The organism is Amphibiibacter pelophylacis, assembly GCF_037688875.1.
In the GTDB taxonomy this organism is placed as follows: domain Bacteria; phylum Pseudomonadota; class Gammaproteobacteria; order Burkholderiales; family Burkholderiaceae_C; genus Amphibiibacter; species Amphibiibacter pelophylacis.
The window spans coordinates 168,408-226,078 of the sequence record NZ_JAWDIE010000002.1; the positions used below are offsets into that span (position 1 = coordinate 168,408).

The following is a 57,671-nucleotide window of genomic DNA, read 5'->3' on the forward strand; positions in this document are numbered from 1 at the left end:
GTTCGATTTCACGCTGTAATGCCTCAAGAGCTGCGTGGCTGGAGGCACAGCAAACCCTCACACCGGATTGAGTGCGGTTCATTTCATCACGTCGCTGCAAGTTGCTGAAGCTTTTTCCAAACGGGCTATCGCTCATGTCATTTCATCACATTGATGGAGATTTTTCCGCCTGAATCCGATGCATAATAAATCAAATAACTCTCCAGAAGTTCTTTGACTGCTTTTTCTGTGGGGATAACAAATTTAACCTGAAATTTCGCATTCGTGAAAAGTTCTCGGACCTCGCTGTCGAGCCACTCTCTCTCGCGAATCAATGAACAATCAGGAAATTTTGCAGGATTTCCATTCCTTGCCCAAGAAAATCCGCCGCTAATATGCTTATAAAATCGGCTGACAACATCATTTGATATTCCCACGTAATGAATCTTCCCGTCAACCGGAGAAAAGAAAACATAGAGACCATTCCTGTCATCACCTAAGATTTGATCAATCTGATCAGGAAATTTATCCGCCTCAACCGCATCAGTAATTACATAATCAATTTTTTTGCTGGTTACCAGTTGAATGCTTAACGCAATTTTTTCGAGCGCTTCCGGGAGTTGATCAATTCGCATTTATAACCTTACCAGACAATTTTTAAACCCGTTCCATGAGCACAGCCGGTTGCTTTCTCACTCCCCCAACCTTACCGCCAGCAAGCCGCCCGCCCGCTGCACGCGCAAGCGGCTGGCCTGGGCCAGGATGTCCAGACCGGCGGGCGCGGTGTCCAGTACGCTGAGCCAGCGGCGGGCGCGGGTGATGCCGGTGTAAAGCAGCTCGCGGGTCATGACGGGGTTCATCGCCGGGGGCAGGACGAGCGCGGTGTGGGTGAACTCCGAGCCCTGGGATTTGTGCACCGTCAGCGCGTAAACGCTCTCGGCCTGCGGCAGGCGCGCGGGCAGCATCCAGCGCACGGCGGCGCCATCGCCGCTGGATGCGGCCGGGAAGGCCACGCGCAGCACCATCTGCCCGGGCGGCAGCGCGGGGTCCAGCGCCTGCGCCGGGCAGCGCAGCGTCAGGCCGACATCGCCGTTGACCAGGCCCAGCGCGGCGTCGTTGGCGGTGACCAGCACGGGGCGCCCCGCGTACCAGGGCGTGGCCGGATCGATCAGGCCCTGCTGGCCCAGCAGCTGCGCCACACGCTGGTTCAGCCCGGACACGCCCCACGGGCCGTCGCGCAGCGCGCACAGCAGCTGGAACTGGCTGTGCGCGGCCAGCACCCGGGCGGCCCAGGCGTCCAGGTCGGCGCGGCTGGCGCCCGGGCCGGGCTGGCCCTGGTGCATCAGGCGCAGGTAGTTCGCGTAGCCGACGGGGCCGCTGCTCTGGGATGACTCAGCGACAGATGCGACAGAGGCACTGACACGGCCCTCCAGCACCAGCGCGGCCCAGTCGGTGGACGCCACAAAGGCCAGATCAGGCAGTTCGCCCGCCTGAGCGCGGCGGCGCAGTGCGGACAGCTCGGCGCCATCGCTGCGGTTGACGGCCCGGGCGAGCTGGCCGATGCCGCTGTCTGCGACAAAGCGGCGGCTGTGGCGCAGCATGATCACCGCCTGGTCCAGCTCCTGGCCGTCCGGGTCAATGCAGTCGTCCGGCAATGTGTCGCCGCACAGCGCAGCCAGGGCCTTGCGCGTGGCGGGCCAGTAGTGCCCGTCAGCGGCGCGCTCGCACAGCTCGCCCAGCACCGCGCCCGCATCGACCGAGGCCAGCTGGTCGCTGTCGCCCAGCAGGATCAGGCGGGCGTGGGCGGGCAGCGCATCGACCAGCGCGGCCATCAGGTCCAGATCGACCATCGAGGCCTCGTCCACCACCAGCACGTCCAGCGGCAGCGGCGCGCCCGCATGGTGGCGGAAGCGCCGCCGGTTGGGCTGGCGGCCCAGCAGGCGGTGCAGCGTGCTGACCTGCACCGGCACCTGCTCGCGCACAGCCTGAGCGTGCGGGATGTCCAGTCGCGCCAGATCGTACACCGCCGCCGTGATCGAGGCGTTCAGCCGCGCCGCCGCCTTGCCCGTGGGCGCCGCCAGGCGGATGCGCAGCGGCCGTCCCTGCCCGTCCGCGCCCAGCGCCAGGCTCTGCAGCAGCGCCAGCAGGCGCACCACCGTGGTCGTCTTGCCCGTGCCTGGGCCGCCGGTGATGACGGCAAAAGCGCGCAGCGTGGCCAGCGCGCAGGCCAGCTTCTGCCAGTCCGGACCGGGCGGTGCGGCGGGGTCTGGGGGAAAGAGCGCATTCAGCACCTGACGCTGGCGCTGCACTGCATCGGGCTGCGGTAACGGCTGCGGTGACGGCTGCGGGCGCAGACGCGCAGCCAGCGCCGCGCGCACCCCCTGCTCGTGCTGCCAGTAGCGGCGCAGATAAAGGCGCGGGCGGCCGCCCGCCTGGCTCAGCACCAGCGGCGTCGTGCCCTCCAGCGACGCACCGCCCTCGCCCGCCGCGACCAGCAGCGGGTGCTGGAGTGCGGTCAGCCAGGCGGGCAGCGTCAGGCCCTGCAGCCAGTCGGCGGGATCGGGCACCGCCGCCAGCATCGTCGGTGGCGCGTCGGCCCGCTGCGGGCGGCGCAGCGCCAGCGTGGCGCGCGGGTGGGCCAGCACCGCTGCCAGGTCCAGCGCCACATGGCCGTGGCTGACCTGGTGGGCCGCCAGCGCCGCCGCCAGCAGCAGCAGGGGCGGCGCATCGGGCGCCTGCTCAAACAGCATCCGGGCCAGCGCCACGGGCAGATCGCCAGAACCGGCTGAAGTGCCCAGCACACCGGCCCGCGCCGCCGCGTCCAGGGCCGCGATCAGCGCAGCGCCGTCAGCGGGAAGCGGGGCGGATGCCGGGGGGAAATCGTTGTCGCTCACAGCGCGTCTCCTGCAGCAGGGACCAGAGCGTGGCCCGGCGTGGCCTCGCCCATCAGGTCATCCAGCGCCATCATCAAAGCGCGCGGCGGTCGCTCCAGGTGCAGCCCGGCCACGGGCCCGGCGATGCCGCGCAGAAAAAGGCAACCCACACCGCCGACATGGCGGTCGTAGTCGTAATCCGGCAGGCGCGCAGCCAGCAGCCGGTGCAGGGCGTAGAGGTAAATCACCCCCTGCAGATCGTAGCGGTGCGCGGCCATGGCGCGGGCGAGCGCGGGGGCGTCGTAATCCGCCGCGCAGCGCCCCAGCCGGTTGGATTTGTAATCGAGCACCACATAGCGCCCGTCCACCCGCGCGACCAGGTCGATGAAGCCGCGAAACAGGCCGTGCACCTCGCCAGGCTGCAGCGCCGGGCGAGGGGCGCCGCCCAGATCGTGACCCCGCAAAGTGTGCTGGTGCACCAGCGCGTCCAGGCGCTGCAGCGGCACTCGGTGTGCGGGCAGCCAGAATTCCATCTCGGTCTGGACGGTGTCCAGATCGCGCAGCGCAAGCGGAGCGCTGCCCGGGGCCGCCGGTGACCAGGGCAGCGGCGTGGCCAGCCACTGCTGCAGGGCCTGTTCCAGCGCAGGAATCCAGGGCGTCCAGCCGCGCACCGCGCAGCGCCGCGCCACCTGGTCGGCCAGCGCGCCGGGGCGATCCAGCTGCGCGCGGCCCTCGCCCATGGCCCATTCCAGCAGGCCGTGCATCAGCGTCCCGGCCTGCGGCCCGGCGGGCAGATCGTGCAGCTTTGATCCGTCGTCGGGAGCCTCGGCGTCATCCTGCTCGGGGCTGACGGCGACCAGGCCCGGGTCGGCCAGACGCTCCAGCACCGCGCTGTCGCGGGACGATGCTTCGCCCACATCGGCCGCGCCCGCTTCATCCACCCGGCGCAGGCTGGAATAGCTGACAAAGCGCCACAGCGGACCACCCGGCGGTCGCAGCGCGGGCAGATCGCGCGGCTGACGCAGCACCTCGGGCGGCTGCCAGAGCGGCAGGTCAGCTTCTTCGGGTGGCAGTGGCAGGGGCTGGACAGCGATCAGCGGGGCGCCGCCCCCGGCCTGATCCACCAGCGGCTGTGCCCAGGCCTGGGCCTGGTCGAGCAGCGGAGGGGTTGTGGCGTTATTGAGCCCCATGACCCGGGCCAGCGCGCTGTGCGGCAGGTGGGTGTGCGGCGCCAGCGCCATCCAGGTGGCGTGACGGGCGCGGGTCAGCGCGACGTAGAGCTTGCGCACGTCCTCGCCCAGACGCTCGGCGTCGGCCTGTTCGCGGGCTTCGGGGGGGGCCTCGGCGAAAGGCAGGCGCTTCAAATTTCCGTGTGCATCGTGCCAGGCCACCACCGGATCCTTGCTATTGACTGGCCGCGCCGCGCTGGCAAAGGGCAGCCAGACCAGCGGATATTCCAGCCCTTTTGATTTGTGCACAGTGACGATGCGGATCAGGCCGTCTTCGCCGGGCAGGCGCAGGCGCAGCTCGTCGGCGCTGGGGCCGTCGTCGCCCCCCGCTTCGCGCCCGGCGCGGCGCTCGGCCAGGTGGCGGACCAGCGCGTGCTGGCCGTCCAGCAGGCTGCTGGCCTGCTGCAGCAGCTCGGCCAGATGCAGCCAGTTGGTCAGGCCGCGCTCGTCCCCGGCGGCGAGCAGGCGCTGCGGCACGCCGAAATCGCTCAGCACATGGCGCAGCAGTGGCAGCACGCCCTGGCGCTGCCAGAGCTGGTGGTAGCCCAGAAACTGATCCAGACGCCCGCTCCAGACGCTGTCGCTGCGCTGCAGCTCGTCCAGCTGCGCCAGCGACAGGCCCAGCGGCGGCAGCGCCAGCGCGGCGCGCACCCGTCGGCCGTTGCCCGGATCGGCGCAGGCCTGCAGCAGGGTCAGCATCTGGTCGGCCTCTTCGCTGTCAAACACCGACGACTTGTCCGACACATAGACGCTACGCAGGCCGCGCTCGGTCAAGGCCTGCGCCAGCGGAGCTGCTTCGGTCTTGCTGTTGACCAGCAGCGCGCAATCGGCCGGCTGGATGCGGCGCAAGGTGCCCGATTCATCCACAAAGCCGCTGGCCTCGTCCTGCAGCAGCGTCAGCACATGGTCGGCGCAGGCGCTGGCGATGCGCTGGCGCTGGACAGCGGCTGTGAAGGCCTTCTCGTCAGGGCCGGGCCCGTCCACCCACAGCGTCAGCGCGGGCGGTGTCGCGCCACCCAGCACCAGGCGCTCGGACAGGCCGCGTGCGGCCACGGGCTCGAAGCTCAGAGACGTTGCATCGGCCTCGCCTGCGGCCTTGTCTGCAGCTTCCTCTGCGCTCTGCGCTTTGGGCCTGAAAAGCGCGCCGCCCAGGCGCTGGCTGGCCGCGCCAAACACGCGGTTCACCGCCTCGACCATGGCGCGCGACGAGCGGAAATTGGTGTCCAGCGTGCCGATGCGCAGCCCGGGCGAGCGCCGCGCCTGCAAGTAGGTGTCAATGTCGGCGCCGCGAAAGCCGTAAATCGCCTGCTTGGGATCGCCGATCAGCACGAGGCTGGCGCCCTCTTCTCGAATCTCTTCTCCACAATTTTCAGCAGAAATCGGGTAAATGCGGGTAAAAAGCCGCAACTGCAGCGGATCGGTGTCCTGGAACTCGTCCACCAGCGCCACCGGAAACTGCGTGCGGATGCGCTGCGCCAGGCGCTCGCCGCCCTCGCCGCGCAGCGCGGCATCGAGGCGGGTGAGCAGACCGTCAAAGCCCATCCAGGCGCGGCGTTCCTGCTCCTGCTGCTCGCGCTGGCGCACCCAGGCGACGGCGTGGCGCAGCAGGCTGGGGCGCGGCTTTGGCAGCGCGGCGATCTGTTCGGGAAGCCGCTGGATCGCATCCAGCGCCGGGTGCTCGAGCGGATCGCCATTTTTGGTCTTTTCGGCCATGCCCTCGGGCGTCAGGCGCTGCCAGGCGGTGGAGTCTGCCTTCCAGGGCGATTCGAACGCCGGGTCATCCACCCAAGCCTGGAGCTTCGTCATCCAGCCTTTGCGCGCCCTAAATGCCCCGCCATCCAGAGGCTTGGACTTGCTGGCGATCAGCGCATTGAGCCAGTCGGCCAGGGATTGCGCCCAGCCGTTCTCCCGCCACGGCTGCTTCATGGCCTCCAGCGCGGCACGCTGGTCCGCCTTGTTGCGGGCCAGCAGTTCGGCGGGCAGGGGCAGATTGCAGTCAGCGTCCTGCAGCGGACCTTTCAAAAGTTGGGCCACCGCCGCCTCAAGCGCGTCCGGCGTGGACCATAAACGGGCGATTTCCTCGGCCTGCTCGCGCGGCAGGGGCACGTAAAAAGTGCGCCAGTAATCGCGCACGGCCTCGGCCAGCAGCGGCGCCAGATCGGCCTGCAGCTCCAGGCTGAAGAGGCTGCCGCTGTCGAAAGCGTGCTCGGACAGCATGCGGCGGCACCAGCCGTGGATGGTGAAAATCGCGGCTTGGTCCATCCATTCTGCGGCCAGCTCCAGGCGACGCGCATCGCCAGGCCAGGTGGCGGCGTCCAGGCTGTCGCGCAGGGTGCGCAGTGGATCGCCGACCGGCGCCGCCGCATCGTCGCCGCGCCACAGCCGCGCGGCCTGCGCCAGGCGGGCGCGGATGCGGTCGCGCAGCTCGCGGGTGGCGGCGTCGGTGTAGGTGACGACCAGAATCTCGGGCGGCGTCAGCGGGCGGCGCGGCGTGGCCGCCTGCGGGTCGTGCCCCAGCACCAGGCGCACCACGCGCAGCGCCAGGGTGTAGGTTTTGCCCGTGCCCGCGCTGGCCTCGATCAGGCGGGGGCCGGACAGTGCGTCGCGCAGCGGATCAAACGGGGTGTTCATGGCTGCTCCGTGGGCTGGACGGCGGGGGGTGCGGGACTTTTTGCGGCATCTTTCGCGGCATCTTTCGCGGCTTCTTTCGCATCCGGCAGATGATCCAGCAGCGGCAGAACCAGCTCTCGCGCCCAGTGTTCAACCTCGCCGCTGGCCAGCAAAGTGTCGAAATCGGGCCAGACGCGGCGCAGTTCGGCGCTGTACTGCGCGCAGCCGCCGAAGGTCTCGCGGGCGGCGGCCGCAGCGGCATCCTCGCCAGCCCGGACGTCCGTGGCGTCATCCCCGTCGCCGTCATCGTCTCCTGCAGCCGCGACAGCGTCCGCGGCTGTCCGGCCCTTATCAGTCTTGTCGGCCTTGTCGGCTTTCAGGGTCAGCCAGGCGCGCGCCACGGCGGGCTCCAGGGGCAGCGGGCGCTGCTGGCCTTCGCGCCAGGCGTCCAGCAGACGGGTCCACAGCAGCACGGCCTGATCGTGCGGCAGCGCGGGCAGCGACAGGTCGCCCACGGGGCTGAGGATTTCGCTGCGCACGGACCAGCCCTTGAGCGCAGGCGCCACCTGCGCGGCCAGGTGCATCACCCACTCCGGCATCAGCTTGTCCACCTTCCAGTGGCCTTTTTTGACCAGGCTGGAGGCCGTCACCCCGCGCCGCACCGCCGTGGGGGTCTCACCGCCCCCTGGCGCTGGAGAAGCACAGACATAGATCTCGCCCAGATCGCCGACCACGGCGGGGCGCCCGTCCTCGGCGGGCCAATCCAGCGCCACGGACGGCAGGCGGGTGGGCGCGGCGCTGTGCGCCACCTGCCAGCGCTGCGCCAGCGTGCGAATCAGATCGAACTGACCGTCCTGGACGATGTCGCCAAATGCGCCAGGAGGCAGCTCGCCGCGCCGCACCTGGCGCTGGGCGGCTTCTTTCAGGAGGGTGTCCAGGGGCGAATCGGGGGCGGTGTCAGGTTCAGCATCCAGATCGGCTTCCGGATCATCGTCCGGATCATCGTCCGGATCGGTTTCAGGATCGGGCTCAGGGAAACCGCCGTGCTGCATCACGGCCTGTTTGACGGCCTGCAGCAGATCGTTCTTGATGCCCCACAGCTCCAGGCCATCCAGCGCGAAGGGCTCGGTCTCGGGCGGGTCGGCGTCGGCCTCGTCCAGGTGCACGCCCAGGCGCTGGCCCAGAAAGGCTTTGGCCGGGTTGGCCAGCCAGCGGGCCAGTTCGGACAGCTCCAGCGGGGTATCGCGCTCCAGCTCGGGCAGGCGCCCGGCCAGGCCCAGCGGCACCGGCGGGGCCGTGTCGCTGCTGGCGTGCCACTCGCGGGCGTAGCTGAAGAGGCCATCGTCGGCTGCGGCGCTGCCCTGGGGATCGACCGGGCGGCTGGCGTAATCCGGATCATAAGGATGCAGGCGGTGCACGGTGGTCAGGGCGGCGAGCAGCTTGTCGCCCTCCTCAGGGGTGGTGGCCCAGCCCGCCGCGATGTGGTCGCGCAGCTGCGCCACCAGCACCGAGGGCGGCTGCTCGCTGCCATCGACCGCGCTGCGGCCGACCCAGCTCAGGCCCAGGCGCTCGCGCGCGGAGAGCAGCGCCTCCAGGAAAAGGTAGCGGTCGTCCTCGCGGCGCGATCGGTCGCCGGGGCGGTGCTCCAGCGCCATCAGGTCGAAATCAGCTGCGGGCTTGGCGCGCGGGAAATCGCCATCGTTCAGGCCCAGCAGGTGGATGTGGCGGAAGGGAATCGCCCGCATCGGCATCAGGGTGGCGAAGGTGACGCCGCCGCCCAGGAAGGCGCGCGGGCTGTCCTGCTGCCCGATCTGCTCCAGCCAGTGACCGCTGACCACGGCCAGCGGCAGCGGCTGGACCAGACCCGCGCTGGCGCACAGATCCAGCCAGTCGTCCAGGGTGCGCGCCAGGGTGTCCAGCGTGGCCGTCTGATCGCCCTCGGGCTCGAAGAAATCGCGCAGCACGCCGTGCAGCAGTTCGCCCCATTGCGGCGGCGTCAGCGGCTGGGCCAGGCGGCGCCAGAGCGTGTCCAGCGCGTCGATCAGGCGGGCCAGTGCGCCCAGCAGCGGGCCCTGCAGCCCGGCGGCGGCGTCCAGCGGTTCGATGTCCTGCCAGGCGCCGCTGTCGCCCACGGCATAGCCCAGCAGCAGGCGGCGCAGGCCAAACGCCCAGGTGTGGGTGTCGGGCGCGGGCGGCAGGCCCAGGCTCTGGCGGTGCGCGTCGTGCAGGCCCCAGCGCAGGCGGGCGGCGTCCAGCCAGTCGCGCAGCAGCGGCAGATCGGCCTCCTGCAGGCCAAAGCGGCGGCGCAGCGCAGGCAGCTCCAGCGCATCGAGCACCGGCGCCAGCGGCAGGCGCTGCTGGCGGATGTCCAGCAGCCGCGCCAGCACGCCCGGCAAAGGGTCGATCTGGCCCAGCCCCTGGTCGGCCAGATGAAACGCAATCCGCCGCGCATCGCCCGGCAGCGGCAGGCCAAACACGGCGCGCACGTGCGGTGCGTAGCGCTGGATGTCGGGCACCATGACCAGGATGTCCTGCGGCTGCAGCGTGGCGTCGCGGGCCAGCGCGGCCAGCAGCGTGTCGTGCAGGATCTCGACCTCGCGCTGCGGGCTGTGGGCGATCACAAAGCGCAGTGAAGCGTCCTGCGCCGCCGTTGCAGGATCGGGTGCGGGCCAGTGGCTGCGTGTTTCGTGCAGCGGGCGCAGGTCAAAAATATCGTCCTGAAGCTGCTGCAGCAGGCCGTGGCGGTGGGGGTGACCGGCATCCAATGGCGTCAGGAAAAGATCCACGCGCTCGCCGTCGAAGTGCCTGCGGTAGCGGCCGGGCTCGTCGTGGCGGGCCAGCAGCGCCATGAAATCGCGCCCCTGCTGCCCCCAGGCGGCCAGCAGCGGGTGGCTGGCCAGGTGCAGGCTGTCGTCGTCCGGCGCCTGCGTCTGGCCGGGGCGCCGCGCCTGGCGCGTGGGGCCAAAGGCCCGTCGGCGCTGCAGCGCGGTGCCGGGCACGGCGTCCAGCCAGTGGTGGGCGCACGGGTTCTGCACCCCGACCAGCACCGGGCGCCAGCGCGACAGCAGAGCCAGCGCCTCCAGCGTCTGCTGCGGCAGCGAGGACAATCCAAACACCATCAGCCGCGTCGGCAGGCCAGATGGGGGCTCGCCCGTCCAGCCTTCCACCGTTTCGACAAAGCGCTGGTGCACGGCCGAGCGCGCTGATCCGGCGAGATCAGGCCCGACATCGTCGCACAGCGCGCGCCACAGGGCGGGCTGCCAGGCCGCATCGCCCGGCAGGGGCAGCGGGCGACCTTCGCCATCCAGCAGCGCGTCCTGGCCCCGCGCCCACAGCGCCAGCCAGTCGGCGCGGTACACTTGGTACTGATCCAGCAGATCGGCCAGGCGCTGCGCCAGCTGGTGGCAGCGGCGGCCATCGGCATCGCCCTGCAAAAAGCGCTGCAGCGGCGCGAACACCGGCTGGCGCGCCAGCCCCGGCAGCAGGCGCATCAGGCGCCACAGCAGCGCCTGACGATCGAAGGGCGACTGGGCCGGAACGCCGCCCTGCCCTGCCACACCGTCACCCGCCGCGCCCAGCACCGTGCGGTACAGGCGCCAGACGAGCTGCGCTGGCAGCTCGGTGCGCACCCCGGCGCAGACGCCCAGCCCCCCCTGATCCACCGGCCGCGCCATGGCCAGACGCAGCCACTGGCCCATGCCCTGGCTTTGCACCAGCAGATGCTCGGTGTCCAGCGGCGCCAGCGGGTGGCGGCGCATCCAGGCGATCAGCACGTCGCGCAGGGATTCGGTCTGGTTGGCGTGGATCACCATCAGGCCGGTGGCGGGCGCGGTATCGGCCATGCAAGGCTCCAGTCGCAGAAAATGCCATTGTGCCCAGGCGCGGCGGCAGGCTGTGTCCCGCCCGCCTACAATCGGTGCCTGTTTCGCGCTGCCCTCTGCTCCCCTTGGATACTGATCTGATCACCGGTGCTGCCAAGCCGCTGCTCACCGCCCTGGCCCTGCCGCCGCTGAACCTGCTGCTTGTCGTGCTGGCGGGAGCAGCGCTGGTCTGGCGCACGACGCCGGGCAGCCGGGGCCGCCGCTGGGGCACGGCGCTGACGCTGGGCGGCTGGACGCTGCTGTGGCTGCTGTCCACGCAGACGGTGGCGGTGCAGCTGTCACAGTGGCTGCTGCCGCAGTATCCGCCCCTGAATTTCCGCACAGGCAACGCCGACACGCCGGATGGAAAGCCCGCACAGGCGGTCTGGATCCTGGGCGGGGGCGTGCAGCGCAGCCTGGCCGAATACGGCGGCATCGCCCAGCTCAATGCCGAATCGTCCGCACGCCTGCGCTACGGCATGCTGCTGTCGCGGCGGCTTGATCTGCCGGCGGGCTTCACGGGGGGTCCCGGCTGGGTGCAGTGGCTGGAGCCCGGACAGCCGGTGCGCGAGGCGCACGTTGCTGCGGCCACGCTGCGCGCCGAGCGCCAGCCCGTGCTGCGCTGGATGGAAACCGGCTCGCGCGACACGCACGAGAACGCCGTCAACAGCCGCGCCCTGCTGCGTCGCGACGGCGTGACGCGGCTCGTTCTGGTGACCAGCGCCTGGCACATGCCGCGCGCCGTCGCCGAGTTCACCCGCGCGGGTTTTGACGTACTGCCGGCGCCCATGGGCTACATCAAACCGGCCAACGGCCCGCTGCTCGACGCCCTGCCCAGTGGCACGGGGCTGGCGGCCAGCCGCCTGGTGCTCAAGGAATGGATCTCGCTAATGCTGCTGCGCGCCGGCCTGCTGGGCGCCAAGGACTGAGCCCATGGCCGCCGCTGCCTTGCAGATTTTCGCCGGACCGCTGGCACGCGAGCACATCCGCCAAAGCGGGCTGAACCCGCAGGACATCCACGCCATCGCCGGTGCCGCGGGCGGCCCCAAAGGGCTGATCCTGGGGCCGCTGGACCGGCATATTTTTGGCCACTGGCTGGCAGGAGCGCAGCCGCAGGCCAGGCCGCCTGTTCACCTGATCGGCGCCTCCATCGGCGCCTGGCGCATGGCCAGCGCCTGCCTGCCGGACCCCGTGCAGGGCCTGCTCGATCTGGAAGCCGCCTACATCGCCCAGGATTACCCGCCCGGCCCGAAAGGGAAAAGGCCCGACGCCGCCACCGTGTCGCGCCTGTTTGCCCGGCAGCTGGCGGGCCACATGGGCGCAGAGACCACCGGTCTGGCCTGGACGCAACCGGTTCGCTACGCCCTGCACCTGGTCACCAGCCGAGGCCTGGGGGCCCTGAAAGACCCCGGCCGGGCCGCCATGGCGCTGGGCTACGGCGCCGCCTGGGCCGCCAACGCCGTGAACCGCCGCCACCTGGGCCGCTGGCTGCGCCGCACGGTGTTTTCCAGCGCAGGCGCTGCCCTGCCCTTCCTGGAAAACGCTCCGGGCGATCTGTCCACCGACCGCGTGACGCTGAACGACACCAACGCGCTGGACGCCCTGCGGGCCAGCTGCTCCATCCCCTTCGTGCTGGAGCCCGTGCGCGACATCGCCGGATCGCCGCCGGGCGCGCACTGGGACGGAGGCATCACCGACTATCACCTGCGCCTGCCCTGGACGGCGGGACAGAACGGCCACGCGCCCATCGTGCTCGTGCCGCACTTCCAGCCCACGATGGTGCCCGGCTGGCTGGACAAACCCTGGCGCCGCCGCCACCGCAGCGACGCCCCCATGGACCGCGTCGTCCTGCTCTGCCCCAGCCCCGCCTGGGTCGCCCGCCTGCCCGGCGGCAAACTGCCCGACCGCCAGGATTTCGCCACCTACGCCATAGACACCCCCGCCCGCCAGCAGGCCTGGCGCACCGCCGTGGCAATGAGCCAGCAACTCGCAGACGCGTGGGACGCCTGGCTGCAGCGGCCGGATGTGGATCGCGTGCAGCCGCTCTAAGCCCGCACCGCCTGAACCGGCTTCAGAGCCCCATTCAGGCCTTCAGCGTGCAGCAGCTCGCCCCCCTGCCAAGGGGAAGTCCCGCCTTTGCCGGGAAGTGAATTTGCGGCCTGTCAGCCGCGCACCCACTCCGGCAGCCAGTCGCCGTGGGCGGCCATCAGCTCGTCGACCATGGCGTGGATCTGCTCCAGATCGAGCACTGCGCTGGTGTGCGGATCGAGCATGGCAGCGTGGTAGATGTGCTCGCGGCGCTGGGTCAGGACGGCTTCGACGACCAGCTCCTGCACGTTCACATTGGTGCGCATGAGCGCCGCCAGCTGCACCGGCAGACGGCCGATGTGGGTCGGGCGCACGCCGTTGGCATCGACCAGGCAGGGCACTTCGACCGCGCAGCCCTCTGGCAAGTTGGTGATCAGGCCGGTGTTGGGCACGTTGCCGTAAACCACCTGCGGCTGGCCGCTGACCACGCCGTGGATGATGGTGCCGCCATATTCGGCCGAGCGCTGCACCTGGCGCAGGCCGGAAATCATGTCGCCCACCTGCTCGACCGATCGGGGCATGACCTGGATGTCCGCACCGCGCACCTCGTCCAGCAGGGCCTGCGGGTCCTGGCTGCCGGGCTCGGCCAGTTCGCGCTCAATGTGCGGCCACGCGTGTTCGAAGAGCTGGCAGCGGCCCGGATATTCGTCCAGCGGCACGTTGTATTTTTTGAGCAGATCCTCGCGCCCCGGCTTGATGAACCAGGGCGTGTACTCGGCGAAATGCTCGCTCGATTCGGTGGGGAAATAGCCCAGCCGGCTCAGCATCTCGTAGCGCACGCGGTTCCAGTCGGGCGCGCGGCCTTCGCGCTGGATGGCTTTCAGGCGGGGATACAGATCCTGCCCCTTGTGGCTGAATTCCAGATAGAAAGCGACGTGGTTGATGCCCGCGCACAGGTAGCGGATTTCTTCAGCGGGAATCTCCAGGTCGTGGGCCAGTTCGGCGGCGGTGTGCTGCACGCTGTGGCACAGGCCGACGGTGGGCACGCGGCGCGAGCGCGCATTCAGCGCCCAGGTGATCATCGCCATGGGATTGACATAGTTCAGGTGCAGCGGGCGGTCGGCGCACAGCGCTTCCATGTCCTGCTGCATGTCCAGCATGACGGGGAGGGTGCGCAGCGCGCGCATGATGCCGCCGATGCCCAGGGTGTCGCCGATGGTCTGCTCGAGACCGTATTTTTTGGGGATGTCGAAATCAGTGACCGTGGCCGGGCGGTAGCCGCCGACCTGAATGGTGCTGATGACAAAGCGCGCACCATCCAGCGCCGCACGGCGGTCGGTGGTCGCGGTGATGGTGGGCCGGGCATCCAGGGCGCCGGCGATGCGCTGCGCCACTTTTTCGGACAGTGCCAGGCGGTGCGGGTCGATGTCGTGCAGCGCAATGTGGGCTTCGCGGAGTTCGGGCCAGGCCAGGATGTCGCCCAGCAGGTTGCGGGTGAACACCGTGCTGCCAGCGCCGATGAGGGTGATCTTGACGGGGGACGACATGCGCTCTCCTTGCGATCCGGGTCTTCGAAAAATCCCGGCCGGGGGATCGGATCCGGCCGGGAAGACGCCTGAACACGTACAGGCTTCAGGCGATCATGGCCGCCCTCACTTGACGGCGTTGACCTTGGCGTTGGCGGCCTTGAGCGTGGGCTCTGCAGCGGCCTTGCCCGTCATCACCGATTCCCACGCCGACTGCATGATGGCGTCGATCTGCGAGCTGTGGTCGGCCACGGGCGGCAGGAAGGTGTTCTGCGCCATGGTCAGGAAAGCGCTGGTATCCACGCCTTTGCCCTTCTGCACGGCCTGCGCCTTTTCGGCCAGGCCCTTGATGGCCGGGAAGACCACGCCAAAGCTGGCCACCTTGGACTGGCAGTCGGCGGAGCCCAGGTACTTCACCCACTTCCAGGCTTCATCCTTGACCTTGGAGCCCGCCCAGATCGAATCGCCCAGGCCGTTGATCATGCTGGCGCGCTGGCCGCTGGCGCCCTTGGGCAGCGGCACCCAGGCGGTGGGGAACTTGGCGTTGCTCTGGAAGAAGGACACCATCCACGAGCCCTGGGGAATCATGGCCACGCGGCGGGTGACAAACATGGCGTCGGCGCTGGAGCCCTTGACCATCTGCATCGGCGCCGACAGGCCCTTGGCGGGCAGACCGGCCAGATACTGCCAGGTGCTGGCCACGGCCGGGCTGTCGTAATGGAAGGTGCTGTTCCACGGCGCATCCTGGAACTTGAAGCCTTGCGGCACGGCGAAATAGCTCCATTCGGTCTGGCCCATGGAGCCCGTGTTGCCACCGCCCGGGGGCGTCTGGTAGCCGTACTGCAGCACCGATTTGGGGTTGAATTTCGGGTCGGTGGCATTCTTGCCGCTGCGGTCCAGCGTCAGCTTGCGAACCACCTGCTCAAAGGTGCCGCCGTCCTTGGGGTTCCAAGTCATGTTCTGCAGATCGGCCAGCGACACACCTGCCTTTTTGGCCATGTCCAGGTTGACGATGAAGCCGATGGTGTCCCAGTCCTTGGGCAGGCCGTACTGCTTGCCGTCGCGGCCCCAGATGTCATAGAGGCCGTCGCGATACTGTTTGGTATCCACCTTGTCTTTGGCGATCAGCGGGGCCAGATCGACAAGCTGGTTGTTGCGCGCGAACTCGGGGTATTTGGCCAGGTGGTCAGTGAACACGTCGGGCGCAGTGCCCGAGACCATGCCGGTCGAGATCGAGGTCCAGTAGTCATCCCAGCCGACCTGGGTGATCTTGATCGTGGTGCCGGGGTTGGCTTTCTGGAAATCGGCCGCGCACTGCTGGTAGGCCGGCAGCTGCAGGTTGTCCCACAGCATGTATTTGACTTCGCCCGCGTGGGCGGTGCCCGCCAGGGCCAGAGTGGTCAGGGCGGCCAGTTTGAGTGTTGATGGTTTCATCAGAGTCTCCTCGGGGTCAGAAATGAAAAGGCAAGGGCGTCAGGGAACAGCAGCAGGGAACAGCAACAGAGAACAGCAGCACAGGAAGACAGCACGGGAAACAGGGGACCGCGGAAGCGTCTTATTTGCCGCCGCTGAAGGCAACCGATTCGACCACCCGGCGGCCCATGAACAGCAGCAGCAGCACCGTGGGCACCATGGTGATGCTGGCGGCGGCCATCAGCCCCGTCCAGTCAGGCTGGCCATTGGGCGACTGCGATTTGAAGGTCTGCAGCGCCAGCGGCAGCACCTGCCAGGCCTCGTCCTTCGAGACCAGGTAGGGCCAGAAAAACTCGTTCCACATATTGATGCCGGTCAGCACCGCGATGGTCACCAGCGGCGTCACCGATAGCGGCAGCACCACGCGGCGGAAAATGAACCAGTGCGTGGCGCCGTCCAGGCGCGCGGCCTCTTCCAGCTCGCGCGGCACGGCCAGGAAAAACTGGCGCAGAAAGAACACCGAGAAGCCCTGCATCAGGCAAAAGGGCGCGACCATGCCCTGCAGCGTGTTGAGCCAGCCCAGATCTTTGATCAGGATGAAGTTGGGGATGAAGGTGACCACGCCGGGTACCATCATCGAGCCCAGAAAGAGCGCAAAAATCAGCTTGTTGCCGGGAAAATCAAGCCGCGCAAACGCGTAGGCCGACATGGCCGCGCAGGTGGTCTGGCACACGACGATGATGCCGGTGAACATCACCGAGTTGAGCAGCGCCCGCGAGAAGTCAATGCTGGCTGCCGACACGCCGATGCTGCCGCTGCCCGAATCGGCCAGGCCCAGCACGCGCAGTACGTTGTTGAATGTGATGCCGGAGGGCAGCCAGTTGGCCGAATCGACAAACACGTCGTCGGGCGAAATCAGGGCCGTTTTGACCATCATCCACAGCGGGGCCAGGGTCAGGGCGAGCATGGCCAGCAGGATGGCCCAGGCCAGGATCTGGCCGGAACTCAGGCGGCGGCGGCCGGGCATGGCGGAAGCGCTCATGGGGTATCTCCTTGAAGGACGCGGCGGTCTGGCTCAGGCCAGATCGCTTTCGTTGGCGCGCATGATGCACATCTGGATCACCGTGTAAGCCAGCATCACCCCGCACAGCGTGATGGACATGGCCGAGGCGTAACCCATCTTGTAGAAGCTGAAAGCGTTCTGCACGATGTAGTGAACGATGACGCGGGTGGAATCCAGCGGCCCGCCGCCCGTGGTGACGGCGATGGTGTCGAAGATCTGGAACGACCCTGTGACGCTGGTCACCAGCACAAAGACCATCACCGGACGCAGCAGCGGCAGCGTGATGCGGCGGAACATCTGCCATTCGGTGGCGCCTTCCAGCGCAGCGGCCTCGTAAAGGTGTCGCGGAATGTTCTGCAAGCCGGCCAGGAAGAGCATGGCCACCAGGCCCATGTGACGCCAGATGTTCACCCCGGCCACGGTCAGCAGCGCCTGCGAGGCGTCGCCAAAGAAAGGCTGCGCATCAAAGCCCCAGGCGCCCAGTGTGGCGTTGACCACGCCCAGCATGGGATCGAGCATCCACAGCCAGATCATGGCGACCAGCACGTTGGAGAGTAGATAAGGCAGCAGCACCACCGCCTTGACGAAAATGGCGCGCGTCAGCCGGTCCATGACCACGGCCAGGAACAGCCCGAGCACCGTCTGCAGCGGAATATTGAGCAGCACGTAATAGAGCGACAGCTTCATGCCGTTCCAGAACTTGTCGTCGTGCCACATCTGCACATAGTTGTCGACACCGACGTAGGCGGGCGCGCTGAGCAGGTTCCAGTCGGTGAAGCTGATCTGCACCGCGCGCAGCGTGGGCCAGGCGTAGAAGAGCACGAAGCCGATGAGTGCGGGCAGCACCATCAGCCAGGCGGTGCTGACCTCGGCACGGCGGCTGGCGTGCCAGAACGGGCGGCGGCGCACCAGGGCGGGAAGCGCCCGGGCGGAAGGCGGTGGGCCCGGGCGGGCGGCGACGGAAGACGGGTCCATGACAGGGCTCCTGAGTGGGGTGGACTGCGGGCGTCGTTTGATAATATTTGCGAATACTATCAGCGCAAAAACACCGAGTCTCTTAGGGTAAACGCGGATAAATCAGGATTTATTCCATTTGCCAACAGCCAGATGACCCAGGGTTTTCCGCAGTATTTGTAAATATTTTCGCTGATATGATCAGTGCCATCGCTCATCCATCACCCCTTACCGTCACGAGAGCAAGCGCATGGCCAACATCTCGCTCCAGTCCGTTTTCAAAGCTTACGGGGATATGCCCCCGGTCATCCGCGATGTCCATCTGGAGATCGCCGACGGCGAGTTCTGCGTCTTTGTCGGCCCCTCGGGCTGCGGCAAATCGACCCTGCTGCGCATGATTGCGGGGCTGGAGGACATCAGCTCCGGCGAGCTGCGCATCGGCGGTCAGCTCATGAACGACACCCCGCCCTCGCAGCGCGGCGTGGCCATGGTGTTCCAGAACTACGCGCTCTTCCCGCACATGACGGTGTTCGAGAACATGTCTTTTGGCCTCTCGCTGGCCGGGGTGGACAAGGCCGTCGTGCGCGAAAAAGTCACCGCCGCTGCCAAGGTGCTGCAGCTCGATCACCTGCTGGAGCGCAAACCCAAGGCGCTCTCGGGCGGACAGCGTCAGCGCGTGGCGATTGGCCGCGCCATCGTGCGCGAGCCCGGCGTCTTCCTGTTTGACGAGCCGCTGTCCAACCTGGACGCGTCGCTGCGCGTGCAGACGCGCTTCGAGATCGCCAAACTGCACCGCGATTTCGGCCGCGCCAGCACCGTCTACGTCACGCACGACCAGGTCGAAGCCATGACGCTGGCCGACCGCATCCTGCTGCTCAACAGCGGCGAGGCCATGGCCCGCGACGGATCGGTCGCCCAGTGCGGCAGCCCGCTGGACCTGTATCACCGCCCACGCAACCTCTTCGTGGCCGGATTCATTGGCTCGCCCAAAATGAACTTCCTGCCCGGCAAGCTGGTCCAGGCCGGACCGCGCCAGGCCACGCTGCGCCTGGACACCGGGGAAACCGTCCTGGCCGCCGTCAACGCCAGCCGCCTGGCCCCGGGCGCGACCGTGACCGTTGGCATCCGCCCCGAGCACACCGAGCTGGGCAGCAGCACCCAGCACATCGTGCGCGCCGTGCAGTGGCAGGAGCGTCTGGGCGAATCCACCTACCTTTATATGGAGGCGGGCGACAGCGTCGAGAGCATGGTCACCAAGGCGCCGGGCCACGCCCACGCCGAGCCCGGCCACCGCCTGGCCATCGGCCTGCCCGAGCAGGCGCTGCACGTTTTTGACGACCAGGGTCTGGCGCTGGAACGCACCGTCGACGACCCCGACCGCCTGCTGCCGCAGGCCTGATCCGGATTCCTGCCATGACCGACGTTTCCTTGCCCAGCGCTCCGGCGCAGTTCCTGGCCCTGCACGGCCGCAACAGCAGCCTCGTCATCGAACACCACGCCGACGAAGCCCCGCTGTGGCGCTACTGGGGCCCGCGCCTGCCGCAGGGCACGCAACCCGAAAGCCCGCTGCGCGACAGCCGTCCCCTGCCCTCATTCATGCTGGATTTTGACCAGCCGCTGAGCGTAGCGCCCAGTTTTGGCGTGGGCTGGTTCGGCCAGAGCGCCCTGCTGGCGCACCGCGACGGGCGCGATTTTGCGCAAGCCTGGACGGCCTGCAGTTTTGAGTGGCTGCAGCAGGACAGCGCCCAACAGACACTGCGCCTGACCCTGACCGACGCCGTGGCCCGGCTGCGCCTGGTGCTGACCCTGAGCCTGGACGGGGCCAGCGACGTGCTGATCATGCAATCCGCCCTGCACAACGATGGCGACACGGCGCTGGACGTGCAGTGGCTGGCCGCGGGCACGCTGCGCCTGCCGCCGCACTGCGAGCGCGTGCGCTCCTTCGCCGGTCAGCACGTGCACGAATTTCTGCCGCAGGACGATGCCCTGTCGCGCAGCCTGTGGCGCAAGGAAAGCCGCCGGGGCCGCACCAGCCACGACTGCTTTCCCGGCGCGGTCGTCACCACACCGGGCACCACGCTGGACGCGGGCCTGGCTTTTGGCGCCCACCTGGCCTGGTCGGGCAACCACGCGCAGACCATCGAGTGGCTGCACGACGGCATCTACCAGTGGCAGATGGGCGAATGGCTCGCGCCTGGCGAAGGCCGCCTCGCCCCCGGCCAGACGCTGCACAGCCCCGAACTGGTCGCCACCTGCTCCAGCCAGGGGCTGAATGGCGTTGCGGCCAATTTCCACGCCGAACTGCGCCGCCGCCTGAACTGGCCGGGCGGCGCCATGCGGCCGCGCCCGGTGCATCTCAACACCTGGGAGGGCTTTTATTTCGATGTCCACCCCGGTCCTGTGAAAGAGCTGGCGAGCGCCGCAGCCGCCATCGGCATCGAGCGCTTCGTGCTGGACGACGGCTGGTTCCATGGCCGCCACCACGACCGCGCTGCGCTGGGCGACTGGTGGCCGGACGAGAGCAAATTCCCGAACGGCCTCGGTGATCTCATCGCCCACGTGAATGGCCTGGGCATGACGTTTGGCCTGTGGGTCGAGCCCGAAATGGTCAACCCCGACAGCGAGCTTTTCCGCGCCCACCCCGACTGGGCGCTGCAGGTGGCGGGGCGTCCTCTGCTCACGGCGCGCAACCAGCTGGTGCTGGATATCTCGCGGCCCGAGGTCAGCGACTATCTGTTTGAGAAGATTTCCGCCCTGCTTGCCGCCCACCCCATCGATTACCTGAAGTGGGACCACAACCGCGATCTGGCCCCGGCCGGGCTGGCGGACGGCCAGGCGGGCTACCGCGCGCAGGTCCACGCCGCGTGGGCGCTGATGGCGCGGCTGCGCGCCGCCCACCCGCAGGTCGAAATCGAAAGCTGCTCCGGCGGCGGCGGCCGCATCGATTTTGGCGTGCTGCGCCACACCCACCGCGTCTGGACCAGCGACTGCATTGATGCACTGTCGCGGGTCGAGATCCAGCGCGGCTTCCTGCAGTTCTTCCCGCCCGAAATCATGGGCGCGCACGTCGGCACCGCACCCGCGCACACCACCGGCCGCACGCAGAACATGGCCTTCCGCGCCGCCGTGGCCCTGAGCGGCCATCTGGGCGTCGAACTGGACGCCCGCCACCTCAGCGAGGCCGACGCCGCCGAGCTGCGCGGCTGGATCGCCGTCTACAAACGCCTGCGCGACCGCCTGCACCAGGGCCGCGTCTGGCTGGGCGAAGGCCAGGACGGCCTGGTCTGGCAGGTGCACGGCACCGGGGATTTGGAGGGCGACGGCGCCAGCGCCAGCCAGTTCGTGCTGATTGCGCTGCGGCCCAGGCCCAGCAGCCTGCGCTATTCGCCGCCGCTGCGCCTGCCCATGCTGGATGCGGGCGCGCGCTACCGCGTGCGTGAAATCCTGCCCGAAGGCACGGTGCGGCCGCAGGGGCGGCACCACACGGCGCCGTTTTTTGAGGCCATCAACGCGCCGGATGGCATGATCCTGGACGGCGCGTGGCTGATCCACCAGGGTTTGCCCACGCCGCGTGCCCACGCCGAAACGGCGTGGATTCTCACCCTGGACCGCATCTGAACCCCCTATGAATATTCTCGTCACCGGCGGCGCCGGCTACATCGGCAGCCTGACCTGTGTCCAGCTCCTGGCGGCTGGACACACGCCCATCCTGCTGGACAACCTGCACAACGCCAAGGCGGCGGTGGTCGACCGCATCGCACAGATCAGCGGCACACGGCCGACCTTTGTGCGCGGCGACGTGCGTGATCGCGCCCTGCTGGAGCGCCTGATGCGCGAGCACAGCATCGACGCCGTCATCCACTTCGCCGGGCTCAAGGCCGTGGGCGAATCGGTGGCCCAGCCGCTGAGCTACTACGACGTCAACGTCCACGGCACGCTGGTGCTGCTGGAGGCCATGCGCGCCGCCGGGGTGCGTACGCTGGTGTTCAGCTCGTCGGCCACGGTTTACGCCGAAAGCGACGTCATGCCGCTGGCCGAGGACGCGGCCAAAGGTCCGGTCAACCCTTACGGTCGCACCAAGTGGATGGTCGAGGAGATTCTGGCCGATGCCGTCCAGGCCGATCCCGCCTGGTCGCTGACCGCACTGCGCTACTTCAACCCGGTGGGCGCCCACCCCAGCGGCCTGATGGGCGAAGACCCGCAAGGCGTGCCCAACAACCTGATGCCCTTCATCGCCCAGGTCGCCGTCGGCCGCCGCGAGCGCCTGAGCATTTTCGGCGACGATTACCCCACGGCAGATGGCACCGGCGTGCGCGATTACATCCACGTCATGGACCTGGCCGATGGCCACGTGGCTGCGCTGCAGCACGGCCATGGCCGCGCGGGCCACCACATCTTCAACCTCGGCAATGGCCAGGGCATCAGCGTCAGGCAGATGCTGTCGGCCTTTGGCCTGGCCTGCGGGCGCGATCTGCCTTTTACCGTGGCGCCGCGCCGCGCGGGCGACCTGGCCGCTTACTGGGCCGACCCCACCCGCGCCGCACAGGCTCTGGGCTGGCGCGCCCACCGCGATCTGGCCGCCATGTGCGCCGACACCTGGCGCTGGCAGTCGCTCAACCCCCTGGGCTATCCCGAGAACTGATTTTTCTGGACTTTCTGGAAGCGGCCCCCGCAGATACATCCCATGGACACGATCTTCAACCCCGCCGACCACAGCCACCGCCGCCGCAACCCGCTCACCGGGCAGTGGGTGCTGGTTTCGCCGCACCGCGCCAGGCGGCCCTGGCAGGGCCAGCAGGAGGCCACACCGGGCGACGAGCGCCTGCCGCGCTACGACCCGCAGTGCTATCTGTGCGCGGGCAACACCCGGGTCAGCGGCGACGTCAACCCCAATTACCGGGGCACCTTTGTCTTCACCAACGACCACGCCGCGCTCCTGCCGCAGGTGCCACCCGCGCCGCAGGGCGACGACCCGATCTTCCAGCAGCACGCCGCGCAGGGCACAAGCCGGGTGATCTGCTTCTCGCGCGATCACAGCGCCACGCTGCCCGAGCTGCCGCTGGACGCCCTCCGCCGCGTCATCGACACCTGGTGCGAGCAGACCACCGAGCTTGGGCGCACGCACGCCTGGGTGCAGGTCTTCGAGAACAAGGGCGCGGTCATGGGCTGCTCGCAGCCGCACCCGCACGGCCAGGTCTGGGCCACCAGCCACCTGCCGAACGAAGCCGACACCGAAAACAGCCACCAGCGCGATTATTTCGCCGCCCACGGCCGCCCCATGCTGCTGGATGTCGCCCAGCGCGAAGCGGACGGCGAGCGCGTTGTGGTGCAGACCGAACACTGGCTGGCCGTGGTGCCGTTCTGGGCGACCTGGCCTTTCGAGACCCTGCTGCTGCCGCGTTTTGCCGTGCAGCGCCTGCCGCAGCTGGATGCGGCCCAGCGCGATGACCTGGCTGTGGCGCTGAAAGAGCTGACCGCGCGCTACGACAACCTCTTCCAGTGCAGCTTCCCCTATTCGATGGGCTGGCATGGCGCCCCCTTCGACCCCGCACAGCCGGACGCCGAAGCCGACGCGGCCTGGCAGCTGCACGCGCATTTTTACCCGCCGCTGCTGCGCTCGGCCACGGTGCGCAAGTTCATGGTCGGCTACGAAATGCTGGCCGAAGCCCAGCGCGATCTCACGCCCGAACAGGCGGCAGAGCGCCTGCGTGCGCTCAAGCCCGTCCACTACCTCGCTGAAGGTGCCCTGTGAACGTCCCCCACCCCGCCATCGCTGATCTTCTGGCCGCGTCGCCCGCCGCGACCGCACTGCACGCCGCCTTCGCCCGCCACTACGGCCAGCCGCCGCTGCACACGGTGCGGGCGCCCGGCCGCGTCAACCTGATTGGCGAGCACACCGACTACAACGGCGGTTTCGTGCTGCCCTGCGCCATCGATTACCAGACGCTGATCGCGCTGCGCCCCCGCCCCGGCCGCCAGGTGCGCGTGCTGGCGCTGGATGTCGGCCTGGCCACCGACCAGTTCGATCTGGACGCCCCCCTGGCGCCGCGCACCGACAGCCCTTGGGCCAACTACGTGCGCGGCATGGTGCAGCAGGTGCAGCAGCATCTGGCACGCCGGGGCCAGGTGCTTGACGGGCTGGACATGGCCATCACTGGCGATGTGCCCCAGGGCGCGGGGCTGTCGTCGTCGGCCGCGCTGGAAGTCGCCGTGGGCCAGGCCCTGATCACCGCTCAGGGCCTGGATGCGGGTGTGCTGGACGCCGTCACCGTGGCGCAGCTGGCACAGCGCGCCGAGAACGGCTTCGTCGGCTGCCAGTGCGGCATCATGGACCAGCTGATTTCGGCCTGCGGCGTTGAAGGCCACGCGCTGCTGATCGACTGCGAAAGCCTGGTCACGCGCCCGGTGCCGCTGCCCGCCGACATGGCCGTGTTCATCGCGCATTCGCGCGTGCAGCGGGGCCTGGTGGACAGCGCCTACAACCAGCGCCGCCAGCAGTGCGAAGCCGCCGCGCAGCACTATGGCGTGCCCAGCCTGCGCCACCTGGACGAGGCCACGCTGCTGGCCCGCCGGGGCGGTCTGGATAACACAGCCTTCCGGCGCGCCCGCCACATCGTCACCGAAAACCGCCGCACCCTGGCCGCCGCCGACGCCCTGGCAGCGGGCGATCTGGCGACGCTCTCACAGCTGATGGCGCAGTCGCACGCCTCGATGCGCGACGATTTCGAGATCACTGTCCCGGCCATCGACCATCTGGTGCAGATCCTGCAGGACACGGTGGGCGACCAGGGCGGCGCACGCATGACCGGCGGCGGCTTTGGCGGCTGCGTGGTCGCGCTGATGCCTCACGCGCTGGTGCCGCAGGCCAGCGCCGCGCTGCAGCGCCACTACCGCGCCCCCAGCGGCGAACAGGCCACCGTTTACGTCTGCCACGCCAGCGCCGGAGCGGGTGCGCTGCCGGGCTGAAACCCGTCCAAACGGGCACAACGACGGGCGAAACGGCGGGCGCAGCCGCAGCGTGCGGCACAATGGCAGACCTGACCGGTTTTTTGCCTGACCGCCCTGCGGCCTGCGCACGCATGCACAACTCCCTCGACATCGTTCTGCTTTACCTGCTGGCTGCGGTCAGCGGCGTGGTGGTGTTCCGATCGCTGCGTCTGCCGCCCATGCTGGGCTATCTGGTGGTGGGTGTTCTGATCGGCCCGCACGCGCTGGCGCTGGCGCGCGATTCGGAGCGGGTCGAATACCTGGCCGAGTTCGGCGTGGTCTTCCTGATGTTTGTGATCGGGCTGGAGTTCAACCTGCCCAAGCTGCGCAGCATGCAGCGTCTGGTATTTGGCCTGGGGCTGTCGCAGGTGCTGGTGACCATGGCGGGCGCGGTCATCGGCCACCTGGCGCTTGCGGCGGGCTTTGCCTGGATGGGCTGGCAGTGGGGCCTGCACTGGACTTCGGCGCTGGCGCTGGGCGGTGCCATGGCCATGTCGTCCACCGCCATCGTCATGAAGCTGATGGCCGAGCGCACCGAACTCGAGAGCGAACACGGCCGCCGCGTGGTCGGCATCCTGCTCTTCCAGGATCTGGCCGTGGTGCCGCTGCTGATCCTGATTCCGGCGCTGGGCACGCATCTGGCCGGGCAGGCGGCGGCCGTCGCTTCGGGCGCGCACGATCTGGGCGACCAGGCGCAGGCGCTGGGCGAGAGCCTGCTCATCCCCATGCTGACGGCGCTGGCCAAGGCGGCGGTGGTGCTGACGCTGCTGCTGGTCGGCGGCCAGAAGCTGATGAACCGCTGGCTGACGCTGGTGGCCAAACGCCAGAGCGACGAGCTGTTCATGCTCAACATCCTGCTGCTCACGCTGGGACTGGCCTGGCTGACCGAGCACTTTGGCCTGTCGCTGGCGCTGGGCGCCTTCCTGGCCGGGATGCTGATCGCCGAAACGCCTTACAAGCACCAGGTGGAATCGGACATCCGGCCCTTTCACGACATCCTGCTGGGGCTGTTTTTCATCACCATCGGCATGAAGCTGAACTGGCTGGTGCTGCTGGACCACTGGCTCCTGGTGCTGGTGCTCACCATTTTCCCCGTACTCTTCAAGGCCGGGCTGATCACGGGCCTGGCGCTGCTGGGCGGCGCGCGCAGCGGCGTGGCGATTCGCACGGGCCTGTATCTGGCGCAGGCGGGCGAGTTCGGTTTCGTGCTGCTGACGCTGGCGGTGAGCAGCGGCCTGATCGAGCGCGCCTGGATCAGCCCGGTGCTGGCCAGCATGGTGCTGTCCATGCTGGCCACGCCTTTCATGATCGCGCACGCCGACCGCATCGTGAACCGCCTGAGCCGCCGCGACTGGATGATGAGCTCTCTGGCCATCACCACGCTGGCCAGCAAATCGATGAAGATCCGCGATCACGTCATCATCGCGGGCTACGGGCGCTGCGGCCAGAACCTGGCCCGGCTGCTGACCCAGCAGGGCATCCCTTTTGTGGCGCTGGATCTCGACCCGGACCGCGTCAGCCAGGCGGCGGCGGCGGGTGACAACGTGGTCTACGGCGACGCCAACCGCATGAGCAGCCTGGTCGCGGCGGGCCTGTCGCGCGCCAGCGCCATCGCCATCACGCACCAGAACACGCGCTCGGCGCTGCGCACGCTGCACCATGTGCACGACCACGCGCCGCACGTTCCGGCCCTGGTTCGCACCGTGGACAGCAGCGACATGCCCGCCCTGCACGCCGCCGGCGCCACCGTGGTGGTGCCCGAGGCGCTGGAAGGCTCGCTGATGCTGGCCAGCCACGCACTGGCGCTGCTGGGTGTGCCCGTGCAGCAGGTGCAGACCATCACCCAGCAGGCGCGCGACGCGCAGTACGAGCTGCTGCGCGGCTATTTCCACGGCGCCGACGACGACCTGACCACCGGCGACCAGCAGGAGGTTCGCCTGCTCAGCGTCACCCTGCCGCCCGCCTGCCGCTGCGCGGGCATGGCGCTGGGCGATCTGGCCTGGAGCGAATGGCAGGTGCGCGCCCTGCACCTGCGCCGCCCCGGCGACGGCGTGCTGCCCGCGCGGCCCGAGCTGCTGCTGCAGCCCGGCGACACGCTGGTGCTCTCCGGCCAGACCAGCGGCCTGGACGAAGCCCGCGCCGTGCTGATGGCCCTGTGAAACCATGGCGCTCTGAGGGGAATCTGACATGACGCTCGCCCGCATCCCCTTCCCGCCCGACTGGATCCGCCACTACCCCAGAGAGCACCTGGGCACCGACCTGTCAGCCGGGCTGATCGTCACCGTGCTGGTGATTCCGCAGAGCCTGGCCTACGCGCTGCTGGCCGGTCTGCCGCCGCAGATGGGGCTGTATGTCAGCATCTTCCCGGTGATTGTTTACGCGCTGCTGGGCAGCAGCCGCGTGCAGGCGCTGGGGCCGGTGGCGCTCACGGCCATCATGACCGCCTCGGTGCTGGGGCCGCTGGCGCAGCCGGGCACGCCGCACTATGTGGCGCTGGCGGGCGCGCTGGCGCTGATGTCCGGGCTGATGATCCTGGCGGGCGGACTGCTGCGCCTGGGCTTTCTGTCGCAGCTGCTCAGCCGCCCGGTGATCAGCGGTTTCATTTCGGGCTCTGCGGTGGTCATCGTGGTCAGCCAGCTCAAATCGCTGCTGGGCCTGCACACGCCAGCCAGCGGCACCTGGCAGACGGTGCTGGGTCTGCTGCCGCGTCTGGGCGACAGCCACCGGCCCACCGTGATCATCGCGCTGGCGGCGCTGGCCCTGCTGGCTTTCGCCCGGCTGGGTCTGCAGGGCCTGCTGACGCGGCTGGGCATGACAGCGGCAGCGGCGGCTTTTGTGGTGCGGCTGATGCCGCTGCTGGTGGTGCTGGCGGGCACGCTGGCGGTCACCCAACTGGATCTGGACGGGCGCGACGGCGTGGCGGTGGTCGGCCCTATCGTCCAGGGGCTGCCTGGGCTCTCGCTGGGGCTGCCGCCCTTGGGCGATCTGGAAAAGCTCATCGTGCCCGCTTTCATCATGACGCTGATCGGCATGGTGCAGAACATCACCATGGCGCAGGCGCTGGCGATCAAGCGGCGCGAGCGCATCGACCCCAACGCCGAGCTGGTGGGCCTGGGCGCCGCCAACGTGGTTTCGGCCTTTTACGGCAGCATGCCGGTGGGCGGCGGGCTGTCGCGCACGGCCATCAACGTGTCGGCCGGGGCGCAGACGCCGCTGGCCAGCATCGTGACGGCCATCGCCATGATCGGGGTCGTGGCCGGTGCGGCCCACCTGTTCGAGCGCCTGCCGCTGGCCGTGCTGGCCGCCAGCATCACCATGGCGGCGGTGTCGATGATCGACCTCAAAGCCCTGCGCGCCGCCTGGCAGTACGACCGCGCCGACGCGCTGGCCTGGCTGGGCACGGCCGGGGGCGTGCTGGCCTTCGGGCTGGAGGCCGGGATCGCGCTGGGCGTGGTGCTGTCCATGGCCACACTGCTGTACCGAGCCAGCACCCCGCACATCGCCGTCATCGGCCGCATCGCGGGCAGCGAGCATTTCCGCAACGTGGACCGCCACCACGTGGACACCCTGCCCCACGCCCTGTTCATGCGCATCGACGAGAGCCTGTTCTTTGGCAACCTGGCCGCCGTCGAGCAGCGCCTCAACACGGCGCTCAAGCAGCAGCCGCAGACGCGCGACGTGGTGCTGGTGATGAACGCCATCAACCGCATGGACGCCACCGCCGCCGATGTGCTTGCCGAGCACAACCGCGACCTGCTCGGCCGCGGCATCCGCCTGCACCTGGCCGAAATCAAAGGCCCGGTTCAGGACCGCCTGATGCGCTCGCCGCTGTGGAAAGAACTGTCTGGCGAGGTGTTTCTGTCAGCCAACGGGGCGTTTGAAGCGCTGAAAACCCCGGCAGAAACTTAAGCCTTGCGCCCTACCCGCCTGGGTGCGCGGGCACCGTGGGCGCCGCCGCCCTGGCTGCTGCGATCCAGATAAGGGTTGCTGGACGAGCGCATTTCGATGCGCAGGGGTGTACCGACCAGCTTGAACTCGTCGCGCACGCGGCCTTCCAGGAAGCGTTTGTAACTGTCGCTGATCCCGTCCAGCGAGTTGCCGTGGACGACAATGATGGGCGGGTTCATACCGCCCTGGTGCGCATAGCGCAGCTTGGGACGGAAGGCGCCCACGCGCTTGGGCGCCTGGTGCTCGACGGCTTTCAGGATCAGGCGGGTGAGTTTGGGCGTACTGAGCTTGGCCGTGGCCGAAGCGTGCGCGCGCGCGACCGCCTGCCACACGGACGACAGGCCGCGCCGCTTGAGCGCCGAAATGGGCACCTGCTCGGCGAACTTCAGGAAGGCCAGGCGCTGCTCGATCGAGCGCTGCAGCGTCTCGCGCTGGTAATCGTCCACCGCGTCGGATTTATTGATGGCCAGCACCACGGCACGGCCCGATTCCAGGATGTAACCGGCGATGTGCGCGTCCTGGTCGCTGACGCCCTGCGTGGCGTCCAGCAGCAGCACGACGACGTTGGCGTCGGCGATGGCCTGCAGCGTTTTCACCACCGAGAATTTCTCGATGGCTTCGAACACCTTGCCTTTGCGGCGCAGACCGGCGGTGTCGATCAGCTCGAACTGGCGGCCCTGGCGCTCGAAAGGCACGTGGATGGCGTCGCGCGTGGTGCCCGGCATGTCGTAGGCGATCAGGCGCTCTTCACCCAGCCAGGCGTTGATCAGCGTCGATTTGCCCACATTGGGCCGCCCCGCCACGGCCAGGCGGATGGGTTTGGTGGGGTCGTGATCGAACTCCTCTTCGGGTTCGGGCTCCTCGGGCAGGCCCAGCGCGTCCAGCACGGCCTCGGTCAGGCTGCGGATGCCCTGCCCGTGCGCCGAAGAAATCGGGTGCAGCTCGCCCATGCCCAGCTCGTGGAACTCACCGACCAGCGGCGAATCCAGCATGCCTTCGGCCTTGTTGACGGCCAGGAACACCGGCTTTTGCGTCGTGCGCAGGAAGCGGGCGATGTCCTGGTCGTGGCCCGACAGGCCGGTGCGGATGTCGACCACGAAAATGATCGCGTCGGATTCGGCCACGGCCTGGCGCGTCTGGCGCGCCATTTCCTTGAGGATGCCGGTGTCGGTTTCGGGCTCGAAGCCGCCGGTGTCGATGACGATGAACTGCCGCTGCCCGAGCACCGCGTCGCCGTAATGGCGGTCGCGGGTCAGTCCGGAGAAGTCGGCGACGATGGCGTCGCGCGACTGCGTCAGGCGGTTGAACAGCGTGGATTTGCCCACATTGGGCCGCCCCACCAGGGCGATCACGGGCCTGTACATGCTGCTTCCTTGAAAATCGTCAAAACACTGCGAAAAATCGCCACCGCGCTTCAGCGCAGGCGGTAGGTGGCCACGCGGCCGTCGGCGCTGAGCACCAGCACGCCATCCGCCCCATCGGCCTGGAGGCTGCGCACGGCGCTGCCGCCCGCACTGAAGCGGGCGACCAGCTGGCCATTGGCCAGATCCAGCACATGAACGTAGCCTTGGGCATCACCCACGACCACGCGGTTGCCGACCAGCACTGGCGTGGTCAGGCCGCGATTGAGCAGGCTGTCCATGCGCCATGAGGGCGTGGATGCGGGCGGCTGCCAGGCGAAAACGCGGTCGCTGCCATCCACGGCAAGCACCCAGTTGGCGTCGCCGCCCAGGCCCTGCGCGCCGTCGAGGCGGGTCTGCCACTGCGGCTGGCCGGTGGCGGCATCCATGCACTGCACGCCAGTGCTGAACAGGCGCAGGCACAGGGTGTTGCCGCGTGCCAGCGCAGGCGCCAGCGGTACGGCCAGGCGCTCGATCTCGTTGCTGGCGCGCACGCCTGACAGGGGCTGCGACCAAACCGGTGCGCCCGTGGCCGGGTCCAGGCTGGCCAGCACGGCGCCCAGGCCCACCACCAGGCGTCCGCCCTGGGCGGTCAGCAGGCCGGGCGCATCCAGCGCCAGCTCGGCGGTGCGGTCACCCACCTTCTGCAGCCACAGGTAGCGGCCGGTGCGGGCGTCATAGGCGGCGACGCTCTGGTTTTGCATGAGCACAAAAACGCGCTCGCCCGCGACCAGCGGCGGCGTGACCACCGCGCTGTCCAGCGCGACCGACCACAGCGGCTTGCCCGCACCGTCGCCCTGCACCGCCATCACGCGCAGCGTGCGCGTGCCGGTGATGCCGGCCACCACCTGGCCGTCGCTGCCCACGCCGGCACTCAAAGCCTGACCGAAATCGGCCGACCACAGCGTTTTGCCGCTGGCCGCGTCCAGACCGCGGACCTGGCCTTTGTCATCGGGCACCGCCCAGCCGCCCGGCACGCGCACGGGCTGCAGCAGGCGCCCGACCGGGCCCAGGCGCGATTCCCACACCACGGGCACCTGCACGGCAGCCACGCTGGCGTCCAGCGCGACCAGCGGCGCGGGTTTGGGCGGGCTGTAGCCCGAACAGGCCGACAGCGCCACGGCGGCGACCAGGGCGGCCCAGAACGTGGGGCGGAAAGAATCAGAGGTCATCATGAAGCGCTCCCGGCCGCTGCAGCAGACGCGTCAGCGGGGGTATTTTCCCCCACCGAAGCCAGCTTGGCGGCCACGATGTTGCGGTAAGTGCCCGTGGCGGGCAGCGCCTGCCAGGCCTCTTTCCAGGCGGCGGCGGCGTCGGATTTTTTGCCCTGAAGGGCCAGGATGTCGCCGCGCTGGTCCAGCGCCAGGCCCTTCAGGCCCGCATCCTGCCAGCCCTCCAGCAGCTTCAGGGCGGCATCGTACTGCTTGTCACCGGCCAGCAGCGCGCTCAGGCGCAGGCGGGCCACGGCGCGGTAGGCCCCCTCGGGGCCTTTGTCGCTGACCCACTGAAGGGCGTCTTTGGCGGGCGCAGTCTGCCCCGCATCGGCCGCTGACTGGGCCAGCAGCAGGCCGGCCTGCGCCGTCCAGGTCTGTCCGGCGTAATCGCTGCCCATTTTCTGGAAGAGGCGCTGCGCAGCGGCGACGTCCTTGCGCTGCAGGGCCGATTCCATTTCGCCGTAAACGCCCTGGGCCTGCGCGCCCTGGCGGCTCTGGTACCAGCGCCAGCCGCTGTAGCCGGCCATGACCAGCGCAGCCACCAGCAGCGCGGTGGTGATGAAGTTGCCGTAGGTGTTCCAGAAGGACTTGAGCGATTCCAGCTGTTCCTGTTCGTCGAGGTCGAGGGCCTTGGCCATGGTTGTCCTTGTCTGATCGAAAATGTAAAAGGGTGCGGCTCAGGCGCGCAGGCGGCGGGCCAGCTCAGCGAGATCGGCCTCGCAGGCCACGGACAGGCGCTGCTGGGCCGGCTGGGCGGCCTCGTGGCTGGATGCGCCATCGCTGCTGCGCAGGGGCTTGAGGCCCACCTCGCCCGCAGCGACTTCGTCATCGGCAAAGACCAGCGCCCAGCGCGCCTGGCTGGCATCGGCCTTGCGGAACTGCGCCTTCAGGCTGCCCTGCCCCGGGTGCAGCACCACGCTGGCGCCGTGGGCGCGCAGCGACTCCAGCACGGGCAGCACCGCGCCCAGGTGGCGGGCGTCGCTGACGATGGCGTAGGCGTCGGGCGCGGAGGCAGCGGGCAGCAGGTTCAGTTCGGCCAGCAGCAGCAGCAGGCGCTCCAGACCCATCGCCCAGCCCACGGCAGGCACCGGTGCCTTCGCGCCCAGCTGCACCGCAAGGCCGTCGTAGCGGCCCCCGGCGCAGACCGTGCCCTGCGAGCCCAGGCGATCCGTCACCCACTCGAACACCGTCAGGTTGTAATAGTCCAGGCCGCGCACGAGGCGCGGATTGACGGTGTAAGCGATGCCCAGCGCGTCCAGCAGCGCCTGCATCTGCGCGAAGTGCGCGAGCGAGGCTTCGCCCAGAAAATCGATCAGGCGCGGCGCCGCTTCCACCAGCGCCTGCATGGCGGGGTTTTTGGTGTCCAGCACGCGCAGCGGGTTGGTGTAGAGGCGCGATTGCGCGGTCTCGTCCAGCTGGTCAGCGTGCGCCTCGAAATAGGCGATCAGCGCGGCGCGGTGCGCCTGGCGCTCGTCGGCCTGGCCCAGCGAGTTGATCTCCAGCCGCACATCGGGGCTCTCACCCCCGCAGCGCAGCCCGAGGCGCTGCCACAGGGCGCGCGTCAGGGCGATCAGCTCGACATCGACATCCGGCCCGGCGTAGCCCAGCACCTCGGCGCCCGCCTGGTGGAACTGGCGGTAGCGCCCTTTCTGCGGCCGCTCGTGGCGGAACATGGGGCCGATGTAGTACAGCCGCCGCCCGCCCTCGCGCAGCAAGTGGTGCTGCAGCGCGGCGCGCATCACACCGGCCGTGTTCTCGGGGCGCAGCGCCAGGCGGTCGCCGTTCAGGCTGTCCTCGAAGGCGTACATTTCCTTCTCGACCACGTCGGTGACTTCGCCCAGACCCCGCACGAAGAGCGCGGTCGGCTCCACCACCGGCGTGCGCACCGGCCCGTAGCCGTAGCGGCCCAGCACCTCGTGCAGCTGACGCTCCAGCCAGGCCCAGTGCTGGCTGTCGTCCGGCACGGCCAGGCCCGGGAACAGATCGTTCATGCCTTTGACGGCGCGCAGCAGGTCAGCCATGGCGGGCCTCCCCGGCCGCAGCGTCATGGCCGTAGCGGCGCTCGATATAGCTTTCGACCAGGGCCTGGAACTCGTGCGCGATGTGCTCGCCGCGCAGGGTGAGCGCCTTCTCGCCGTCGATGTAAACCGGTGCGGCCGGGGCTTCGCCCGTGCCAGGCAGGCTGATGCCGATGTCGGCGTGTTTGCTCTCCCCCGGGCCGTTGACGATGCAGCCCATGACGGCGACCTTCATCGATTCGACGCCGGGGTATTTCGATTTCCAGACCGGCATCTGCTGGCGCAGGAAATCGTCGATCTGCTTGGCCAGCTCCTGGAAGGTGGTGCTGGTGGTGCGGCCGCAACCCGGACAGGCCGTGACGCTGGGGTTGAAGTTGCGCAGGCCCAGCGCCTGCAGGATCTCGGACGCGACAACGACTTCCTGCGTGCGCGCCTCGCCCGGCTGGGGCGTCAGGCTGACGCGAATGGTGTCGCCGATGCCTTCCTGCAGCAGCACGGACAGCGCCACACTGGAAGCCACCGTGCCCTTGGTGCCCATGCCAGCTTCGGTCAGGCCCAGGTGCAGGGCGTAATCGCAGCGGCGCGCCAGCTCGCGGTAGACCGCGATCAGGTCCTGCACGCCGCTGACCTTGCAGCTGATGATGATCTGGTCGGGTGACAGGCCCAGGCGCGCGGCCTCGGTGGCCGAAGTCAGCGCGGATTCGATCAGCGCTTCCATCATCACCTGACGCGGATCCCAGGGCGTGGCGCGTCGGGCGTTGTCGTCCATCATGCGCGCCAGCAGTTCCTGATCCAGGCTGCCCCAGTTGACGCCGATGCGCACGGCCTTGTCCAGACGCGCGGCGATCTCGATCATCTGCGCGAACTGGCGGTCTTTCTTGTCGCCCTTGCCCACGTTGCCGGGGTTGATGCGGTATTTGGACAGCGCCTGCGCGCAATCCGGAAAATCAGTCAGCAGGCGATGACCGTTGTAGTGGAAATCGCCCACCAGCGGCACCAGTACGCCCATGCGGTCGAGCTGCTCGCGGATGTGCGGCACGGCGGCGGCGGCTTCAGGCGTGTTGACGGTGATGCGCACCAGCTCGGACCCGGCCTGCGCCAGTTCTTTCACCTGGATGGCGGTGCCGATGGCGTCCACCGTGTCGGTGTTGGTCATGGACTGCACGCGCACCGGGGCGTCACCGCCCACGGTCAGCACCTGGCCGCCCCAGGCCACCCGGGCCTGACGCGAGCGGCGCGGCGCGGCGCCCGCCAGGGCGATGGGCGTGTCGCCCGAAGAAGAAATGGCGCTCATGTCAGAGTCCCGTCCCTGTCAGGGTTCAACGCGGTAGCGGCCCACGGTGCCCTTGGCCGTCGAGGTCAAAGGCTGGCCGTTGTAGCTGACGGTGACGGCCGCAGCGCGACCGGCCACGATGCGCAGCGGCGCCTCGCCGGGCACATCGACCGATTCGCCGGGCTGCAGCGTGCGCTCAAACAGGCGCTTTTTGCCCGACATGACCTGCACCCAGACCTCCTGGGAGGCCGCCAGACGCACGCCCTGCCCGGCCGAGGCCGCAGGAGCTGCCGCAGCGGCCGGATCCGCAGGGGGGGCCGCAGCCGGTTCGGAGGCGGCCGCCGCAGGCGCCTGGCCCGCCAGCACCTGGTCAGCCACGGTGGCCGGGCCGCCCGAAGCAGCCACCGGCGCCGCAGCGGCAGCCGGTTTGGCCGCATCCAGCGACGGCGTCACCGCCACCGGAACGCCTTCCACCGTTGTACCGTCAGACAGCGCCTCGACCACCGGCGCGGGCTTGGCCGCGAAGCGCTTGAGCACGTCGGGCGACACGGCAAACATCCCGGCGATCAGCAGCAGCACCGCCAGCGTGCCCCAGACCGACTTGCGCCGCATCCAGGACAAATCGCGCCCGGAGGAATAGCCCGCCGACAGGCTGCGGTCACGGTAAGGCATGTTGAGCGCGACCTCGCTGTGCTCCACGCCCTGGAAGACGTTCAGACGCGGCAACGCGTCCAGCACTGGCTCGAAGCCCACCTTGAGCTGCTTGCAGATGGATTTGGCCAGCGCACGCGCAAAAGCCAGATCGGGCAGATCGGTGTAACGGTCTTCTTCGAGCGCGTTCAGCTTTTTCACATCCACCTTGAGCACGGTGGCCATCTCGGTGGGAGCAATACCCGCCGCCTCGCGGGCGCGGCGCAGCATGGTTCCGGCAGAGCCGCCCATCTGCAGCGCCAGCTGCGGGCCACTGGCCACAGCCGGGGTGACGTCCGCAGGCATCACGTCGGTGCGGGAAAAAGCGTTGTCTTTGGGGTCGGAATCACTCATCGAACAGGTTTCTTTCGTATCGGCTGGCTTGCACACTGCCAGGGAAGCGTTCGTTCAGGGTCTGGCCCAGGCGGCGGGCCTCGTCGCGGCGACCCAGCCGGACCAGGATGCGGATCTCCAGCCACAGCGACTGGGCGTTGACCCAGTCCGGGTTGGCGTTGAGCTGGCGGACATGAGCCAGCGCCTGCGCGGCATCACCGCGCGCCAGCTGCACGCTGGCCTGGGTGTAGATCACCTGCGGGTTATCCGGTTGCAGCAGACTGGCGCGGTTCAGGGCGGCCTGGGCAGCGTCCCACTGCTGACTGCGCGCGTAGCACTCACCGCTGGCCAGCCAGGTGCGCACAGGCTCGCGGTACTGCGGGTCGGACAGCGCCTGCGCAAAGCGCTGCTGCGCGGCCTCGCGCTGGCCGGTCTGGCACAGGAACCAGCCATAGTTGTTCAGGATGTCGCCCGCGCCGGGCTTGAGCGCCAGCGCGCGCTCGAAGGCCTGGCTGGCCTCGGCCGTGCGGCCCATGGCGGCCAGGATCAGGCCGCGCAGGTTGTGCGCCTGGGGCTCGCGGCTGCTGTAGGCGATGGATTTGTCCACCTCCTGCAACGCGATGGCGTTCTCGCCGCGCTGGAAGTAGGCCGTGGCCAGCTCCAGGCGGATGGCCGCGCGGTTGCTGTCGGTGGCCAGCTCGCTGGGCGGCTGCTGCGGCAGCGACGAGACGCTGACACAGCCCGCCGCCAGTACCGCCGCAGCCAGCGTGAAAGCGCCCAGAACAGGGCGGATCAGGGCAGATTTCATCGCGACACCTCCGGTTGCAGGGTTTTGGGCACCGGCTCCTGCCAGCGCAGGTGGACGCGGGTGCGGTCCTGCACCTCGCCCGCGAGCTGGCCGCAGGCGGCATCAATATCGTCACCGCGCGTTTTGCGCACGGTGGTCACCAGGCCCGTGTCCTGCAGCACCTGGGCAAAAGCCAGCACGCGCTCGCGCGGCGAGCGCCTCAGCCCCGACTGGGTGAACGGGTTGAACGGAATCAGGTTGAACTTGCACGGCAGACGGCCGTGCGGCAGATCGGGCATGCGGATGGCGTCCAGCAGTTCGCGGGCGTGGGCCTCGCTGTCGTTGACGCCGTCGAGCATGCAGTACTCGAAGGTGATGAAATCGCGCGGCGCGAATTCCAGGTAGCGGCGGCAGGCCGCCATCAGTTCGGCCAGCGGGTATTTGCGGTTGAGCGGCACCAGATCGTCGCGCAGCGCATCGTTGGGCGCGTGCAGCGACACCGCCAGCGCGGTCGGGCAATCCTGGCCCAGACGATCCATCATGGGCACCACGCCGGACGTGGACACCGTCACCCGCCGCCGCGACAGGCCATAGCCGTGGTCGGACAGCATGGTGCGCAGTGCGGGCACCAGCGCCGAATAGTTCTGCAGGGGCTCGCCCATGCCCATCATCACCACATTGCTGATGATGCGTTCGCCCGGGCGTCCCAGGCGCTGGCGCAGGTGATGCTCGGCCCACCAGAGCTGGGCGACGATCTCGGCGCTGCTCAGGTTGCGGCTGAAGCCCTGGTAGCCGGTGGAGCAGAAACGGCAGCCCACCGCGCAGCCCGCCTGAGACGAGACACACAGTGTGGCGCGGTCGTCTTCCGGGATGTAAACGGCTTCGACGGCATCGCCGCCGCCCACGTCAAACAGCCACTTGATGGTGCCGTCGGTGCTGGCCTGCTCGCTGATCACGGGCAGCGGCGCGACGACGGCGATATCCGGCAGACGGCTGCGCAGCGACTGCGCCAGATCAGACATCTGGGCGAAATCGGCCACCCCGCGCTGGTGGATCCAGCGGTAGAGCTGGGTGGCGCGGAAGGGTTTCTCGCCGATTTGCGCGCACCACGCCTGCAGGCCCGGCAGATCCAGGCCCAGCAGTGGGGTGCGTGCGTCCTGCGCCTCCATGCCCGAGGGGTGACAGACAGCCGCGATCAGCGGCTGTAAACGTTCATGCCGGGGAAGAAGAAGCCCACTTCCACGGCCGCGGTTTCAGCGGCGTCCGAACCGTGCACGGCGTTGGCGTCGATGCTGTCGGCAAAATCGGCGCGGATGGTGCCCTTGTCGGCCTTCTTGGGGTCGGTGGCGCCCATCAGTTCGCGGTTTTTGGCGATGGCGTTCTCGCCTTCCAGCACCTGGATCATGACCGGGCCGGAAACCATAAAGTCCACCAGATCCTTGAAGAAGGGGCGGGCCTTGTGAACGGCGTAGAACTGTTCGGCTTCGGCGCGCGACAGGTGGACCAGCTTGGCCGCTGCGATTTTCAGGCCAGCGCCTTCGAAGCGGGCGTAGATCTGGCCGATGACGTTTTTGGCAACGGCGTCGGGCTTGATGATGGAGAGGGTGCGTTCGATGGCCATGATGATTTTTGTCGTGAAAAAGGAAAAAAACAGGAAAGGTGAAAGGGCTGCATTGTAAACGCAGCCGCTGCAGGGATCAGCCCCGGCGCTTGCCGCCGCCGCGTCCGATCATTTTCTTGTAGAAGGCGTCGGCGCCGATGTAGCCCACGGAAGTCTGCATGGGATCAGGCTGACCGCCGGGCGCGCTGCTGCGCTGGCCTTTGCCCGCGCCGATGAAGCTTTTTTTCTGGACAAAGCGCTTGTCGTAAGTCTGCTCCAGCGGGTTGGGAATGGGGCCGTTTTCGTCGTCGAAGCGCTGGGTGCGCGCCTGGCGGCGTTCGTTCTGGATGGCGCGGGTGTCATAGGTCTGCATCAGCGGGTTGGGAATAAAGGGCGCGCGTTCGCCGCCGTTCGGGTTGCCGCCCTGGCGACCGCCTTGCCCACCCTGTCCACCGCCTTGACCGCCGCCCTGCCCCTGGCGCGGGCCTTTGCCGGGTCCTCTCGGGCCCTGGCGCTGACCGCGCGGCTGCCCCTCGAACGAGCCGGTCGAACCGGGCTGGGCCATGACAGCGAATTCCGGGGCGCCGGGCGCTGCGCCCGGGGTTGAGCCATAAGTCTGACCGCCCTTGCGGTTCTTGCCCGGACGCTGCCCTTTGCCGCCCTGGGGGCGCTGACCGCCCGGCGCGCCTTGACCGCCTTGGCCGTTTATCCCGCCTTGTCCAACAGGACCGCCCTGCCCGTCCTGAGCCTGGCGGGCACCGCGCTCGCCACGATCTCCGGGGCCGCGTCGGCGGCGCTCGCCAAGACCGGCCAGGCCGGTGAGCTGCAGCAGCGTCTGCACATCAGCGCTGTTGAGTTCCACCCACACGCCCCGGCGCAGGCCGCGCGGCAGCACCACGCTGGCGTAGCGGATGCGCATCAGGCGGCTGACCGTCAGGCCGACAGCGGCAAAGAGCTTGCGCACCTCGCGGTTGCGGCCCTCGGTGATGACGACGCGATACCAGTGGTTCACGCCCTCGCCGCCGCCATCCTCGATGGATTTGAAGGCGCCGACATGCCCTTCGACCTCGACCCCGGCCAGCAGGCGACCGCGCGATTCGTCGTTCAGCGAACCCAGCACGCGCACGGCATATTCGCGCTCCACGCCAAAGCGCGGGTGCATGAGCTGGTTGGCCAGTTCGCCCGAATTGGTGAACAGCAGCAGGCCTTCGGTGTTGATGTCCAGGCGCCCGACCGACAGCCACTTGCCGCTGGGCAGCGTGGGCAGGCTGCCAAACACGGTGGGACGGCCCTGCGGGTCGTCGCGGGTGACGACTTCGCCGGTGGGCTTGTGGTACGCCAGCAGGCGCGGCGCGGCGGGCGCAATGCGCAGGCGAACGGGCTTGCCGCGCACGGCCACGCGGTCGCCCTGGGCGATGCGCTGGCCCACGTGGGCGGGCTGGCCGTTGACGGTGACCTGGCCGTCGGCGATCCACTGCTCCATGTCGCGGCGCGAGCCGATGCCCGACTGCGCCAGCACCTTGTGCAGCTTGGGCGCGTCCGGATCGGGCAGCAGCACGCGTTTGTGCGCAGCGTCGCTGGCTTCGGGCTCGGGCGCCTCATCTTCGGGGGTCCAGGCGCCTGCGGCGAGCTGCTCGAACACCTGGCGCGCGTCGGTCGTGGTCAGCTCGGACGGCAGCGCGGCGGGAGCGGCAGGTGCATCATCGCCAGCGTCGGCGTCGGCCGGGGCGAGCGAGACCACGCCGTGCGGCACGGTCTGCTGCGCCACTGCGGCGGCGGGTTGCTGTGCTTTGCGGCGGCGCGCCGGGCGCTGGGGTTCTTCTGCCAGTTCTGCCCGTGCAGTCGTTTCTGACGGTTCTGACGGCTCTGACGGTTCTGCCCGTTCAGTCGTTTCTGACGTTTGCGTTGCCGCTGCCACATCGGTGGCCGGGGCCGGGCCGGACGCAGTGTCCTGCTCAGGCAGCATCCCGACATGGACCTGAACCGCCACGGCGCTGCGGCGCGGACGGCGCGGGCGCTGGATCACGGCTTCGATGGCTTCCGGAGCGGGTTCAGCGTGGGTAGCAGCAGGCGCAACGGAAGGAGCAGCGGGAGTGTCAGCGGGGGCTGCTTCAGCCCCCCCGTCGGCAGGCGTTGCAGCAGTCGCGGCCTCGACAGGCACCAGCGTTTCAGGGCTGTCCGGGGCAGCCACCTTGCGCCGGGTGCGGCGCACGGGCGTGCGGGCGGGCTCGGCATCAGCCACCGGAGCGGGTGAATCGCCAGACTCCGGGGCCGGGGTGGCCACGGCCGTTTTCCGGCGCGGAGCACGGGTGCGGGGAGGCGCCGCAGCGACGTCCGGCGAGGCGTCCGGTGATAAAGCCGCGTCGCGGACCGGCTCGATGGCGTCGGAGGAAGAAGGGGTGTCAGCGTTCATAGGGGCTGGGTGCCAGGCACCGGGGTATCACTATCGGAGGCCGGTTCGGCAGGGCCGTCCGGATCAGGGTTCAGAGTCGCAAGCGCGTCGGTCAGTTCAGGCAGCGGCGGCAGATCGGACAGGCGTTTCAGGCCCAGATCGTCCAGAAAGCGGCGCGTGGTGGCCAGCAGGCTGGGCCGTCCGGGCACGTCGCGGTGGCCGATGGATTCGACCCAGCCGCGCTCTTCAAGCTGGCGGATGATCTGGGCGTTGACGGCCACGCCACGGATTTCTTCGATGTCGCCGCGCGTCACCGGCTGGCGCCACGCGATGATGGCCAGGGTTTCGAGCGCCGCACGCGAATAGCGCGGCGGTTTGTCCTCGTGCAGGCGCTCCAGGAACACGTGCAGCTCGGGCCGGGTGCGAAAGCGCCAGCCGCTGGCCAGTTCGACCAGCTCAAGACCGCGTCCCTGCCAGCGCTCGCGCACGGCATCCAGCGCCTCGCGCAGCACGGGCGCATCGGCCTGCGGCAGAACCTCGCGCAGTTCGCGCAGGCTCAGCGGCTGCGGGGCCGACAGCAGGGCCGCTTCCACAATGACATCGACGTTGTTCAAGATCGCAGATCGGGGGGCCGTGAGGGCCGTGGGGGGTCATGAATGACCGACAAGGGGCAGACAGAAGTCGACCGCGTGGGTCGGGACTTGAATCAGGAGAGCCAAGGGGCTGGGTGCGGGGCTGCAGGGGGACCGGTCGGGTCAGGCTTGGGGCCGCCACAGATGATGCGGGAATATTCCGCCGCAGTCACCTCAATGAGGCGCGATTCTAGCCCGGAACGGCCGCTTTGTGCGCCGATGCTGCATTTTCTGCCGGTTTTTGTGCAGTCGGGCGCTGTCGGCCGCTGCCGGGCGATCTCAGGCCAGCGGGCGGCGGTCGCCCAGCGCGTGCGCCAGGGTGGACAGATCGACGTACTCCAGCTCGCTGCCGACTGGCACGCCGCGCGCCAGGCGCGTCACGCCGATGCCGCGCGCCTGCAGCACCTGACCCAGCACCTGCGCGGTGGCCTCGCCTTCGGCAGTGAAGCTGGTCGCCAGGATGACCTCGCGAACCGCGCCGTCGGCGCAGCGCGCCAGCAAGGGATCAAGCGCAATGCCCTCCACGCCCAGGCCGTCCAGCGGGCTGAGCCGCCCCTGCAGCACGAAATAGTGGCCCTGAAAACCGCCGGTGCGCTCCATCACGGACAGGTCAGCAGGCGATTCGACCACGCACAGCAGCGCCGGATTGCGGCTGTCGTCGCGGCACAGCGCGCACAGCGTGTGGCGGGTGAAGGTGTTGCAGCGCTGGCAGTGGTGCACGCTGTCCAGCGCGTCGGACAGCGCCTGCGCCAGCCGCAGCGCGGCGGCGCGGTCGCGCTGCAGCAGGTGCCAGGCCATGCGCTGTGCGCTGCGGGCGCCCACGCCGGGCAGTGCGCGCAGTGCCTCGATCAGCGCACCCGGGCCGTCGTCATCCGCAGAAGCCGCAGCGGCCATGTCAGCGTCGCAGCCCGGTCAGAAGGGGAACTTCATGCCCGCAGGCAGCGGCATCCCGGCGGTGAGCTTGCCCATTTTCTCCTGCGACGTGGCCTCGACGCGGCGCACGGCGTCGTTGAAGGCGGCGGCGACCAGGTCTTCCAGCATGTCCTTGTCGTCGGCCAGCAGGCTGGGGTCTATGGTGACGCGGCGCACGTCGTGCTTGCAGGTCATCACTACCTGGACGAGGCCCGCGCCGGATTCACCGGTCACCTCGATGGTGGCGAGTTCGTCCTGGGCCTTTTTCAGGTTGTCCTGCATGGCCTGGGCCTGTTTCATCAGACCGGCCAGTTGACCTTTCATCATGGGGGATGTCTTTCTGTGGGTGGGTTAAAGCGAAAAGCGGGGGCGTGGGCCGGGACGGCTCAGGACGCACTCAGCCGCTGGATGGATCCGGGCAGCCAGCGCGCACCGGGAAAAGCCCCGGCCAGCGCCTGGGCCACGGGGTGCGATTGTAGGTCGTGTTCGGCGGCGGCCTGGGCCTGCGCGCGCAGGGCGGCCAGGCGGCGCGCGGGCGTGTCTCCGGTGGCGGCGCCGCTGTGGCCCTCCAGCGCCACGTCAAAGCCATTCTGGCGCAGGGCCTGCTCCAGCTTGGCGACGTTCTCGGGCTTGACCAGGTAAGCGCCCTCGCAGTGCAGGGTCCAGCGCGGCGGCTGCTGGCTGTCGTCGACGTGCGTGAGCTCGCTTTGCAGCGCCAGCTCGCGCACCAGCGCCGTGATCGCCTGCGCCTGCGTCAAAGCCTGCACGCAGGCCAGCCAGCGCTCGCCCAGCGGCGTGGGCGTCCAGTTCTGGGGCACCGGCACCGGCGCTGCGGGCTTCGCTACAGCCCCAGGAGCTGGCGCAGGAAGCGGCAGCGGGGCCACCGCAGCGGGGGGCGGATCGGCCACCGCGTCATCGGCGTCCAGCCAGGGCGGGATGTCGTCTGGCGGTGCGGGCTCGGCCACGACTGCGGGAGCGGGCTCAGCAGGCACTTCGGCGATGGGAGCAGCAACGGGCTCGGGGGCAGGCGCAATGGCAGCAGCAGCCGAAGCAGCCGGGGCCTTTTCCTGGGGAGATTCGGGCAGCGGCACTGCGTCCGGCAGCGCGTCGGGTGGCAGCGGCGGCAGGAAGGCCAGCACGCGCAGCAGCAGCATCAGCAGGCCGCTGGTGTCGTCGGGGGTGTAGATGAGTTCGCCGCGCCCCTGCGCCAGCAGGCTGTAGGCCAGGTGCAGCGCCTGCGGCGGCAGACCGGCCTGGAGCACCGGCAGCAGCGCCGCCGATTCGGGCGATGACGACATCAGCGCCTGTGCGTCGCCCGGCCCTCCAGCCTGCGGCGCCAGCGCGCTGACGGCGGCGTCCTGCAGCAGCGTCATCAGATCTTCGATCAGCGCGGCGGGCGCGGCGCCCTGCTCGCGCACCTGCGCCATCACGGCCAGCAGGGCCGGGCCATCGCGGCGGGCCAGCGCCTGCGCCAGGTAGGCGCCGTAGGCCGACTGCGTCAGGCCCAGCATGTCGCGCACGGCGGCAGCCGTCAGGCGGGTCTGGCCGCTGTCCACGGCGCAGCAGGCGATGGCCTGATCGGTCAGCGAGAGCGCATCGCGCATCGAGCCGCGCGCGGCCGTACCCAGAAGGCGCAACGCTTCATCGTCCGATTCGATCCCCTCCTGCGCCAGCACATGCGCCAGGTGGCCGCGCACCAGTTCAGGCGTCATCGCGCGCAGATTGAACTGCAGGCAGCGCGACAGCACCGTCGGCAGCATTTTCTCGGGGTCGGTCGTGGCCAGCACGAACTTCAAGTAGGGCGGCGGCTCTTCCAGCGTCTTGAGCAGCGCGTTGAAGGCGTCGCGGGTGAGCTGGTGCGCCTCGTCGATCATAAAGACTTTGAAGCGGCCGTGCGCGGGCTGGTAGCTGGCGCGCTCGAGCAGGTCACGGATCTCGTCGATGCCCCGGTTGCTGGCGGCGTCCAGCTCGATGTAGTCCAGGAAGCGGTCGGCATCAATATCCCGGCAGACCGGGCAGACGCCGCAGGGCTGATCGGTGATGCCGCCCTGCCCGTCCGGGCCGACGCAGTTCAGGCTTTTGGCCAGGATGCGCGAGACTGTGGTCTTGCCCACGCCGCGCGTGCCGGTGAACAGCCAGGCGTGGTGCAGGCGGTTCTGGCGCAGCGCGTTGCCCAGGGCCTGGACCACATGCGGCTGGCCGACCATGTCCGCGAAACGGCGCGGGCGGTATTTGCGGGCAAGGACGACATAGCTCATGCGTGCATTCTAGCGGCTGGCCCCCGCCCGGCGCGGCGGGGAGCTCCGTGCACCAGGGCACAATAATCCCGTCAGTCGGCCGATATCCGGACAGAGCCCTTCACTTTCTGCCGCGCACCGCAGCCGCCCATGCCCATTTCCCGCCTCCTCCCGCCCTCACCCGTCCACGCCTGGACCCGGATGCTGCGGCGCGTGGTCTGGCTGGGCGCGGCCGGGATGAAGGATGTCTCGGCGCAGCGCAAGATCCTGCAGACCAATGTCGGCGCCCTGCTGGGCGTGGCTTTTGTGCTGATTTTCATGATGGCCTACCTGGCCAGCGGCCGCCCCGGTGTGCAGCAGGCGGCCTGGATGATTGCACCGGGCCTGGGACTGTTTCCGCTGACGCTGTGGCTCAACCACCGCAGGCGCCACCGGCTGGCACGCCATGCACTGCTGACCGTGGCGACAGCGCTGATGCTCGGGCTCCTGTTCGTGCAAGGCACGCTGATCAGCAGCCATCATTACTTTCTGATTTTCGTGCTGCTGGGTCCGCTGATTTTCGAGTATCGCCACTGGCGCTGCATGCTGGCCTGGACGGTGCTGGAACTGGCGCTGTACGCGGCTGCCAGCTACGGCTTTTTCATGCCCCAGCCCGACTTCGCCGCCGACCTGACGCCCGAGCTGCGCCACCGCCTGACCGCGCTGGTCGATGCCAGCATGATCAGCGGCCTGTTCTGCGTGATGGTGGCCTCCGAGGCCGCGTCGGCGCGCAACGAGACCACCCAGCAGCGCCTGGCCGAAACCGACACGCTGACCGGCGCGCCCAACCGCCGCGCCTTCGAGGCTGCGCTGGACGACCGTCTGGCACTGCTGCGTCAGCCCGATCCGGCCGGACGCCTGCACGGCATGGCGCTGATGCTGCTGGACATCGACCACTTCAAGCGCATCAACGACGAGCTGGGTCACGACCAGGGCGATGTCATCCTGCGCGATGTCGTCCAGGTGCTGCAGCAGCAGGTGCGCCGGGGCGACACGCTGGCGCGCATCGGCGGCGAGGAGTTCGCGCTGCTGCTGGGCCACGTCAGCGCCCGCGAGGCGCTGGCTTCGGCGCAGCGCCTGTGCGATTCGGTGCGCGGCCACCCGTTTCGCACCCGCTCGGGGCTGCGTCCGGTCACGATCAGCATTGGCCTCGTGTACTTCGAGGCGCCGCTGGCGCCGCAGGATCTGTACAGCCTGGCCGACCAGGCGCTGTACGAAGCCAAACACAGCGGGCGTGACCGCGTGGCCTGCGCCCGGGCGCCTCTGGGCGAGGCCGATTCGCTGGTGATCTGACCGGGCCGCTCAGCCGCCGCAGGCCGCGGCAACCGCCGCCTTGAGCGCCGCCACGTCGGTGCCCATGACGGTGCAGCGGCGCGGCAGGGCCTCGATGCCGTCCAGCGCTTGCGGGCGACCGGGCTCGCGGCCCAGCGCTTCGACAATGGTGGCCGCAAATTTGGCGGGCAGCGCGGTTTCCAGCACCAGCATGGGCGTGCCGTCCTGGTGGTGCTCGCGGGCCACTTTCAGGCCGTCGGCGGTGTGCGTGTCGATGACCACGCCGTGGCGCGCATCGGCGTCGCGTATCGTGGCCAGGCGGTCGACGTGGGTGGATTTGCCCGAGACAAACCCGGCCTCGCGCACCCGCGCCATCTGCGCGTCGCTCAGGCGGAATTCGCCCGATGCGGCCAGTGCCTGGCCAAACAGCGCCGCCGTGGCCACGCCGTCGCGGCCCAGAACGTCGGCGATAAAGCGCTCGAAATTGCTGGCCTTGGAGATGTCCATCGAGGGGCTGGACGTTTCCCAGGTGTCGGCGCTGCCGCGCACGCGGTAAACGCCGGTGCGGAAGAATTCGTCCAGCACGTCGTTCTCGTTGGTGGCGACCACCAGCTGCGCGATGGGCAGACCCATGCTGCGCGCCACGTGCCCGGCGCAGACGTTGCCGAAGTTGCCCGAGGGCACGGTGAAGCTCACCCGGGGCCACCCGGACAGCGGCGTGCCCGACAGGTCGGCCGGAGCGCCCGTGTGCGCCAGCGTCTGCAAATAGCCCGAGACGTAGTAAACGACCTGGGCCAGCAGGCGCGCCCAGTTGATCGAATTGACGGTACCGATGGCGTAGCGGCGCTTGAAATCCAGATCGTTGGACACCGCCTTGACCATGTCCTGACAATCATCGAACACGCCAGTGACGGCGATGTTGTGGATGTTGTCGTCCATCAGGCTGAACATCTGCGCCTGCTGGAAGGGGCTCATGCGGCCTTCGGGGCTGAGCATGAACACGCGCACGCCCTGCTTGCCACGCATGGCGTACTCGGCCGCGCTGCCGGTGTCGCCGCTGGTCGCGCCCAGGATGTTGAGCTGCTGCCCGCGCCGCGCCAGTTCGTACTCGAACAGGTGGCCCAGCAGCTGCATGGCCATGTCCTTGAAAGCCAGCGTCGGGCCGTTGGACAGGCCCTGCAGGAACAGGCCGGTGTCTTTCCCCGCCTCGCGCAGCGGCGTCACCGGCGCGATGGCCGGGTTGCCGCCAAACACCTCGGCGCGATAGGTCTGGCGGACCAGGCGGCGCAGATCGTCCGGCGGAATGTCGTCGATGTAAAGCGACAGCACCTCGAAGGCCAGGTCAGCGTAGGCCAGACCCCGCCAGCGCTGCAGCATGGCCGCGTCCAGCTGCGGGTAGTGCTGGGGCAGATAAAGACCCCCATCGGGCGCCAGACCCTCAAGCAGGATGTCGCAGAAGTGGCGCGGCGCCTCGGTGGCGCCACTGCCCTGTCGGGTGCTGGAGTAAAGCATGGTCAGGCCAGTTCTTCCTTGCGCAGCGCCACCACCGGCTGCAGCACCGACGGCAGGGCCTGGATGTCTTTCAGGGCGGCGCGCAGGGCGCTCTCGATGGTTTCGTGGGTCAGCACAACCAGATCAGTCTGCTGCTCGCCGTGAGACGATTCGCGCTGGCGCACGGCGTCCAGCGAGATATCGTGCGCAGCCAGGATGCGCGTGATGTCGGCCAGCACACCCGAGCGGTCGGCGACCACCAGGCGCAGGTAAAACGCGGTGACCACTTCGTCGATCGACAGCACGCGCAGATTCTGAAGCGCGTCGGGCTGGAAGGACAGGCTGGGCACGCGGTGCTCGGGCGCGGCGCTGGCCAGGCGGGCGATGTCCACCAGGTCGGCAACCACCGCCGAGGCCGTGGGCTCGCTGCCCGCGCCCTTGCCGTAGTGCAGCGTGGTGCCGACCGCGTCGCCCTGGACCATGACGGCGTTCATGGCGCCTTCCACACTGGCCATCAGGCATTTCTCGGGAACCAGCGTGGGGTGGACGCGCAACTCGACCCCGCCCGCGTCGTCGCGGCGGCGGGCGATGCCCAGCAGCTTGATGCGGTAGCCCATCTGCCCGGCGTAGCGGATGTCCTGGCTGTGCAGCGCGGTGATGCCTTCCACGTAAACGCTGTCGAACTGCACCGGCATGCCAAAAGCGATGGCGCCCATCAGGGCCAGCTTGTGCGCGGCGTCCACGCCTTCGATGTCGAAGGTCGGGTCGGCTTCGGCGTAGCCCAGGCGCTGCGCTTCCTGCAGCACATCGGCAAACGGCAGGCCGCGGTCGCGCATCTCGGTCAGGATGAAGTTGGTGGTGCCGTTGATGATCCCGGCCAGCCAGCTGATGCGGTTGGCGGACAGGCCTTCGCGCAGCATTTTGATGACGGGAATGCCCCCCGCCACCGCCGCCTCGAAGCTGACTGTCAGGCCCAGGCGGCGCGCCTCGCCGAAGATTTCTTCGCCGTGCACCGCCAGCAGCGCCTTGTTGGCCGTGACCACGTGCTTGCCGTGGCGCAGCGCCAGCAGCACGAGGTCGCGCGCCAGCGTGGTGCCGCCGATCAGCTCGACAACCACATCAATGTCGGGCGACGTGGCGATGGCGTGCGGGTCGGCCACCACCGTGGCGCGGTCACCCACCAGTTCGCGCGCCGCGTCCAGGTTGCGGCGCGAGACCTGCGTCACCTGCAGCCCGCGACCCGTGCGCCGGGCGATTTCGCCGCTGTTGCGCTCGAGCACCTGGAAGACGCCCGCACCCACCGTGCCCAGGCCCATCACACCAATCCGCAGAGGTATCATTTCCGTATTCCGTCAGGGTTTTCCAGCAAGCCGGAGATTGTAAACGCGCTGTCCGGCGCAGCAGAGACCAAGCCTGATCCCGGCCGTGTCAGGTGGCGTGACGCTTGCGGTAGCCGAACAGGAAGCGCTCCAGGCGCTGCAGCGCTTCGGCCAGGTCGTCGCTGCCGGGCAGGAAAACCATGCGGAAGTGATCCGGATCCTTCCAGTTAAAGCCCGTTCCCTGCACGATGAGGACTTTTTCCTGGCTGAGCAGCTCGAAAGCCAGCTCCTGGTCGTTGCTGACCGGGTAAATCTTCGGGTCCAGCCTCGGGAACATATAAAGGGCGCCCTTGGGCTTGACCACCGACACGCCAGGAATCTGCGTGAGCATGTCGTAGGCCAGGTTGCGCTGGCGCGTCAGGCGGCCAAAGGGCGCGACCAGGTCCTTGATGCTCTGGTAACCGCCCAACGCCGTCTGGATCGCCAGCTGTCCGGGGGTGTTGGCGCACAGCCGCATCGAGCACAGCATGTTCAGGCCCTCGATGTAATCGCGGGCGTGCGCCTTCTGGCCCGACACCACCATCCAGCCCGAACGGTAGCCGCAGGCGCGGTAGTTTTTGGACAGGCCGTTGAAGGTCAAAAAGAGCACGTCATCGGCCAGCGAAGCCATGGGCACGTGCACGGCGTCGTCGTAGAGCACCTTGTCGTAGATTTCGTCGACCATGACAACCAGCTGGTGCTGGCGCGCGATCTCGATCAGCTCGAGCAGCATGGCCTTGCTGTAGACCGCGCCGGTGGGGTTGTTGGGGTTGATGACCACCATGGCCTTGGTGCGCGGCGTGATCTTGCTGCGCAGGTCGTCCAGCGCGGGCATCCAGTCGGCGCCCTCGTCGCACAGATAGTGCACGGGCGTGCCGCCCGACAGCCCCACCGCCGCCGTGTAGAGCGGGTAATCGGGCATGGGAATCAGCACCTCGTCGCCCGGCTCCAGCAGCGCGTTCAGCGCAAAAACGATGAGCTCGGAGACCCCGTTGCCCAGGTAGACATCGTCCACCGTGACCCCGGCAATGCCCTGCTGCTGCGTGTAATGCACCACGGCGCGGCGCGGCGCAAACAGGCCCTTGCTGTCGGTGTAACCGGCCGTGACCAGATCGGGCATGTTGCGGATCATGTCCTGCACGATCTCGTCGGGCGGGTGAAAGCCGAAGGCCGCCACGTTGCCGATATTCAGCTTGATGATGTGCTGGCCCTCGTCTTCCATCTGGCGGGCTTTCTGCAGCACCGGACCCCGGATGTCGTAGCAGACGTTGGCCAATTTGCTGGATTTGTGCAGGGGCTTGGGCAATGCGGTCATGATGAGAAGCTGGGAAGCAGAATTCGTTTAACCTGCCATTTAATCACAGCCGACATGAAATCCCCCAGCGCATGAAGTTCCAGCCCGATACCCCCGCCGCTGACCGCAACGCCATCGTCGCGCACGAAGAAGGCGTCATCCATGTCTTCCACGATGGCGCGCTGCACCCGCACACACAGTCGGTCATCGTGCCCTGGCAGGGTCAGGTCCAGTCCTGGGGCGTGGCGCTGCACGCCGATCTGACCGAAAACGATTTCACCCGCCTGGCGCAGTGGCAGCCGGAACTGGTGATTTTTGGCAGCGGATCGCGCCTGCGCTTTGCGCCGCCCCCCCTGATCCGGGGGCTGATCCGCCAGCGGATCGGCCTTGAAACCATGGACACGGCCGCCGCGTGCCGCACCTGCAATGTGCTGGTCGCTGAAGGGCGGCGCGTGGTCGCGGCCCTGCTGCTGGGCGACTGACAAGTCCTGAACCGATAACCCCGCCCTGGCGCCAGGAAAGACCAGGGCAGACCGCGTTTGGGGGCATTGTGGATTTATAATGTCGTTCTGACGATCCGCCCAGCACAAACGCCTATGACGCCTACAGTAGACAAAATCCTGCCCGAATTCGAGGCCCTTGCGACTGGCGACGTGAAATTCACGCCGCAGGGTCATCTGGGCAAGAACGTCGTCCTGTTCTTTTACCCGAAAGACCACACGCCGGGCTGCACGACCGAAGCCATGGGCTTTCGCGACGCTTTCGAGGCCTTCACGGCCGAGAACACGGTAATTTATGGTGTGTCGCGCGACAATATGACTTCGCACGACAAGTTCAAGGCGAACCTGAGTCTGCCCTACGAGCTGATTGCCGACACCGAAGAAAAGCTTTGCCACATGTTTGGCGTGGTCAAAAACAAGATCATGTACGGCAAGAAGGTCAAGGGCATCGAGCGCTCCACCTTCCTGATCGATGCGCGTGGCGTACTGCGCCACGAGTGGCGCGGCGTGAAAGTTGCGGCCCACGTCGATAATGTGCTGCAGACTGTGCGCGAACTCAACGCCGTCGTTGTTGACTGACTCCGCCCTCCCGGCCCAGCAAGCAGCTGGGCCTGTCCATTTTCTTGCAACGCCAGCGCGGCCGTGGGCCCTGCTGGCGTTTTTCATTGGGAACCGCCGCCATGCCCCTGCCCCGCGCCCCTGGTAAAAAATCCGACCGCCTGAACCTCGACCAGCCTGGCAATACCGCCGTGGCCGCCACACCTCTGCAGGCCACGAACGCGACGCAGGCTGCAGTACCGCCTGCTCCTGCACAGCGGCCCACGCAGCGCCCGGTTGTGGCCGCGGCCCCTGCTGCAGCCCCGGCTTCTGCGCCGCTGGAGCAGATCGAAACCCGGCGGCCAGCTCCCGCACCTGTCGTGACGGCGCTCACCCCGGCACCTGTGGCGGCTTCGGTGGCTCCGCCAGCCCCGACACCGGCCGCACAGACCGCGGCGCCCGCTGCGGCCCACACAGCTTCAGCCGCTCCTGCGGCAGCGGACCCCCAGGTCCCCGCGCCTGCCGCCGAAGCGCAGCGCCCCTCCGGCCGCAGCCGCAGCCAGCGGCGCGAACGCGGTGCAGCGCGCGATGGAGCGGATGGAGTGCGCTCGGCGCAATCCGCAGCGCCCAAGCTCTTTGTGCTGGACACGAATGTGCTGATGCACGATCCGATGTCACTGTTCCGCTTCGAGGAGCATGACGTCTTCCTGCCCATGATGACGCTGGAAGAACTCGACGGCCACAAGAAAGGCATGAGCGAAGTCGCCCGCAATGTGCGCCAGGTCAGCCGCGAGCTGGACCAGCTGGTCAGCCTGCAGGGACTGGATCGCCCTCTGGAAGGCATTCCGCTGGCCGCCACCGGCCACAGCGGTGCGGGGGGCCGCCTCTTCTTCCAGCTGGGCAGCCTGCCCACCGAACTGCCGACCGGACTGCCCCAGGGCAAGGCCGACAACCAGATCCTGGGCGTGGTCCAGGCGCTGCGCCGCGCCCACCCCGAGCGCCAGGTGGTGCTGGTGTCCAAGGACATCAATATGCGCGTCAAGGCCCACGCTCTGGGCCTGGCCGCCGAGGATTACACCAGCGACAAGACGCTGGAAGATGGCGATCTGCTCTACACCGGATCGCTGGCGCTGCCCGCCGATTTCTGGGCCACGCACAGCCAGAACATGGAAAGCTGGCAGCAGGGCGGCCACACGCACTACCGCATTCAGGGCCCGATGTGCCGCCAGATGCACATCAACCAGTTTGTTCACAGCGACGACGCCAGCCAGCCGCTGCAGGCGCGCGTGGTCGCCATCACCGGACCGACGGTGCAGCTGCGCACGCTCAAGGATTTCACCAGCAGCCGCAACAGCGTCTGGGGCGTGCACGCGCGCAACGCCGAGCAGAACTTCGCGCTGAACGTGCTGCTCGATCCCGAGTGCGATTTCATCACCCTGACCGGCACGGCCGGCACGGGCAAGACGCTGCTGGCGCTGGCCAGCGCGCTGCAGCAGGTGTTTGACGACCGGCGCTACAGCGAGATCATCGTCACCCGCGTGACCGTGCCGCTGGGCGAGGACATCGGCTTCCTGCCCGGCACCGAAGAAGAAAAAATGGGCCCCTGGATGGGCGCGCTGGACGACAACCTGGAGTTCCTCACCCGGGGCAACGCCGCAGGCGACTGGGGCCGCACCGCCACGCAGGATCTGCTGCGCAGCAAGATCCGCATCAAGAGCCTGAATTTCATGCGCGGGCGCACTTTCCTGAACAAATTCATCATCGTGGATGAAGCGCAGAACCTCACGCCCAAGCAGATGAAGGCGCTGATCACCCGCGTCGGACCGGGCAGCAAAATGATCTGCATGGGCAATATCGCCCAGATCGACACGCCCTACCTGACCGAAGGCAGCTCCGGCCTGACCTACGTGGTCGACCGTTTCAAGGGCTGGCAGCACAGCGCGCACATCACGCTGGCGCGCGGCGAGCGCTCGCGGCTGGCGGATTTCGCGTCGACGGCGCTGTGAGTCTGGCGCCGCAGCCCGCGGCCCCGCTGGGCTGAACGGGTCAGACGGTGCCGCCGAAGGCGCGAAAGACCAGCGCGGCGGCCGCTCCGCCCAGCAGCGAGCCCACCACCGGCACCCAGGCGTAACCCCAGTCGCTGGGGCCTTTTCCGGGGATGGGCAAAAGCGCGTGCATGAGGCGCGGCGCCAGATCGCGCGCCGGGCTCATGGCGTAACCTGTGGTGCCGCCCAGCGACACGCCCAGACCCAGCACCAGCAGCGCCACCGGCAAGGCGTCGAGCGCGCCCAGTGACGCCTTGGGCGCCACGATGGACAGCACGCAGAACACCAGCACAAAAGTCGCCAGAAATTCGGAAAACAGGTTGTGCCACCACTGGCGGATCGCCGGGCCGGTGCAGAACACGGCCAGTTTCAGATCGGGCGCGTCGGTCGCGGCCAGATGCTGCTGGTACATCGCCCACACCAGACCTGCACCGAACATGCCGCCCAGCATCTGCGCGGTCATGTAAAGCGGCACACTGTCCCACGGGAACTTGCCCGCCACCGCCAGGCCCAGCGTGACCGCCGGGTTCAGGTGGGCGCCGCTGATGGCGGCCGTGCTGAATACGCCCGTGAACACGGCAATTGCCCAGCCGAAGGCGATGACGATCAGCCCGCTGTTCTGGCCTTTGGTGCCCTTGAGCAGCACATTGGCCACCACCCCGTTGCCCAGCAGGACCACCAGGGCGGTGCCGGTGAATTCGGCGCCGAAGGCATTCATCAGTCCGCCCCCTGCGCCGTGGCCCAGAAGCGGGCGGTAGCGACGGCACGCTGCCAGCCCGCCAGATGCCGCTGCGCCACGTCCGGCGCCATGGCCGGGTCGAAGGTGCGCTCCATCTGCCACTGGCCCTGCAGCGCCTCGGGGCTGCTCCAGTAGCCCACAGCCAGACCCGCCAGATAGGCGGCGCCCAGCGCCGTGGTTTCGGTGATGCGCGGACGCACCACGCTCACGCCCAGCACATCGGCCTGGAACTGCATCAGCAGCGGGTTGACCGTGGCACCGCCATCGACACGCAGCTCGGCCAGGCGCAGACCGGCGTCGGCCTGCATGGCGCGCAGCACATCCACCGTCTGGTAGCAGATGCTTTCCAGCGCGGCGCGCGCCACATGCGCGGCCGTGGTGCCCAGCGTGGCGCCGACCAGCGTGCCGCGCGCCTGCGATTCCCAGTGCGGTGCGCCCAGGCCCGCAAAGGCGGGCACCAGATACACCCCGCCGTTATCGCTGACCTGCCCGGCCAGCGCGGCCACATCGGACGACTGGCGGATCAGCCCCAGGCCGTCACGCAGCCACTTGACCACCGCGCCACCCACGAAAATCGAGCCCTCCAGCGCGTACTGCGTGCGCCCGCCCACCTGCCAGGCCACCGTGGTCAGCAGCTGGTTGCTGGACGCGATGGGCGTATCGCCCGTGTTCATCATCATGAAGCAGCCGGTGCCGTAGGTGTTCTTGACCAGGCCCGGCGCAATGCACTGCTGGCCAAACAGCGCCGCGTGCTGGTCACCCGCCACCCCGGCGATCGGGATGGGACCGCCCAGGTGGCTGGCCTGCGTGTGACCGTACACCTCGCTGGAGCTGCGCACCTCGGGCAGCATGCTGCGCGGAATGTCCAAGAGCGCCAGCAGCTCGTCGTCCCACTGCAGGGAGTGGATGTTGAAGAGCATGGTGCGCGAGGCGTTGGTCACGTCGGTGACGTGGACCTTGCCCGCGGTGAAGTTCCAGATCAGCCAGCTGTCCATGGTGCCGAAAGCCAGCTCGCCGCGCTCGGCGCGTTCGCGTGCGCCGGGCACGTTGTCCAGGATCCAGCGCACCTTGCTGCCCGAAAAATAGGCGTCGAGCAGCAGGCCGGTGCGGCTGCGGATCAGGTCGGCGTGGCCGTCATCGCGCAGTTTCTGGCAGGCCTGGGCGGTGCGGCGGTCCTGCCACACGATGGCGCGGTGGATGGGGTGGCCGGTGGCGCGGTCCCAGACCACGGTGGTTTCGCGCTGGTTGGTGATGCCAATGGCGGCGACATTCTTCGCCGTGACGCGCGCATTGGCCAGCGCTTCGGCCGCCACGCCGACCTGGGCGGCCCAGATTTCCTGCGCGTCGTGCTCGACCCAGCCGGCTTGCGGGTAATACTGGGTCAGCTCTTTCTGGGCGACGGAAACCATTTCGCCCGCCGCATTGAACAGGATGGCGCGGGAGCTGGTGGTGCCCTGGTCAAGCGCGAGGATGAAGGCTTCGGACATGGCTGGCTTTCTTTGGGGGTGGATAGACGGCAGAATGGCGGGCTGGGCCGCACGAAAAACTCCGTGCAAAAGCGCATTAACATCGCTTCAGTCTGTTCGTTTATTTTCTTTATTTTTTCCTTTTGACGCACCAGGGATTACCCGGAACCTCGCCATGCCCTCCTCTGCCCGTCCTACGCTGATCCCCAATCCGCGCCAGCAGCGCCTGCTGGACTGCCTGCGCGAAGCCCAGGTGCTGAGCGTGGAAGCGCTGGCCCACGAGCTGGACGTGACGCTGCAGACGGTGCGCCGCGATGTCAAGCTGCTCGACCAGGCCGGGCGTCTGGCGCGCTTTCACGGCGGCGTGCGCACGTTGGCATCCACCACCGAAAACGTGGCCTACCGCACGCGCCAGCAGTGGCATGAAAACGAAAAGAAACGAATCGCCGAACGCCTGGCGCAGGACGTGCCCGACGGCAGCTCGCTGATCCTCAGCATAGGCACCACCACCGAAGCCATCGCCCGCGCGCTGGCGGGCAAACGCGGCCTGCGCGTCATCACCAACAACCTGCACGTGGCCAGCATCCTGTCGGTGCAGCCGGACTGCGAGGTCATCGTCTCCGGCGGCCTGGTGCGCGGCGTGGATCAGGGCATCGTGGGCGAAACGGCGGTCGACTTCATCCGCCAGTTCCGGGTGGATTTCGGGCTGATCGGTATTTCCAGCATCGAACCCGACGGCACGCTGCGCGATTTCGACCTGCGTGAAGTCAAAGTCGCCCAGGCCATCGTCGCGCAATCCCGCCAGGTCTGGCTGGCCGCCGACAGCAGCAAGTTCGCCCGCTCGGCCATGGTCGAAGTCGGCCATCTGCGCATGGTGCAGCGCCTCTACACCGACGCCCCGCCGCCCGACAGCCTGCAGGCGGTGCTGGACGAGAGCGGTGTGGGGTGTGTGGTGGTGGGGTGAGCGCTGCGGATTGAATCTGTCGGCCAAAGCCACCGCAGCCATCCCCCATCTGACCGATAATCCCGCCCTAGACGCAACACAGCCCCAGGACAGCCCCGATGCGGGAGAACGCCCCCGAAAACCAGCCGGCCGACGCGCCCGATCTCTCGGCGCATACGCCGATGATGCAGCAGTTCCTGCGCCTCAAAGCGCAGCATCCTGACACGCTGCTGCTCTACCGCATGGGGGATTTTTACGAGCTGTTTCTGGACGACGCGGTGCGCGCGCACCGGCTGATCGACATCACCCTGACCACGCGCGGCATGAGCGCGGGCGAGCCCATTCCCATGGCCGGGGTGCCGGTGCATGCGCTGGATACTTACCTGGCGCGGCTGATCCGGCTGGGCGAATCGGTGGCGATTGCCGAGCAGATCGGCGAGCCCGGCGCGCAAAAAGGACCGATGGAGCGCCAGGTGGTGCGCGTGGTCACACCCGGTACGCTGACCGACACGGCGCTGATGGCCGAGCGCCAGGATGTCGTCCTGCTGGCCCTGACCCGCCAGGATGCGCCCGGCGCACGCCAGCGGCGTCAGAGCCCGGACTGGACGCAGGACGCTCCGCCCTGCCCGCCCGCCACGCCCACGGGCCTGGCCTGGCTGAACCTGAGCAGCGGCGAGATTCGCCTGTGCGAGTGCGCCTGGGCCGATGTGCCCGCCTGGCTATCGCGTCTGGCGCCCGCCGAAGTGCTCTGCCCGAAGGACCACGACGCGCTGCGCGCTGATCTGGAGCGCTGGCAATCCGGCGCCGGGCCCGCTTCTGGCGCGGCCGCGCTGACGCCGCGTCAGCCCTGGCAGTTTGACGCTGCTGCAGGCGTGCGCCTGCTGTGCGAACAGCTGCAGGTCGCGCACCTGCAGGCGTTTGGCGCCGAGGGCCTGCCGCTGGCGCAGGCGGCGGCCAGCGCGCTGCTGCACTTTGCGCGGCACACACAGGGCCAGGCGCTGGGCCACGTCAACCAGCTGCGCGTCGAGCGCAGTCAGGATCTGCTGCTGCTGCCGCCGTCCACCTTCCGCAACCTGGAGCTGCTGCAGACCCTGAAGGGCGAGAAAGCCCCCACGCTGCTCGCGCTGCTGGATGTCTGCCAGACCGGCATGGGGTCGCGCCTGATGCGCCAGTGGCTGACCCAGCCGCGCCTGGAGCGCAGCGAGGCGCAGCAGCGCCAGCACGCCATCGCGACCCTGCTGTCCGCCGATCCGCAGGGGCCGCAGTTTGAACCTTTGCGCGAGCGCCTGCGTGGCGTTGCCGACGTGCAGCGCATCAGCGCGCGCATCGCGCTGGGCCAGGCCAGGCCGCGTGAGCTGGCGGCGCTGCGCCACACCCTGTCGCTGCTGGACGGCCTGCACCCGCCCGTGCTGGCCCTGCTGCAGGACAGCAGCGGCATCGCCCTGCCCGGCCAGCCGCGCCCGCCCGCCAACCCCTGGCTGGAAGCGCTGGCCGCGGGCCTGGCGCCGCAGGACGAGCTGCTGGCCCTCTTGCGCCAGCAGCTGGCCGAAGAGCCTGCGGTGCAGCTGCGCGACGGTGACGTCATCGCCGCCGGGTTTGACGCCGAGCTGGACGAGCTGCGCGGCATCAGTCAGAACTGTGACCAGTTCCTGGCCGACATGGAAGAGCGCGAACGCGCCCAGACTGGCATTGCCAACCTGCGCGTGCTCTTCAACCGGCTGCACGGCTTTTTCATCGAAGTGTCCTCGTCCGGGCTGAACCGGGTTCCGGCGCATTACCAGCGCCGTCAGACGATGAAGAACGCCGAGCGCTACACCACGCCCGAGCTGAAGGCCTTTGAGGACCGCGCGCTGTCCGCGCAGGAGCGGGCGCTGGCGCGAGAGAAACTGCTCTACGCGGCCCTGCTCGAAGCCCTGCAAGCGCAGGTGCCCGCGCTGCAGGCGCTGGCCGGGGCGCTGGCCGGGCTGGATGCGCTGTGCGCGCTGGCCGAACGGGCGCACAGCCAGGGCTGGCAGCCGCCGCAGTTCAC

Annotated in this window: 42 protein-coding genes (1 of these 42 only partly in view); 15 read left to right on the forward strand and 27 right to left on the reverse strand. The window is 68.6% G+C overall.

Going from position 1 to position 57,671, the window contains the following annotated elements; all coding sequences use genetic code 11:
- Positions 1-137: 137 nt before the first annotated feature.
- From RV045_RS01960 to recC, 4 genes are read right to left on the reverse strand one after another with little or no spacing between them, the layout of a single operon-like run.
- Entirely contained in the window at positions 138-614 is a 477-nt protein-coding gene (locus RV045_RS01960; RefSeq protein WP_423234072.1) for a GIY-YIG nuclease family protein, read from the reverse strand.
- A 57-nt stretch (positions 615-671) separates the two neighbouring features.
- Positions 672-2,873: an exodeoxyribonuclease V subunit alpha gene (recD, locus tag RV045_RS01965; RefSeq protein ID WP_423234073.1), complete on the reverse strand. Its 2,202-nt coding sequence runs from the start codon at positions 2,871-2,873 to the stop codon at positions 672-674.
- Positions 2,870-6,712 carry an exodeoxyribonuclease V subunit beta gene (gene recB / locus RV045_RS01970; protein WP_423234074.1) on the reverse strand — a complete coding sequence of 1,281 codons (3,843 nt, stop codon included), beginning with the start codon at positions 6,710-6,712 and terminating at the stop codon, positions 2,870-2,872. Before recB ends, recD begins: the two co-directional genes overlap by 4 nt.
- The gene (gene recC / locus RV045_RS01975; RefSeq protein ID WP_423234075.1) at positions 6,709-10,533 is read right to left on the reverse strand and encodes an exodeoxyribonuclease V subunit gamma; all 3,825 of its coding nucleotides are present in this window, start codon (positions 10,531-10,533) and stop codon (positions 6,709-6,711) included. Before recC ends, recB begins: the two co-directional genes overlap by 4 nt.
- 104 nt (positions 10,534-10,637) lie before the next feature.
- Here recC and RV045_RS01980 point away from each other — a divergent pair, with 104 nt between their 5' ends.
- Positions 10,638-11,480, forward strand: coding sequence for a YdcF family protein (locus tag RV045_RS01980; RefSeq protein ID WP_423234076.1), 843 nt, complete (start codon positions 10,638-10,640; stop codon positions 11,478-11,480).
- 4 nt (positions 11,481-11,484) lie between these two features.
- Positions 11,485-12,600, forward strand: coding sequence for a phospholipase (locus tag RV045_RS01985; RefSeq protein WP_423234077.1), 1,116 nt, complete (start codon positions 11,485-11,487; stop codon positions 12,598-12,600).
- 113 nt (positions 12,601-12,713) lie between these two features.
- Here the strand turns inward: RV045_RS01985 and melA are convergent, their stop codons facing one another.
- From melA to RV045_RS02005, 4 genes are all read right to left on the reverse strand, one after another.
- Positions 12,714-14,126: an alpha-glucosidase/alpha-galactosidase gene (gene melA, locus RV045_RS01990; RefSeq protein WP_423234078.1), complete on the reverse strand. Its 1,413-nt coding sequence runs from the start codon at positions 14,124-14,126 to the stop codon at positions 12,714-12,716.
- Between the two features lie 105 nt (positions 14,127-14,231).
- Complete coding sequence (locus RV045_RS01995; protein WP_423234079.1) at positions 14,232-15,539, reverse strand: ABC transporter substrate-binding protein; 1,308 nt, start codon at positions 15,537-15,539, stop codon at positions 14,232-14,234.
- Positions 15,540-15,660: 121 nt separating this feature from the next.
- Positions 15,661-16,560 (reverse strand): carbohydrate ABC transporter permease, encoded by a 900-nt coding sequence (locus RV045_RS02000; protein WP_423234080.1) that lies wholly within the window; start codon positions 16,558-16,560, stop codon positions 15,661-15,663.
- 33 nt (positions 16,561-16,593) lie between these two features.
- Positions 16,594-17,556 carry a carbohydrate ABC transporter permease gene (locus RV045_RS02005; RefSeq protein ID WP_423234081.1) on the reverse strand — a complete coding sequence of 321 codons (963 nt, stop codon included), beginning with the start codon at positions 17,554-17,556 and terminating at the stop codon, positions 16,594-16,596.
- A 229-nt stretch (positions 17,557-17,785) separates the two neighbouring features.
- Between RV045_RS02005 and RV045_RS02010 the strand changes: the two genes are divergently transcribed.
- From RV045_RS02010 to RV045_RS02040, 7 genes are all read left to right on the forward strand, one after another.
- Positions 17,786-18,934 carry an ABC transporter ATP-binding protein gene (locus RV045_RS02010; RefSeq protein WP_423234082.1) on the forward strand — a complete coding sequence of 383 codons (1,149 nt, stop codon included), beginning with the start codon at positions 17,786-17,788 and terminating at the stop codon, positions 18,932-18,934.
- Positions 18,935-18,948: 14 nt separating this feature from the next.
- Positions 18,949-21,153 carry an alpha-galactosidase gene (locus tag RV045_RS02015; protein WP_423234083.1) on the forward strand — a complete coding sequence of 735 codons (2,205 nt, stop codon included), beginning with the start codon at positions 18,949-18,951 and terminating at the stop codon, positions 21,151-21,153.
- A gap of 7 nt (positions 21,154-21,160) precedes the next feature.
- The gene (galE, locus tag RV045_RS02020) at positions 21,161-22,177 is read left to right on the forward strand and encodes a UDP-glucose 4-epimerase GalE (RefSeq protein ID WP_423234084.1); all 1,017 of its coding nucleotides are present in this window, start codon (positions 21,161-21,163) and stop codon (positions 22,175-22,177) included.
- Between the two features lie 42 nt (positions 22,178-22,219).
- Complete coding sequence (locus RV045_RS02025; RefSeq protein ID WP_423234085.1) at positions 22,220-23,287, forward strand: UDP-glucose--hexose-1-phosphate uridylyltransferase; 1,068 nt, start codon at positions 22,220-22,222, stop codon at positions 23,285-23,287.
- Positions 23,284-24,501 carry a galactokinase gene (galK, locus tag RV045_RS02030; protein WP_423234086.1) on the forward strand — a complete coding sequence of 406 codons (1,218 nt, stop codon included), beginning with the start codon at positions 23,284-23,286 and terminating at the stop codon, positions 24,499-24,501. Before RV045_RS02025 ends, galK begins: the two co-directional genes overlap by 4 nt.
- 113 nt (positions 24,502-24,614) lie before the next feature.
- Positions 24,615-26,681, forward strand: coding sequence for a cation:proton antiporter domain-containing protein (locus RV045_RS02035; RefSeq protein WP_423234087.1), 2,067 nt, complete (start codon positions 24,615-24,617; stop codon positions 26,679-26,681).
- A 28-nt stretch (positions 26,682-26,709) separates the two neighbouring features.
- On the forward strand, positions 26,710-28,431 hold the full coding sequence (locus RV045_RS02040) for a SulP family inorganic anion transporter (RefSeq protein ID WP_423234088.1): 1,722 nt from the start codon (positions 26,710-26,712) through the stop codon (positions 28,429-28,431).
- Here the strand turns inward: RV045_RS02040 and der are convergent.
- The 14 genes from der to dnaX form a co-directional block, all read right to left on the reverse strand.
- On the reverse strand, positions 28,428-29,834 hold the full coding sequence (gene der, locus RV045_RS02045) for a ribosome biogenesis GTPase Der (RefSeq protein WP_423234089.1): 1,407 nt from the start codon (positions 29,832-29,834) through the stop codon (positions 28,428-28,430). The two genes, RV045_RS02040 and der, sit on opposite strands and share 4 nt — an antisense overlap.
- Before the next feature lie 50 nt (positions 29,835-29,884).
- A complete protein-coding gene (locus RV045_RS02050; protein WP_423234090.1) occupies positions 29,885-31,045 on the reverse strand; it encodes an outer membrane protein assembly factor BamB family protein in 1,161 nt (386 codons plus the stop codon).
- Positions 31,042-31,722: a YfgM family protein gene (locus RV045_RS02055; RefSeq protein ID WP_423234091.1), complete on the reverse strand. Its 681-nt coding sequence runs from the start codon at positions 31,720-31,722 to the stop codon at positions 31,042-31,044. The genes RV045_RS02050 and RV045_RS02055 overlap by 4 nt, the downstream gene beginning before the upstream one ends.
- A 39-nt stretch (positions 31,723-31,761) precedes the next feature.
- Positions 31,762-33,105 carry a histidine--tRNA ligase gene (hisS, locus tag RV045_RS02060; protein WP_423234092.1) on the reverse strand — a complete coding sequence of 448 codons (1,344 nt, stop codon included), beginning with the start codon at positions 33,103-33,105 and terminating at the stop codon, positions 31,762-31,764.
- Positions 33,098-34,396, reverse strand: a complete 1,299-nt coding sequence (gene ispG, locus RV045_RS02065; protein WP_423234093.1) for a flavodoxin-dependent (E)-4-hydroxy-3-methylbut-2-enyl-diphosphate synthase — start codon at positions 34,394-34,396, stop codon at positions 33,098-33,100. Before ispG ends, hisS begins: the two co-directional genes overlap by 8 nt.
- Positions 34,397-34,414: 18 nt before the next feature.
- A complete protein-coding gene (locus RV045_RS02070) occupies positions 34,415-35,419 on the reverse strand; it encodes a helix-turn-helix domain-containing protein (RefSeq protein ID WP_423234094.1) in 1,005 nt (334 codons plus the stop codon).
- A complete protein-coding gene (gene pilW, locus RV045_RS02075) occupies positions 35,412-36,206 on the reverse strand; it encodes a type IV pilus biogenesis/stability protein PilW (RefSeq protein ID WP_423234095.1) in 795 nt (264 codons plus the stop codon). Before pilW ends, RV045_RS02070 begins: the two co-directional genes overlap by 8 nt.
- Positions 36,203-37,354 (reverse strand): dual-specificity RNA methyltransferase RlmN, encoded by a 1,152-nt coding sequence (gene rlmN, locus RV045_RS02080; protein ID WP_423234096.1) that lies wholly within the window; start codon positions 37,352-37,354, stop codon positions 36,203-36,205. The genes pilW and rlmN overlap by 4 nt, the downstream gene beginning before the upstream one ends.
- 26 nt (positions 37,355-37,380) lie before the next feature.
- Positions 37,381-37,806, reverse strand: coding sequence for a nucleoside-diphosphate kinase (gene ndk / locus RV045_RS02085; RefSeq protein WP_423234097.1), 426 nt, complete (start codon positions 37,804-37,806; stop codon positions 37,381-37,383).
- A 76-nt stretch (positions 37,807-37,882) separates the two neighbouring features.
- On the reverse strand, positions 37,883-40,198 hold the full coding sequence (locus tag RV045_RS02090; protein WP_423234098.1) for a pseudouridine synthase: 2,316 nt from the start codon (positions 40,196-40,198) through the stop codon (positions 37,883-37,885).
- Positions 40,195-40,791 (reverse strand): SMC-Scp complex subunit ScpB, encoded by a 597-nt coding sequence (gene scpB, locus RV045_RS02095; RefSeq protein ID WP_423234099.1) that lies wholly within the window; start codon positions 40,789-40,791, stop codon positions 40,195-40,197. The genes RV045_RS02090 and scpB overlap by 4 nt, the downstream gene beginning before the upstream one ends.
- 297 nt (positions 40,792-41,088) lie before the next feature.
- Entirely contained in the window at positions 41,089-41,703 is a 615-nt protein-coding gene (gene recR, locus RV045_RS02100; protein WP_423234100.1) for a recombination mediator RecR, read from the reverse strand.
- An 18-nt stretch (positions 41,704-41,721) separates the two neighbouring features.
- Positions 41,722-42,048, reverse strand: coding sequence for a YbaB/EbfC family nucleoid-associated protein (locus RV045_RS02105; RefSeq protein WP_423234101.1), 327 nt, complete (start codon positions 42,046-42,048; stop codon positions 41,722-41,724).
- A gap of 59 nt (positions 42,049-42,107) precedes the next feature.
- Positions 42,108-43,979 carry a DNA polymerase III subunit gamma/tau gene (dnaX, locus tag RV045_RS02110; protein ID WP_423234102.1) on the reverse strand — a complete coding sequence of 624 codons (1,872 nt, stop codon included), beginning with the start codon at positions 43,977-43,979 and terminating at the stop codon, positions 42,108-42,110.
- Between the two features lie 129 nt (positions 43,980-44,108).
- Here dnaX and RV045_RS02115 point away from each other — a divergent pair, with 129 nt between their 5' ends.
- Positions 44,109-45,290: a GGDEF domain-containing protein gene (locus tag RV045_RS02115; RefSeq protein WP_423234103.1), complete on the forward strand. Its 1,182-nt coding sequence runs from the start codon at positions 44,109-44,111 to the stop codon at positions 45,288-45,290.
- Between the two features lie 9 nt (positions 45,291-45,299).
- Here RV045_RS02115 and thrC read toward each other — a convergent pair whose 3' ends face one another.
- The 3 genes from thrC to RV045_RS02130 form a co-directional block, all read right to left on the reverse strand.
- Entirely contained in the window at positions 45,300-46,781 is a 1,482-nt protein-coding gene (gene thrC, locus RV045_RS02120; RefSeq protein ID WP_423234104.1) for a threonine synthase, read from the reverse strand.
- Positions 46,782-46,783: 2 nt separating this feature from the next.
- A complete protein-coding gene (locus RV045_RS02125) occupies positions 46,784-48,100 on the reverse strand; it encodes a homoserine dehydrogenase (protein ID WP_423234105.1) in 1,317 nt (438 codons plus the stop codon).
- A gap of 88 nt (positions 48,101-48,188) precedes the next feature.
- Positions 48,189-49,433: a pyridoxal phosphate-dependent aminotransferase gene (locus tag RV045_RS02130; RefSeq protein ID WP_423234106.1), complete on the reverse strand. Its 1,245-nt coding sequence runs from the start codon at positions 49,431-49,433 to the stop codon at positions 48,189-48,191.
- Between the two features lie 71 nt (positions 49,434-49,504).
- On the opposite strand from RV045_RS02130, the gene RV045_RS02135 reads away from it, so the two are divergent.
- From RV045_RS02135 to RV045_RS02145, 3 genes are all read left to right on the forward strand, one after another.
- Positions 49,505-49,894, forward strand: coding sequence for an Mth938-like domain-containing protein (locus RV045_RS02135; RefSeq protein ID WP_423234107.1), 390 nt, complete (start codon positions 49,505-49,507; stop codon positions 49,892-49,894).
- A gap of 114 nt (positions 49,895-50,008) precedes the next feature.
- Positions 50,009-50,491, forward strand: coding sequence for a peroxiredoxin (locus RV045_RS02140; RefSeq protein ID WP_423234108.1), 483 nt, complete (start codon positions 50,009-50,011; stop codon positions 50,489-50,491).
- A 101-nt stretch (positions 50,492-50,592) separates the two neighbouring features.
- Positions 50,593-52,455 (forward strand): PhoH family protein, encoded by a 1,863-nt coding sequence (locus RV045_RS02145; RefSeq protein ID WP_423234109.1) that lies wholly within the window; start codon positions 50,593-50,595, stop codon positions 52,453-52,455.
- A gap of 40 nt (positions 52,456-52,495) precedes the next feature.
- On the opposite strand, the gene RV045_RS02150 is transcribed toward RV045_RS02145, so the two are convergent.
- Positions 52,496-53,212: an MIP/aquaporin family protein gene (locus RV045_RS02150; protein WP_423234110.1), complete on the reverse strand. Its 717-nt coding sequence runs from the start codon at positions 53,210-53,212 to the stop codon at positions 52,496-52,498.
- Positions 53,212-54,720 carry a glycerol kinase GlpK gene (glpK, locus tag RV045_RS02155; protein ID WP_423234111.1) on the reverse strand — a complete coding sequence of 503 codons (1,509 nt, stop codon included), beginning with the start codon at positions 54,718-54,720 and terminating at the stop codon, positions 53,212-53,214. Before glpK ends, RV045_RS02150 begins: the two co-directional genes overlap by 1 nt.
- Before the next feature lie 154 nt (positions 54,721-54,874).
- On the opposite strand from glpK, the gene RV045_RS02160 reads away from it, so the two are divergent.
- Positions 54,875-55,663: a DeoR/GlpR family DNA-binding transcription regulator gene (locus RV045_RS02160; RefSeq protein WP_423234112.1), complete on the forward strand. Its 789-nt coding sequence runs from the start codon at positions 54,875-54,877 to the stop codon at positions 55,661-55,663.
- A 98-nt stretch (positions 55,664-55,761) separates the two neighbouring features.
- Positions 55,762-57,671, forward strand: the 5' portion of a protein-coding gene (gene mutS, locus RV045_RS02165; RefSeq protein ID WP_423234113.1) for a DNA mismatch repair protein MutS. It continues 937 nt past the right edge of the window; the window shows 1,910 of its 2,847 coding nt (coding positions 1-1,910); its start codon is at positions 55,762-55,764; its stop codon lies off the right edge, out of view.

Excerpts from the sequence above, each read along its gene's own strand:
- rlmN (WP_423234096.1), bottom strand. The coding sequence starts at position 37,354 with ATGGAGGCGCAGGACGCACGCACCCCACTGCTGGGCCTGGATCTGCCG.
- RV045_RS02145 (WP_423234109.1), top strand. The coding sequence starts at position 50,593 with ATGCCCCTGCCCCGCGCCCCTGGTAAAAAATCCGACCGCCTGAACCTC.
- RV045_RS02150 (WP_423234110.1), bottom strand. The coding sequence starts at position 53,212 with ATGAATGCCTTCGGCGCCGAATTCACCGGCACCGCCCTGGTGGTCCTG.
- RV045_RS02115 (WP_423234103.1), top strand. The coding sequence starts at position 44,109 with ATGCCCATTTCCCGCCTCCTCCCGCCCTCACCCGTCCACGCCTGGACC.
- hisS (WP_423234092.1), bottom strand. The coding sequence starts at position 33,105 with ATGGCTGACCTGCTGCGCGCCGTCAAAGGCATGAACGATCTGTTCCCG.
- recR (WP_423234100.1), bottom strand. The coding sequence starts at position 41,703 with ATGGCCGCTGCGGCTTCTGCGGATGACGACGGCCCGGGTGCGCTGATC.
- recB (WP_423234074.1), bottom strand. The coding sequence starts at position 6,712 with ATGAACACCCCGTTTGATCCGCTGCGCGACGCACTGTCCGGCCCCCGC.
- ndk (WP_423234097.1), bottom strand. The coding sequence starts at position 37,806 with ATGGCCATCGAACGCACCCTCTCCATCATCAAGCCCGACGCCGTTGCC.
- galE (WP_423234084.1), top strand. The coding sequence starts at position 21,161 with ATGAATATTCTCGTCACCGGCGGCGCCGGCTACATCGGCAGCCTGACC.
- RV045_RS02090 (WP_423234098.1), bottom strand. The coding sequence starts at position 40,198 with ATGAACGCTGACACCCCTTCTTCCTCCGACGCCATCGAGCCGGTCCGC.
- pilW (WP_423234095.1), bottom strand. The coding sequence starts at position 36,206 with ATGAAATCTGCCCTGATCCGCCCTGTTCTGGGCGCTTTCACGCTGGCT.
- RV045_RS01985 (WP_423234077.1), top strand. The coding sequence starts at position 11,485 with ATGGCCGCCGCTGCCTTGCAGATTTTCGCCGGACCGCTGGCACGCGAG.
- RV045_RS01995 (WP_423234079.1), bottom strand. The coding sequence starts at position 15,539 with ATGAAACCATCAACACTCAAACTGGCCGCCCTGACCACTCTGGCCCTG.
- RV045_RS02050 (WP_423234090.1), bottom strand. The coding sequence starts at position 31,045 with ATGATGACCTCTGATTCTTTCCGCCCCACGTTCTGGGCCGCCCTGGTC.
- RV045_RS02000 (WP_423234080.1), bottom strand. The coding sequence starts at position 16,560 with ATGAGCGCTTCCGCCATGCCCGGCCGCCGCCGCCTGAGTTCCGGCCAG.
- dnaX (WP_423234102.1), bottom strand. The coding sequence starts at position 43,979 with ATGAGCTATGTCGTCCTTGCCCGCAAATACCGCCCGCGCCGTTTCGCG.
- RV045_RS02125 (WP_423234105.1), bottom strand. The coding sequence starts at position 48,100 with ATGATACCTCTGCGGATTGGTGTGATGGGCCTGGGCACGGTGGGTGCG.
- RV045_RS02010 (WP_423234082.1), top strand. The coding sequence starts at position 17,786 with ATGGCCAACATCTCGCTCCAGTCCGTTTTCAAAGCTTACGGGGATATG.
- ispG (WP_423234093.1), bottom strand. The coding sequence starts at position 34,396 with ATGAGCGCCATTTCTTCTTCGGGCGACACGCCCATCGCCCTGGCGGGC.
- RV045_RS01960 (WP_423234072.1), bottom strand. The coding sequence starts at position 614 with ATGCGAATTGATCAACTCCCGGAAGCGCTCGAAAAAATTGCGTTAAGC.
- recC (WP_423234075.1), bottom strand. The coding sequence starts at position 10,533 with ATGGCCGATACCGCGCCCGCCACCGGCCTGATGGTGATCCACGCCAAC.
- RV045_RS02025 (WP_423234085.1), top strand. The coding sequence starts at position 22,220 with ATGGACACGATCTTCAACCCCGCCGACCACAGCCACCGCCGCCGCAAC.
- RV045_RS02135 (WP_423234107.1), top strand. The coding sequence starts at position 49,505 with ATGAAGTTCCAGCCCGATACCCCCGCCGCTGACCGCAACGCCATCGTC.
- der (WP_423234089.1), bottom strand. The coding sequence starts at position 29,834 with ATGTACAGGCCCGTGATCGCCCTGGTGGGGCGGCCCAATGTGGGCAAA.
- melA (WP_423234078.1), bottom strand. The coding sequence starts at position 14,126 with ATGTCGTCCCCCGTCAAGATCACCCTCATCGGCGCTGGCAGCACGGTG.
- RV045_RS02070 (WP_423234094.1), bottom strand. The coding sequence starts at position 35,419 with ATGAGTGATTCCGACCCCAAAGACAACGCTTTTTCCCGCACCGACGTG.
- RV045_RS02055 (WP_423234091.1), bottom strand. The coding sequence starts at position 31,722 with ATGGCCAAGGCCCTCGACCTCGACGAACAGGAACAGCTGGAATCGCTC.
- RV045_RS02015 (WP_423234083.1), top strand. The coding sequence starts at position 18,949 with ATGACCGACGTTTCCTTGCCCAGCGCTCCGGCGCAGTTCCTGGCCCTG.
- RV045_RS02160 (WP_423234112.1), top strand. The coding sequence starts at position 54,875 with ATGCCCTCCTCTGCCCGTCCTACGCTGATCCCCAATCCGCGCCAGCAG.
- RV045_RS02105 (WP_423234101.1), bottom strand. The coding sequence starts at position 42,048 with ATGATGAAAGGTCAACTGGCCGGTCTGATGAAACAGGCCCAGGCCATG.
- RV045_RS02040 (WP_423234088.1), top strand. The coding sequence starts at position 26,710 with ATGACGCTCGCCCGCATCCCCTTCCCGCCCGACTGGATCCGCCACTAC.
- RV045_RS02130 (WP_423234106.1), bottom strand. The coding sequence starts at position 49,433 with ATGACCGCATTGCCCAAGCCCCTGCACAAATCCAGCAAATTGGCCAAC.
- RV045_RS02035 (WP_423234087.1), top strand. The coding sequence starts at position 24,615 with ATGCACAACTCCCTCGACATCGTTCTGCTTTACCTGCTGGCTGCGGTC.
- glpK (WP_423234111.1), bottom strand. The coding sequence starts at position 54,720 with ATGTCCGAAGCCTTCATCCTCGCGCTTGACCAGGGCACCACCAGCTCC.
- RV045_RS02005 (WP_423234081.1), bottom strand. The coding sequence starts at position 17,556 with ATGGACCCGTCTTCCGTCGCCGCCCGCCCGGGCCCACCGCCTTCCGCC.
- RV045_RS02140 (WP_423234108.1), top strand. The coding sequence starts at position 50,009 with ATGACGCCTACAGTAGACAAAATCCTGCCCGAATTCGAGGCCCTTGCG.
- thrC (WP_423234104.1), bottom strand. The coding sequence starts at position 46,781 with ATGCTTTACTCCAGCACCCGACAGGGCAGTGGCGCCACCGAGGCGCCG.